This window comes from Pseudomonas sp. MDV22-iso1 (assembly GCF_058145095.1).
The window spans coordinates 31228-88898 of record NZ_JBYVMF010000005.1 but is presented as its reverse complement, the minus strand read 5'-3'; the positions used below and the strand labels follow the sequence as shown (position 1 = coordinate 88898).

Below are 57671 nucleotides of genomic sequence, written 5' to 3'. Positions count from 1 at the left end.
GTTGAAGGCTGTGCCTTGAACCACCAGCAGTTTTTCCGACAGCAGCAGGTCGAGGACGAACTTTTCATCGTTGTGGATCGGGCACACTTTCGGGTCGATCCGCGGAAACGCGTACAGCGCGCCCATCGGCTTGACGCAGCTGACGCCTGGGATGTCGTTGAGCAGCTCCCAGGTACGATTGCGCTGTTCCAGAAGCCGTCCTTGCGGCAATACCAGGTCGTTGATGCTCTGATAACCCCCGAGAGCCGTCTGGATCGCATGTTGGCTCGGCACGTTGGCGCACAGGCGCATATTGGCCAGCATGTCGATGCCTTCGATGTAGCTCTGGGCGTGTTGTTTCGGACCCGAAATGGCGATCCAGCCAGAACGGAAGCCGGCTACCCGGTAGGATTTGGACAAACCGTTGAAGGTAAGGCACAGCAGGTCTGGCGCCAGGGACGCGGTGCAGATGTGCACGGCATCGTCGTACAGAATCTTGTCGTAGATCTCGTCGGAAAAAACCACCAGGTTGTGCTGGCGAGCCAGCTCCAGCATCCCCAGCAGCACTTCCCTGGAGTACACCGCACCCGTCGGGTTGTTCGGGTTGATGATCACGAGCGCCTTTGTGTTAGGCGTGATCTTGGCCTTGATGTCAGCCAGATCCGGCCACCAGTTGGCTTGCTCGTCACACAGGTAATGCACCGGGTTACCGCCGGAGAGGCTCACCGCAGCGGTCCAGAGTGGGTAATCCGGAGCCGGCACCAGCACTTCGTCGCCGTTGTTCAACAGAGCCTGCATCGACATGACGATCAGCTCGGAAACGCCGTTACCCAGGTAGATGTCTTCTAAACCGACGCCTTCCACCTGCTTTTGCTGGTAGTACTGCATGACGGCCTTGCGCGCGCTGAACAGCCCTTTGGAGTCACTGTAGCCCTGGGCGGTCGGCAAGTTGCGGATCACGTCCTGAAGAATTTCGTCCGGCGCTTCGAAACCAAAAGGCGCCGGGTTGCCGATGTTCAGCTTGAGGATGCGATGGCCTTCCTCTTCCAGGCGTTTGGCGTGCTTGAGCACTGGGCCGCGAATGTCATAACAGACGTTGGCGAGCTTGTTCGATTTGCTGACCTGCATGGCGATGTGTTCCCGAAAATGAACGATCCAGGCGGCTTGTGAACTACCGTACTGGGAATCCTGCGTATTCACACAGGCCTGACGCCTTGAGATGCAGCACCCATAAATCCGTTTGAATGCGCGTGGTCTGGCTGCCAGACTGGCGTTTGACGAGGCGCAATCATACGTGCCGCCCGATCCGTGGAAAAGGTACAGATCGGGCTTTTTCAGCTGCTGAGGTGTGACAATGGAAAAGTTGGAAAAAACCCTGGAAGAATGGAAGGCGATGCTCGACCCGGAGCAGTACAACGTTTGCCGTCTCAAGGGCACCGAACGTCCGTTTTCCGGCAAGTACAATGACAGCAAGGTAGACGGTGTCTATCACTGCATCTGCTGCAATGAGCCGCTGTTCGATTCGAAGACCAAATTCGACTCGGGCTGCGGCTGGCCGAGCTTTTACGCGCCCATCGGTGACAGCGCCATGGTCGAGATCCGAGATGTCAGCCACGGCATGATTCGCACCGAAGTGGTGTGCGGCAAATGCGATGCGCACCTGGGTCATGTGTTTCCGGATGGTCCACCGCCGACAGGCCTGCGCTACTGCATCAACTCGGTCTGTCTGGACCTGGTACCCCGCGAGTAATGCGAGCCCCGTAGGAGCTGCCGCAGGCTGCGATCTTTTGACTTTGCTCTTTAAACGAGGATCAAAAGATCGCAGCCTTCGGCAGCTCCTACGCCAAAATGATTGTTCGGTCAGTTAGATCGATTTATTGAATTGCACACAATTCAATTGCAAACTATCTTTATCGCTCTTCCCGGCATCCAGAGCGAAAACCATGACCAACAACCTGTTAAGCATCCCTTGCACCACCATTACCGGTGAGCAAAAGACCCTGGCAGACTTCGCCGGCAAGGCGGTGTTGGTCGTCAACACGGCCAGCAAGTGCGGCTTCACCCCTCAATACAAGGGGCTTGAAGAACTGTGGCAAACCTACAAGGATCAAGGCCTGGTCGTGCTCGGGTTTCCCTGCAACCAGTTCGGTAAGCAGGAACCTGGCAATGAAGGGGCGATTTCCGAGTTCTGCGAGTTGAATTTCGGTGTCAGCTTTCCACTGTTCAAAAAGATCGAAGTCAACGGCGCAGGCGCCCATCCGTTGTTCGTGCAGCTGAAAAAACGCGCACCCGGCGTGCTGGGGTCCCAAGGCATCAAATGGAACTTCACCAAGTTCCTGATCGGCAAGGACGGCCAGTTGGTCAAGCGCTTCGCTCCCGCGACCAAGCCGCAGGACTTGAGCCGCGAGATTGAAGCCTTGCTCAAATGAGTTCACTGCCGGTCGATTTCCTGAAGCTCGACAGCCAGGTCTGTTTTAAGCTGTATGCCGCGTCCCGGGCAGTGATCCGTGCCTACAAGCCGATGCTCGATCAGTTGGGGCTGACCTATCCGCAATACCTGGCGATGCTGGTGCTGTGGGAATGGCAGGAAACAGCGCCCGAGCAGCCGACCGTCAAGGCGTTGGGCGAACGCCTGGCCCTCGATTCCGGGACGCTGACACCGTTGCTCAAGCGTCTCGAGCAGCTGGAACTGGTTCAGCGTCAGCGTTCATCGCGCGATGAGCGTGAGGTGCACCTGAGTTTGTCTCCGGCAGGCAAGGTGTTGCGTGAACAGGTCGGGCCGCTCAAGGCCCGGCTGCTTTGCGACAGTGGTGTAGATTTGGACCGCCTGCACGACCTGCGCAATGGCCTTGATCACCTGCTGGAGCAAATCAAGGCGTTGTCGTAGCAGGCATCCACAGGTCCAGCAGCGCGGCCAGTTCTTCCCGGCGAAAAGGTTTGGCCAGGTAATCGCTCATACCCGCTGCGCGACAGCGCTCGCGTTCTTCGGACATGGCATTGGCGGTCAGGGCGACAATCGGCAATTGCGGCCAGCGTCCGCTACGACGAATTTGCCGACTGGCCTCGTACCCATCCATTACCGGCATGTTGCAATCCATCAGCACCAGATCGAAATCGCGCTGCTCCAACTGATCAAGGGCTTCAGCGCCATGAGCGGCGACGATGACCTCGCAGCCGAGTTTTACGAGCATGCCCTTGGCCACCAACTGATTGACCGGATTGTCCTCCACCAGCAGTACGCGCCCGCGTCGCAGGGGGGTGAGTGCTTCAAGTCGGGCATCGTTGAGGATGTTGATTTCCGGCTGCAACACCCGACGCAATGTCTGAAAAAGGGCATTACGCGCCAATGGACGCGCTTGTTGCTGCAAGGGGGCGAGGGCGCTGACTTCTTCGATCGGCATGAAACTGCCGTAGGCCGTCACCAGCAGAATGGGTGCGGTGCAGGTGGGGCGCAGGACAAACAGGCATTCGGGGCAATCGGTAATGACAACATCAGGGTTCAGCCCCATCAGTGAGTCGTCGATTGAGCGCTGCTGATACTCGAGGCCCCAGACGGGCAATATGTTTTTCAGTAATTCGTTCAGACCACTGCTGGAAGCGGTAATGGCGATAACCTTTCCCTGCAACGTGACCGGTGGCAGCGCACGGGTATGGCAAGGCAGCGGCAGGTCCGCGCAGAACTGGCTGCCAAAACCCGCTTCCGAACTGATGGTGAGGCGACCGTGCATCGCCTCGCAAAGGTTGTAGGTCAGCGCAAGACCCAGTCCGGTACCGCCGAATTGCCGGGTAATGCCGGCGCCGGCCTGGGTGAATGGTTGGAAGATCTTCACCTGTGCGTCCTGGGGGATACCGATACCGGTGTCGCAGACTTCAATTCTGACGCCATCCCGAAAGGTCGAAAGACGGACATCGACACGTCCGAAACGGGTGAACTTGAGCGCATTCGACAGCAGGTTGCTGACGATCTGCCGGACTCGAGTCGGATCACCGAGTACCAACGCTGGAAAGTGCGGATCAATCAGACACGTCAGCTCCACGCTCGGTGCGGCATTCTGGGACAGCAGGTTGGCGGTGTCTTCGATCAGCGCGCCCAAATCGAACGGGATGTGCTCGAGTTCAAGCTGACCCGCGTCAAACTTCGACAGGTCCAGGATATCGTTGAGCAACTCCACCAGCACTTTGCCGGAGTCGTGGGCGATCGACAGTTGTTGCTGTTGCTCGGCATTAAGCGGGCCATCCAGGGACAGCGCAATCATTCCCAGCAGGCCATTGAGCGGCGTGCGGATTTCGTGGCTCATGTTGGCCAGGAACACTGAGCGGGCTTCGGCCATGTCCAGTGCGGTGCGACGCGCGACTTCCAGCTCCTCGTTGGATTGGCTCAGTCGCGCGTTGATCGCCTTGAGCTCTGCGGTGCGAGCCGAAACGATGTTTTCCAGTTGAGCGAGGTAGTCGGTCAGGCGGTTTTCGGCGCTGCGGCGTTGCTCGATTTCGGTCGCGATGTTCTCGAACTGCTGGTTGGCCACTTTGACCAGCACTCCAATTTCATCGTTTTTATGCCCTGATGGATACTCCAGCCAGGTCGGTTCAACACTTCGCGGATCACGGCCACTGAGTTCGCGGATCACCCGTACCAGCGGTTTGGTGAGCATGACGTAGAACAGCGCCAGCAAGATGCCGGTCAGGAGGAGGCTGCGGGCGAAGCCGTTCAACAACGTCACTTCCGCCCGGCGCAAAAAACGGCTGCCGAAGGCGTACGTGTCGACGTCCAGACGCAGAGTTCCGAGGGATTCGGCCGGTAAATGGTCCAGGTACAAGCGGTCTTCAAATTGTCGCTTGGCACCGAACAGCGTATCGCTGAGTACCCGATAACTGCTTTGCAGCCCCGGTCGCTTGACGTTGGCCAGCACTGTCCCGTTGTTGTCGGTCAATCGCGCGCCGATAATCGCGGGCGAGCGCAGCAGGCCCAGTGTCAGTTCTTGCGCGAGTTCCGCATCGATGTTGTAGGCGATGCGCGAAGCGGGGTTATGACTGATTTCCAGTAAAGTCTGGATTTCACGGTTGATGGAGGCGTCTTCGCTGGCATAATCGATGCCTATTTGCAGCAGGCTGAGCAGCGTACCCAGAATGAAACCCACCAGCACAGTAAGCTTGGCTTGCTTGTATGACAGCCGGTTGGTGAATTTGATATCCATGGGGTGTTGAGCCACTTTTCGTTTCCCTTCGCCGCTCTAGCATAGCCGACTATGCATGGATGCCGCTGTTGTCGCGAGAGTTCTCGCAAGCCTATGAACCAGGGCTGAACCGCAAACCGGACGCTGTGTTGGGTCGCTGTAACGCCATCATTACTGTGAACGAGCCCGAGGAGAAGACGTGGATTCCCGATTGAATGCTTTTCTTGAACGCGCCGATGCCGTTCTGGCCCGTATCGAGCCGCTGCTGCCGACCCCTCGGACAGCCATCGACTGGACAACCTGCCTCGCCGCGCGCTGGCAGCGGGAAGGGCGGAGCGGTTTCTTGCTGCCGCTTGAAGTCAGCCTCGATATGCGCTTGTCCGACCTCATCGGTGTCGACCGGCAACTGGAGCAGCTAGGGCGCAACACTCAACAATTTCTTGATGGCATGCCCGCCAACCATGCGCTGCTCTGGGGCTCGCGGGGCACTGGCAAGTCGTCGCTGGTCCGTGCGTTGCTGGCTGAGCACGCGAGTAACGGGCTGCGGCTGATCGAGATCGAACGTGATCATCTGGCAGACCTGCCTCGGGTGGTTGAACAGATTGGCAAGTTGCCCCAGCGCTTCGTGTTGTTCTGCGATGACCTGTCGTTCGAGTCGGGCGAGGGCGATTACCGCGTGCTCAAGAGCGTGCTCGACGGTTCCCTCGAGCAGGCGCCGGATAATGTCTTGCTGTATGCCACGTCCAACCGTCGCCATCTGGTGCCGGAAAAAGAAAGCGATAACGAAAACTGGAAGCGGGTCGATGGCGAACTGCATCCCAGTGAAGCCGTGGAAGACAAGATCGCGCTGTCGGATCGTTTCGGCCTCTGGTTGTCGTTTTATCCCTTTACCCAGGAACACTTCCTCAACGTTGTCGAGCACTGGATCGGGCAACTGGCCGACAAGGCCGGGCTCGCGTGGCAGCGCGACGAAGAGTTGGAGATTCTCGCCGTCCGCTGGGCCACGGGACGGGGCAATCGCAACGGTCGTTGCGCCTATCAATTTGCCCGTTATTGGGTCGGGCTCAAGCTGTTGGAGCACAAGGCATGATCGATTTACAACAAAGCGGCCAGGGGCTGGAAGGCTACGGCATGCTGCACGCGCAGCTGGAGTCGTTATTGGCGGATGAGCGGGACTTCATTGCCAACGCTGCGCAGTTCTCGGCGTTCCTGTTCAATCAGCTGGAAGATTTGAACTGGGCCGGTTTCTACCTTAATCGCAACGACGAGTTGGTGCTGGGCCCGTTTCAGGGACAGATCGCCTGTGTGCGGATTCCATTCGGCCGGGGCGTGTGCGGCGCGGCTGCAGCGACGTTGCAGACGCAGCGGGTAGACGATGTCCATGCGTTCCCAGGGCACATTGCTTGCGACAGCGCCTCGAACAGCGAATTGGTGGTGCCGCTGGTCAAGGATGGCCGATTGATCGGTGTGCTTGACCTCGACAGTCCAAAGCTTGCGCGTTTTACCGCCCAGGATCAGGCAGGCATCGAGCAGTTGGCTGCGATTTTCCTGCGCCTGACTGACTGCTGATCAGCTCAAGCCTGCCTTTGCCAGCAGGCTTGCCTGATCCACGGCGTCGATCTGCCTGGGGTCGAGGAATTGGTCGGCGTAGCGCAGATATATTTCGGCAGTGATAAACAGCTCGAACAACTGCGGATCGATGTGAGCGTCACGGCACATCATCGCCATGATGCTCAACGCTTCGCTCAAGGACTTGGCCTTTTTATAAGGGCGATCGGCAGCGGTCAGGGCTTCGAAAATATCGGCTATCGCCATCATCCGTGCCGGCAGGCTCATTTCTTCGCGCTTCAACTGTTTGGGATAGCCTGTGCCGTCCATTTTCTCGTGGTGACCGCCCGCGATCTCCGCCACGTTGCCGAGGTGACCAGGGAAGGGCAGGTGGCTGAGCATCAGGATCGTCTGCACCATGTGATGATTGATGATGTAACGCTCCTCGCGGGTCAGCGTGCCTCGGGCAATGCTCAGATTGTAGAGTTCGCCCCGGTTGTACTTGTAAGGCGGCACATCGAGCTTGAACCCCCACGGATTGTCCGGGGGGATCAATTCGCTGTCGGCGCGTTCGAGCAGGTGCTCGGGCTTGTCCGCCAGCAACAGTTCGCTGACCGGCAGGCTCGGTGCCGGCGTTCGTGCCTGTCGCCGGTTTTCCTCCCAGGAAACCCCCAGCCGATCATCCAGCGTTCTCGTCCAGTTGCGTTGCGCCACTTTGCCAAGCCGTTGCAGATCCGCTTCTGCCATCGCCTCACCGCCCAGGTTGCAGCGGGCAACAAATGCAAAATCATCATCCAGCGCCGCCAGACTCGCATCGCGCAGCTTGGCCAGTTGTTGCTCGTCTCCGCCCATGGCCATGGCTTGCCAGTAACTGATCCAGGCATCGCGCTTGAGCACTTCGAAACGGGTGCGAATTTCGTGGATTCGGTCGTTCAGGGTTTCCAGTTTCGTCGCTTTATCCACCACATATTCCGGCGTGGTGACCTTGCCGCAGTCATGCAGCCAAGCGGCGATGTGCAGCGCCTCCCATTCATCTTCACTCGGTTGATAGTCGCTGAACGCCGGTGCCTCGCTGGCAGCCGCCGCATGAGCAAGCATCAGGGTCAGTGCCGGCACCCTCTGGCAGTGTCCGCCGGTGTAAGGGCTCTTGGCGTCGATCGCGCCGGCCAATAGCTGGATAAATGAGTCCAGCAGTTGTTTTTGCCTGGTTTGCAGGCGTTGGCTTTCAATGCATACCGCCGCCGCACCGGAAACGGCCTGAAGAAACGCGATGCGGTCCGGGCGAAGCTTTTCCAGATCGCTCTGGTTGCCACTGTCTGCCAACAACAGGATGAGCAAGCCGACGGTTTCGTTGTGACGGTTGTGCAGCCGAATGCCGATCAGATGTACCCGAGGGCATTCCATCGCCAGTAGCACCTTGCTCAGATCACCGGCTTCTTCGTAACCAAGGCTGGTCACGAGCGTGTTGGCCTGGGCAAGTTGCCGTAGCCATGCGGGGCTTTGTAAAGACTGGGGATCGCGTCCCTGAATACCGAAGGATAGCAACGCCTGCGAGGTATCGTTGATGACCAGTCCGTGGGGCTCGAGTCGATCGCCATCGTTCTCCCGCAGGTAGATCAAGCCGGCCTGGGCCTGACCGATTTTCACCGTCTCGAACAGCACCCGCTGCAACAACGGCGCGAAGCGGGTCTCGGCGCTGAGGCTATCGGTGATCTGGAAGAAGCTCGACAAGGTGTCTTTCATGCGCGCCATCGACACACTCAACTGGTCCACCTCAAGGACCGGAGAGCCCTTGCCGGCAGGAAAGTTGAAGTCGAAACTGCGGATGGCATCGGCTTCCTGCACCAGCGCACGCAGGGGTTTGACCAGAACTCTTGAGGTGAGCCAGCCCAGCGGCAGGCATAACAGCAGCGTGGCCAGGGTCACCAGCGCGCCTTGCCAGCGCATGCGATAAGCATCCACGAGCAGCTCGTCCTCGGGCACCAGCAAGGCCAGTTGCAATCCTTCGGGGCCTCCTTCCTGCATGGTGCTGCGCGCTGCAATCCATTGCCGTCCAGCGACGTCCAGCCGGTTGCCTCTGGAGGGATTGTTGAGCAATGCGCCGAGACTGGGGCTTAAATCCGCTGCTTTGATCAAATGCGCGGTTTGATCATTGGTGATTAATCTGCTGCTGTCGGGGTACGCAATGGCGTTGCCTTCGGCGTCGAATAGCACGATTTCAGTGCTGGGCGTCACGACATGCTTGGCCAGGGTCGCCGACAGTTCGGCCAGGGTCAGGTCCGCTCCCAAGACTGCGTTTTCACCACTGCGCAACGCCAGCGTGGTGCCGATATTGTGCGTGGAGAAGAAAATATAGGGTTTGGTGGTGATCTGTTCCTGGCCGGCGAGAGCGCTGGAAAACCAGCCGCGGGTTCGCGGGTCGTAAGACTCTTCAGGATTGCCCTGACGGGAGATGAGTTTGAGGTCCTGATCGAAAAACAGCGATTGGGAGAGGGCCTGGCTGTCAGGCAGGTGTCGCTCAATGCTCCATACCTGAAACGCCGCGGCCTCTGGCGCCTTGATAAGCGCTTTGAGGTCGGGTGCGCGCAGAGGGCGCACCATAAAGAAATCACCGTTGGCATAGCCTAAATACAGCGACGCCAGGTTTGGGTTGTCCTTGAGCGACTGGCTGAAAGGCTTGAGCAATGCCAGGCGCTGCCCAAGATCGGCCGTCTGGGTCGCCGGGTTGTCCGCCAGCAGACTTAACAAATGGCGGATGGGTTGATACGTGGTACTCAGATCCGTGCGAACGTCTTGCTCGATACGTTCGAATAGCCTTTCACTGCTCGAAAGAATGATCTGAGTGGTTTGGTGGTAATTGAAAAGGCCAAGCACCACGCCTGTGAGCAGTAGGAGGAACGTGAACATCACGCTGATATGGACATGCAGGGGGAATCGTCGCGGGTCCGGGCGCAGTGGGCTGGGCATTGCCAATCTCTCCAAAAGGTTTAACTCACTGCTTAGCGTCCAAGCATAGTTAACGCTCCACCATTGTGCTGTTGTCGTGCTGCCTTATTTGGTGTTGCAACGCCTGCTCAAGTTCGAGCATGGCGCGCTCCATCGCCAGGATGCAATCGGTCACTACGTCAGGTTGAAAGGCTTGATGAATGGCTTCTTCCAGCGATTCGCAGCTGTCGATCAGGTGCGTCGCCTGGACAATTCGGGCGGCACCCTTGATTTTGTGGGCGATATCGAGAAATGACTGAGGGTCACCGGACCGGGTTAAACCCAGCAATTCTTCTCGGTCGAGGCGATTGCTCCTGAGCAGTTCAGTGAGTAATCGCAAGCTCATCGCAGGGTTCCCCCCCGTCAGTTGCTGCAGCCCTTCGATACTGAACGCTGCACTGCTAAACGCGGGACTGATGCCTTCGACCCATTGGCTCAACGCCGTCAGTGTCAGCGGCTTGAACAGGCAATCGTCCATACCGGCCTGTTTGCAGCGTTCAATTTCTTCCGGCTGTGCGTTGGCGGTAAATCCCAGAACGATGACGGGTGAACGGTGCGCGCGCTGTTCTTCGCGGCGGATGGCGCGGACCAGCTCATAACCGTTCATGACTGGCATGTTGCAATCGGCGATGACCAGGTCGAAAGGCTCGGACTTCCATGCTTCGAGCGCTGCTTCACCATCCTCTGCGACGCTGAAACGGTGCCCCAGGAATTCCAGTTGCTGGCACATGAGCAAGCGATTGGCCGGGTGGTCATCTACCACCAGAACGTTCAAGGGCATTCTCGTGGCTTGGGGTGCCTCGACGACCGGCTCCAAGACCTGCTCCTGTACCAGTGTGGCGAGACGCAGCGAAACCCGAACTTGTGTCCCCGCGCCCGGCTGGCTGCTCAATTGCAGACTGCCGCCCATCATTTCACACAGGCTGCGGCTGATCATCAGCCCCAACCCTGCGCCAACCCGGCCGGCCTGTGCACAATTGTCTGCCTGGGCAAAAGGCTCGAACAATCGCTGCTGATCCTCTTCGCTGATGCCTATGCCGCTGTCCTCGACACTCAAGTGCATCCGTACCTCGTCAGGGCCGCTCGGCTGGAGGATGACGATGATCCTGACCTGGCCGTGATCCGTAAATTTGATGGCGTTGCTGATCAGATTGGACAACACCTGCTTGAAGCGCATCGGGTCCAGCACAACATCGATTTCCGGATTGGCGGGGTGGTAATCCAGCAACAGTTCGAGATTTTTCTGGTGAGCCAGTCCATCGAAGATCCTGACCACCGACGCGACGATTTCTCGCAGGTTCACGCGCTCCGGGCTCAGGCTCAGGTGTCCGGATTCAATGCGGGCGATATCGAGAATATCGCCTATCAATGCCAGCAAATCCCTCGCCGAGTTGTAGGCCACATCGATGGCCGGACGATCAGGATGATCCTGCTCGATCCGCTTTAGGGTCAGCTCGAGCATGCCGATGACCGCGTTCATCGGGGTGCGGATTTCATGGCTCATGGTCGCCAGAAAGGTGCTCTTGGCCCTGTTTGCTTCATCAGCACGTTCTTTGGCGTAGCGCAGATCATCGAACAGTTGTCGTCGGTCGCTGATGTCGATCCAGCCACCAATGATGCCCTGCACCTCGCCGCTCGAGTCGCGATAGGGCAGAACCCAGTGGTAAATCGTCAGCCGGCGACCGCCGATATGCAGTTCGCGGTCGACCACCAGCGGCGTGCCTTGTGCCACGACACGCTGGTAGTCGGCCTGATACTCCTGTGCCTCAAATGCATTGCTCAGGTTGCCCTGCATGACACTTTTACCGATGACGTCTTCGCGCTTTGCGTTGAACGCTTCGAGGTAGCTGTCATTGCAGCTTTGCAGCAAGCCTTGGCGATCACGCACATAGATCGGATGAGGGGTTCCGTTGACCAGCGAGCGCATGAATTCGAACTGGTCGTTCAATGCGCGCTCGGCAGCCTGACGCTGCTTTATCTGACGGCGCATGTACGCGTTCCAGGCAACGGAAATCATCAGCAGCACGCCGGCACCGATGACGATTTGATAGAACAGCCGGTGATAATTGCGCCAGGCGCTTTGTGTTGAGGCCGAATAGCCACGCCACCGGCTGTTGATGACGCCCAGTTCATCCGGCGCGATGCTCAGTAGTGCTTTGTTCAGGATCGCGTTGAGTTCTTCGGATTCCCGGGCTGTTGCCAGTGAAAACGCGGCCTGCCGGGTGCCGATGGTGGTGCTGATTTGCAAAGGGTGTTCGAAGATTCGCGAGGCGATGAAATAGTTGGCGATCACCAATGAGTTCACCGTCCCGTCTGCCTGCCCCTCGGCCAGCATTTCAACGGCGCTGAACGTGTCGGGGGTTTCGATCAATGTGATCCCGGGGAAGTCACGACGCAGGTACTCCACCAACGGATTGCCCTGGGCGATCGTCAGGCGTTTACCTTGCATTTGCTCAAGTTGGGTCGGGCTGTCGACCGCTTTTCGTGTCAACAGCACAAAGGAATTCTGCAGGAATGGGCGGGTGAAGTTCAGAGAAGTTTCACGCTGGGCGCTGGGAAGCAGGGCGGTGACCAGATCAGCCTGGCCGTCGCTGATTTTTTTGATCATCTCGCCATCGTTGCGGCTGCTCTGGATATCAAAGCGCAAGCCGGTGCGCATTCTGATCAGATCAAGCAGGTCTGCGGTGACTCCGCGCAAGTTTCCATTGCTGTCGAAGAATGACAGCGGCGCGTATGCCTCGTTGACCACCACGCGCACCACAGGATGTTGTGCCAACCAGGTTTTTTCCCGATCCGTGAGCTGCAAATTGTGATCGGTGAGGAGAATGTCACTGCCTGCGCCCCAGCGCTTGGCAATGTTCTCTCGCTCGCTGCTCGGAATGGCAGTGAGTATCGTATTGATGATGCCGAGCAGTTGCGGGTTGTTCTTGTGGACCGCAAAGCTGAATCCGTGCGCTTCATGTTTACCGAAGTTGGCCATGCGCAGGTTGTTGAGGTAGCCCTTGTTGATCATGTAATGGGTTGAGATGGCGTCGCCGAGAAAGACGTCCGCCTGTTCGAAGGCTACAGCGTTGATTGCATTCTGAAACGAAGGAAAGGATGTGATGATGGCATTGGGGTACAACGCCTTCACTTCATCCATTGGCAGATAGTGGTAAACCATACTCAACCGCAGACCGGCGAGTCCTTCGGCAAGGGATCTTGTTTCTCCTTCCCGGGTCACCAGTACCGGTTGATCGACCGCGTATGGAATGGACAGTACGACGTCAGTGTTTTGCGCCTCGAACCCGTTCGAGGTACCGAGAAGATCGATGTCACCCTTTTCCAGTGCCTCGATTGCATCGCCCCGGGAAGCGTAGCGTTTGACCTCAATCGGCAGGCCCGTCGTTTCGCTGAGAAGACCTGCATAGTCGGCAGTGAACCCTTCATATTCGTGGCTGCTGATGGTCAGATCGAAGGGTGGATAGTCGGGGGCTGATGTTCCGAGGACGAGTTGCGTTCTACTGCCAGCCCACGCTTGTTGTGAGCTATCCAACTGGACTTGCAGGTGTCCAGGCAGAGTTCGACTAAGTAGCGTATACCCCTCACTTTCGGGCTGTGCTGCGTGGACTGAGGTGATCAGGCATAAACTTGCGCTCATCCATCCCCAAAATTGCTTTGTGCGACTAGGCATCCTGTCTCTCACACTAACGCGTTACGTTTTGCCATCTCGATGAGTTCTACCAGGGATTTGGCTTTGAGTTTCTGCATGAGTCGTTTTTTATAAGTACTGACAGTCTTGTTGCTCAAAAACATGCCCTTGGCTATTTCCTTGTTGGTACGGCCTTGGGCAAAAAGTTGCAGCACCATCAATTCTCGATCATTGACTGATTTGAAGAGTTCGAGTTCGGCGTAACGTACATCATCACAGCGAACCGGATTCAAGGCTGCGCTTGGGAAGTAGTTGTAACCTGACAATACGGCTTTAATGGCGCTGACCAGTTCACTCAGGGCTTCTTGTTTGCAAACATATCCAGAAGCTCCGGATTGCATGCAGCGAATTCCGAAAAGAGTCGGATCTTGTGCTGTGAGTACTAACGTCTTTGTCTGCGAGTTCATCGCGTTGAGACGGGTAAGAATCTCAAGCCCGTCCAGCTTGGGAATGCTGATATCAAGAATCACCAGGTCGGGTACGCATTCGCGAATCATCTGCATGGCGTCGACCCCATTATCTGTTTCACCGACAACCTTGAAGTTTTCATGCTCCAGTAACATTCGGACAGCGAGACGAATAACAGGGTGGTCGTCGACAATAAAAACGGAGTTCATAATCAAATCCCATACGAGCGCAAATAAAGCGCGCACCTTAGCTCAGATAGTCTGGGTGTCGCATGAACCGGTAGACCTACAGGGTTAATATCAGATAATTCCTACGTGGGAATAAGAAATAGACTACGCGTCAACTGGTTTTTTCATTGATGTAGATACAGTTTTAGTGGGTTAAGTGCATTGGTCGTGGTGAGGTTGCGGGGTTGAAAAACTGATGTGAAATCGTTTTTCAGAGTGTCTGCTTAAATATTTTATAAGTATGCAGAGGTCAACAGGTTTCTAAGTTCTAATTGTTTCAAAGGTTTCTGTAAACAACCCAGGAGCGGAATTTTCAGAGTGTTGGCTTCTTTGGCAAGTTCGTCCAGTTCAATGGGTGTCAGACTACTGAGCAGGATAGCGTGGCTGATCAGGTTTAAGTCGCTCGCCATTTTTATCAGGTCCAGGCCGGACAGATCAGGCAGACATTGATCACACAGCAGAATATCAAAAGGGTACGACACTCCGAGCATCTTTTGCATCGCGCCTGCCGCGCTGTCGGTGAGGGTGATTTGACTGAAGCCATAACTTTCCAACAAACATTGAATCGCTCTAAGCTGAAAGGGATGATCTTCCACTACCAAGATGCGTAAATTTTTTTTATTCATGGGACTACTCACACTTGATCCGACGAGCAGACGGAGCGTGATTATTTCGCAGTACTTACCTGCAATCGATCAGCCTGCGCGACATGCGGCGTAGGGCATTTCCGTGTGCGTTGAGGGCTTTTGGATTGGGAGAGGCAGATCAGCCACTTCAGAGGGTGAAATGACTGTTTTGTCGCCTTCTCACAGTTCGCAGGACGGATGCCCTATTCGAGGTAGTGTTTAGATAATATTGAAATTTTAAAGCTTATTATTATGAGGTGAAAATATTAATAATTTTTTACTGATGATGTAAGTTGCTTGTGTTTGTTAATGTGTTTTGAAATATGGTGTGAGTGAGCTACATTGGGCGTTATGTAACTGATTTGAGAGGCGAGCATGGAAAGAATGAGTTGGGACAAGTTGCTGAATAACACCCGTCTTGGCGGTCGGCCGCCTAAATCCGAGCTGGGCCGGTCACCTTTCCACTCAGACCATGACAAGGTTATTTTCTCCGGTGCGTTCAGACGTCTCGCAAGAAAAACTCAGGTGCATCCTCTTGCCACTAATGATCATGTTCATAATCGCCTCACGCACAGCTTGGAGGTGGCTTGTGTGGGTCGGACGCTGGGAGTCAGAGTAGGCCAGGAACTTCTGAATGAAAGACTTATCCCTGAACAACATTCAGCGTCTGATATTGGTGATATTGTCCAGACTGCTTGTCTCGCGCATGATATCGGTAACCCTCCATTCGGGCATACAGGTGAAGAAGCCATTCGTCACTGGTTCTCCAATGATGTGGGGGCGAAGTTAATTGAACACTTGCCATTCCACGAAGCTACTGATTTGCGTAGATTTGAAGGTAATGCCCAAGGGTTCAGGGTTTTAACGACCTCGGAATATCATCCTTATGAAGGGGGTATGCGCCTGACTTACGCGTCACTGGGGGCGTTCATTAAATACCCCTGGCTGGCGGGTGATGCTGTTAACAAGCAGAGGCCTATCGAGAACAAATACGGTATTTACTGTTCTGAGTTGGATTTGTTTAATGAAGTCGCTGATGCGACTGGTTTGTTGAAGTTGGGTGATGGATGGCGATGCCGACATCCACTGGCTAATTTGATGGAAGTCTCCGATGACTTTTGCTACGCCATTCTTGATCTGGAAGATGGCGTAGAGATGGGGATCCTTGAATGGGATAAGGTCTTTGAGATTCTGTGCCTGGTCCTCGATGATCATCAAAAGAATCAGCTGGTTAAAGAAATCCAGGGTATGAAAGTGGGGCGTAGGCTTTCCATGGTTCGTGGAAAGGTCATTTCAGCTTTTGTAGATGCTGGAGCGGCTGCTTTCATGAATAACCATAACGACATCATGACCGGCAAAGTGTTAGGCATCCTGGATCTGTGTGACAGGAACGTGCGTGACTGTGTATCCGCCGCCAAAGGTCTTGCCCGAGATGAGATCTTTCAGCATCCGCGTAAGGTTGAGTTGGAAATCGGGGCTTATAGCACCCTCTCTACCTTGCTCAATGTGAGTTGCTCTGCTGCCTTGGAGTATGTCAGAAAGGGTGGTGTCGCTGATTCCAAGACCCGCAGGGTGGTAGAGCTTTTCGGACTGGACCTGAAAAATCTGGAGAGTCAGTCAGGTGTCTCCAAAGAGTACGGCGCAATCATGCAGGTTCTGGATTACGTAAGTGGTATGACGGATAACTACGCGATGCACTTGGCTCGCCAATTTAATGGCTTGGGCGGAGATCGTTGAAGGTAGGGAGTTTTTATTTTTAGGGCTTTTAAGGCGTCCAGCTCGCTACAGTCCGACAGCATCGATATCAATCAGTAACAGCCGCTCGCCGTTATCGAAAAACTGCCCGGCCGTTAGGCAGTACTGGTTCGTGGTGGCATCGCGATAAGTGTTGGAAAGCGTCAACCGGCGCTCGTCCCAACCTTCCGCCAGCAAGTGGTAGAAGTAGGGACGCCATGACCAATTATGACCCAGGTAGCGATTGTCAGATTCCCAGCCGTTGTTTCGCCATTCGAGGTTCGGCGTCAGCTGCGTGCCGTGGCGGTCACATTGATAAAAGCGCAACAGCCAGGGGAACGCATCCAGTTGTGGTAATGCGCTAAGCGGCGCCCGGGCGTGTGCCCAGGCCTGCAGAATGGACATCAACTCGCTGAGCTGTTGGCGCATGATCATCAGACGACCGCGTTCGCTCAGTTTTTGTTGAACGTAACGCTGGCGAAGTTGAGCGAATTGCCTCACAAAGGCCTCGGTTGCAAAAAACTCTTCTTCGGCCCGGGCGAACAGAAAACCCTGTACGTAGCGCGAACCGCACTCCAGGGCAAAATTCAGCTGAGCGTCGGTCTCCACCCCTTCTGCAATGATCCAGCAACCCGTTTTTTCCGCCATTTGCGCCAGAGCTTTAACCACGTCACTGCTGGGGCCACCTAATGCGGCGGCCTGGAACAGGCGCATGTCCAGTTTGAGAATGTCCGGTTGCAAGGCCAGTACTCGATCCAGCTGAGAGTACCCGGCACCGAAATCATCGATGGCAATTCGGGCACCCGCCTGCCGATAGCGGGCAACGACGTCTGCCAATCGCTGGATGTTTCCACCCAATTCGGTGATCTCGAAAACGATGCGACGCGGGTCGACGTCGTATCGGGCGAGTTGTTTAAGGCTTGGGAGCGACTGATCCGGGCGCAGGCGATTGATCCACCGCGGCGACATGTTCAGGCTGAGAAACCAGTCCGCCGGCGCTTCGTGCAGGCGGCTCAGGGCGTTTTCACGGATGTGGCGATCGAGTCGTCGCAGAGCGATGGCAGGTGTTCGGGGATCGGCAAACAAGGGGCCAACCGAGGCAAGATGACCGTCCGGATGACGCAGTCTACCCAAGGCTTCGACACCTGCTATGCGGCCAGTGGCGGTATCGATGAACGGCTGAAAGCAGGCGAGCGGTTGCCCGTCGATCACGAGGCCTCCTTAGTAAAGTATTGTTTTGATACCTGGGCACAGGGTAGGCACACAGGATTAAACCTCTCGATAAAGAGGTTCAATCCTGTGATGTTGCAAGAATGCAGCCAGATGATGGCATCAAGGCCTGCGCGATGAGCCTTGCATGACAAGCTTGATCAGCGGCCCCAATGTGGCACCCAGTCGAACCAGACGGGTTACGCTGCTGGTTCCGCCGCTCTTGGCGCCTTTGCCCGTCAGAAAACCCAACAGTGTTACGGCCGCCACGCCCCATAGCGGGGCGTGCTTGATGCCGAAACCACCTTGCAGGCTCTGCGTCATTCCTCTTACGCGCTGCAAAGGCTGCAGCAATTGTTGGGATTCATGACGAATTTCCTGCCGGTGCATTTCCATACGCAGGCGGATCAGGGCCTTGCGCATTTCTGTGCGCGAGTTGTTATGAGGCAGTTCAGGCAGGCTCATGGCAGCAGGCGCTCCCGATCGTTGGCCAACTCTTCAAGCGTGCCGTGGAAAGGCGAGGACTCGTCGAAAATCGCCGCTTTCAAACGCATCGCACAGAAGATTGCTGCCAAGGTATAGAACACACAAAGTCCAATGATGGCAGGCAGGCGGTACGTGTCCCAGAACAGGATCATCACTAGCGTCGACAGTCCCACCAGCAACAGCAAGGCAAAAACCAGCGACAGGCCTGCGAACAGCAACAGGCTTACTGTGCGTGCTTTCTGCTCCTGCAGTTCAATGCCGAATAGCTCGACATGGCTGTGCAGCAGTCCAAGGAAAGCGGCACCGAGGCGCCGCGGTGAGGAGCTTGGGCCCGTCGCCGACGAGCCGGATTCGCCGATTGCCATATCAGCGCCGAGTGGCCAGCAGGCCAATCAGGAAACCCACGCCGGCCGCAATACCGACCGATTGCCAAGGGTTGGCCTGAACATAATCTTCCGTGGCGGTCACAGCAGCCGCACCACGCTCGCGCAGTGAATCTTCAGTCAGCTTCAAGGTTTCCCGTGCACGCAAAAGACTGTCGTGAATCTGGTCACGCAGCTCATCGGCTTGGTCACCGGCCAGGGAGGCGGTGTGTTCGAGCAACCGCTCGGTATCGTGCACCAGGGTCTGAAAATCGTTCATCAGGATTTCTTGAGCAGTCTTTGCCTTGATGCTGGCCATTGGTGATCTCCGTAAGTGGCTTCTGTTGCGTTCGAGTATGAGCCTTGCGCGAAGGTTCAGTACAAATCACTGGTACAGCTTTTGCTATGAGTTGGTGCGCCAGTCTGCGCTATCGCGCTGTTGGTGAGCATGATTGGGGCGAAACCTTATCTCAAATAACGAAAACGCGCGCAAAGGTTCCGGCCTTGTGCGCCAAAGCGGCTCTCGAGGACCTCTATGAAGACTCGTTGAGTCGCAACTTGGTGCACGAATTGTCTGCGCGAACTGCTTTGGTGCTTTTTTAGCCTTCAGGTCTGCCAACCCATGGAAAATTTGCAAAGCGCTGTGGACGGTCTGGTTCACAGCTCCAATACGCTGTTCATTCTAATCGGCGCGGTCATGGTGCTGGCGATGCACGCCGGATTTGCCTTCCTCGAAGTTGGCACGGTTCGACAAAAGAACCAGGTCAATGCGCTATCGAAAATCCTCAGTGACTTCGCGATTTCGACATTGGCCTACTTCTTTATAGGCTATTGGATTTCATATGGGGTGACGTTCATGCAACCGGCGGCGGTGCTTACTGCCGACCACGGGTATGGCCTGGTAAAGTTTTTCTTCCTGCTGACCTTTGCGGCGGCGATACCGGCGATTATTTCCGGCGGCATTGCCGAACGTGCCAGGTTCGTCCCGCAGCTGTGCGCGACGGCGTTGATCGTCGCGTTCATCTATCCTTTTTTCGAAGGCATGGTCTGGAACGGAAATTACGGGTTTCAGGCGTGGTTACTGGCGAGTTTCGGTGCCGGTTTCCACGACTTTGCGGGCTCGGTGGTCGTGCACGCCATGGGCGGCTGGCTGGCGCTGGCGGCCGTGTTGCTGCTTGGCCCGAGGCAAGGGCGCTATCGCGACGGACGCCTGGTGGCATTCGCACCCTCGAGCATTCCCTTTCTGGCGCTGGGCTCGTGGATTCTGATCGTTGGCTGGTTCGGGTTCAACGTCATGAGCGCGCAAACCCTGCAAGGCGTCAGCGGCCTGGTCGCGGTGAATTCGCTGATGGCCATGGTGGGCGGCACCGTGGCCGCGTTGATCGTCGGACGCAATGACCCGGGCTTTTTGCATAACGGTCCGCTGGCCGGACTTGTGGCCATCTGCGCCGGCTCCGATCTGATGCACCCGGTTGGCGCATTGATTACGGGCGCGATAGCGGGGGCAATGTTTGTCTGGTGCTTCACCGCTGCTCAAGGCAAATGGCACATCGACGATGTGCTGGGTGTATGGCCGCTGCATGGTCTGTGCGGTGTCTGGGGCGGGATTGCCTGCGGCATTTTCGGGCAGAGCGCATTGGGCGGACTGGGCGGTGTCAGCCTGATCAGCCAATTGATCGGGACCTCGCTCGGCGTGGTCGTGGCGCTGGTCGGCGGGTTTACGGTCTATGGCGTGATCAAGGCGCTTCATGGACTGCGCCTGAGCCAGGAAGAGGAGTATTACGGCGCGGATTTGTCGGTGCACAAGATTGGCGCTGTCAGTCAGGATTGATCAGGGTCGGCGGCGGATCGCAGAGCGCTTGCGCAACGGCCATTGCGCGGTAGCTTGAGCCGTCGTCTCGACTGCTTTTTATCGCGGGCCTAGAATGAACCTCTACTTTGCCGAGACTTGTAGTCATGCCTCCTGAATGTCAGCTGTTCGGCACCCTGGGTTGCCATCTCTGTGAACTGGCCGAAGAAGAACTGATGCCCTTGGTCGAGCACGGTTTGATGGTCGAGTTGGTGGATATTGCGGAAAACGAAGGTTGGATCGAAGACTACGGTTTGCGTATTCCGGTCCTGCGCCGTCTTGATACCGGTGCCGAGCTCGACTGGCCATTCGATGCCGAGCAGGTCGTGGCTTTCCTGCGCTGATTCTTTCCCATCCGTCGCGGTCAGTGTCTGATCCATTGGCGAATGGACGGTGATTCGGTTACTGTATGCCTGTACAGTTATTCGGATCGCCTGTCTTGCGGGACGATCCCGCGAGTCAGAGGATGAGTCATGGTCAATGTCGAACAATTGAAGAACAGCGTGAACCGAATGTCGGCGGATGTCGTGCGCGAGGCGGTCCTCGAATTGCGCCTGGACGGCCTGGTCACGGAAGGGAAAACCCCGTTCAACAAGTTGCATTTCAATACGTGCTTCGCCGAAATCGAGGCATTGTTCCAGCGTGCCGGTTACCACCGGCAACTGGATGTCGTGGGGTATCAGGGATTGATGTACGCGCTTTACGATCCCGGTCGCTGGGAGGCCGTTGATGTATTGCGCTGGCTCAAGGAATTCACTGAGGCGGCAGCTCGTGCGCAGATACCTGCGTAGGGATTCTCCACTAGGTTCATATGGGCAGCTGCTGGATAATGCCGGCCATCAGCCTCTAGAGCTTTCGTATGTCCACTTCAACTTTTTCGGCTGCGCACAGTCAGGCCAGCACACTCTACCTGCCGCCCGGGTCGTGGCTGACGGTGCTCGACTGCCTGTGCGAGCACTTCAGCGCTATTGGCCGTGAACAGTGGCTGGACAGAATTGCCCGAGGTCGGGTTCTCGACGGTCAAGGTCTGCCCATCGCGCTTGACCTGCCCTACAAGGAAGGTCTGCGCATTCACTATTTTCGGGAAGTGCCGGACGAGAAACCGATTCCGGTGATCGAGTCGATTCTGTATGCAGATGAGCATCTGGTGGTCGCGGACAAGCCGCACTTTCTGCCGGTGACGCCGGCGGGTGAGTACGTCGAGCAAACGTTGCTTCGGCGGTTGATCCGTCGACTGGATAACCCGCATCTCGTGCCACTGCATCGCATTGATCGCCATACGGCGGGGCTGGTGCTGTTTTCGGCGAACCCGCAGAGTCGTTCGGCTTATCAGTCACTGTTCCCGACACGTCGCATCGAAAAACGCTACGAAGCCATCGCCCGTGCCTTGCCTGACCTGACATTTCCGCTGGTGCATAAAAGCAGGCTCATTGATGGCGAGCCTTTCTTCCGCATGCAGGAGGGGCCCGGTGCCAGCAATACCGAGACGGCCGTCGACGTCAGGGAAAAGCACGGTGATCTCTGGCGATACGCGCTGTACCCGGTGACCGGCAAAAAACATCAGCTGCGGGTGCACATGACCGCATTGGGCGCGAGCATCTGCAACGACCCGTTCTATCCGCAGGTGCTTAAAGACGTCGAAGATGACTACGCCAACCCACTGAAGCTGCTGGCCCAGGGATTGCGATTCATAGACCCGATCACCGGCGAGGAACGTGATTTCGAAAGTGAAATTACCCTGCAGTGGTGAGCACTTTCCCTCATCCACGAAAAAGCCCGCATTACGCGGGCTTTTTTTGGCATCGGGTGTCACCGCAACACTTACAACTCTTTAACGGTGCGAACCTGATCCTTGTTGATGCGGGTTTCTTTACCGTCGAGTTGCTGGAACTCGTAGAAACCTGAGTCTTCATCGTATTTTGGCGCATCGACAGCCTGGATTTCGCGACCATCATTCAAGGTGATCACGGTAGGCGAGGAGCAACCAGCAAGGGTCGCTAGGCCCAGTGCGAGCATGAAAGTGGCGAGGGTCCGTTGAGTCATGAGTGTGTCTCCGATATGAATTCTTTGGTTACTGAGCTTGTAGACGTATACAACGCGTGCAAGTTCCTTGGCTAGTGTCAGTCTGACACATTGGGTTGCATGCTTAACAGTTCCGGTGTGTTGAGGTTAGCCAGGCGCGGGTCGTTATCCGGGCATTGCAGGGCCGTCGCGTCTAGCTCGCGCATAATTCGACCGGGGCTGCGTTCGCCATTGTCCCAAGCATTTTCGAAGGCATCGCGAAGCGCCACGGGAATGACGCACAGCAACGGTTCCCAATGCTCACCGTGGCGCAGCATCAAGGGTTTTTCCGGGTGCAGGCTGGCGGATTTGCGCATGTCATGAAGCAGCCGTGCATCGATGCGCGGTACGTCGCATGGCAACACGAGCAAATACGCATGGCGAGCGGCCTTCAACCCTGCGCGAATACCGGCCAATGGCCCCGGAAAACTACCTTCATCGTCATGCACCAATTGATCGGCGTAGGGCGCGTATTTTTCCAGGTTCCTATTGCACGAGATAATCAGATCATCGCTCAGCGATCGCGTCTTGCGCTGCAGATGGGCAATCAACGGCTCGCCATGCCATTCCAGCAATCCTTTGTCCTGCCCCCCCATCCGTTGGCCGCGACCACCCGCCAGCAGGAGAATGGAGCAGGGTGGCAAATCCGAGTTCAAGGTCATGGTCGGTCTCCATGGGGGCGGCGAAAAAAGGGAGCGCTGTGATATAACACCGGGCTGTTTCTCCTACAACTGGACGAGCCTATGAAAGCCAAGGCTGATGTACCTTTCGCACCGCTCAATATCGCAGTGCTGACGGTCAGCGACACCCGTACCCTGGAAACCGATACTTCCGGCCAGGTCTTCGTTGACCGTTTGATCGCCGCCGGCCATAACCTGGCTGAGCGGGTTTTACTCAAAGATGATCTCTACAAAATACGCGCGCAAGTCGCCACCTGGATCGCCGATGACGTGGTCCAGGTCGTGCTGATCACCGGCGGCACCGGGTTTACCGGGCGCGACAGCACCCCCGAAGCAGTGAGCTGCCTGCTCGACAAACACGTGGATGGCTTTGGCGAGCTGTTCCGGCAGATTTCGGTCGCCGACATCGGCACTTCCACTGTCCAGTCCCGCGCCCTGGCGGGTCTGGCCAATGGCACGCTGGTCGGCTGCTTGCCGGGTTCGACCAATGCCGTGCGGACCGGTTGGGATGGCATTTTGGCTGAGCAGCTGGATTCACGGCACCGCCCGTGCAACTTCGTCGCGCACCTGAAACAGGCGGCTCCCTGTGAATCCCGCGGGTAAGCCGGGCAAAGCCGGTAGCCTGATGCCAGTCGAGGTGGCGCTGGCGCGTTTGCTGGAAATGGCTGAAGCCAAGCCGATTGTCGAACGTGAGCGCTTGCCGTTGGCGCAGGTTCAGGGCCGTGTGCTGGCCGATGATCTGGTTTCGACGCTGGATTTACCGCCTTGGCCCAACAGTGCCATGGATGGTTACGCCTTGCGGGTGTCCGACTGGACCGGCGAGCCGCTGGTGGTGAGCCAGAAGGTTTTTGCAGGCAATGCACCGCAACCTTTGCAGCCAGGCACCTGTGCCAGAATCTTCACCGGTGCGCCTGTTCCGGCAGGGGCCGATTGCGTCGAGATGCAGGAGAACGCCGAGGTTCAGCCGGACGCGCGGATACGGTTTACCGAAGCCATGACGGTGGGTCAAAACATTCGGCCGCAAGGTCAGGAAACCACGGTGGGTGAACTTGTTTTACCTGCCGGCACGCGATTGGGTCCGATCGAGCAAGGCTTGGCGGCTTCACTGGGGTGCGCTGAGCTGGATGTGATTCGCAAAGTTCGCGTTGCAGTGCTGTCCACTGGCGATGAATTGATTGAGCCAGGTCAGGCGCTGGGTCCCGGTCAAATCTACAACAGCAATCGAGTGTTGCTCTGCAGCTGGTTGCAGCGTTTGGGATGTGAGGTGATCGACGCCGGTATTCTTCCCGATGACCTTGCGACGACTCGTCTTCGCCTGGGCGAATTGAATGATGTCGACCTGATTCTCTCCACCGGCGGTGTCTCGGTAGGGGAAGCTGATTTTCTCGGGATCGCGCTGCGAGAAGAGGGCGAGTTGACGTTGTGGAAACTCGCCATCAAGCCTGGGAAGCCGCTGACATTCGGACATTTTCGGGGCGTACCGGTGATTGGATTGCCGGGCAATCCGGCATCGACCCTGGTCACCTTTGCCTTGCTGGCAAGGCCGTATCTATTGCGCCGTCAGGGCGTGCAGGACGTCGAACCCTTGAAGTTTCAGGTGCCGGCGGGGTTTGCGTGGCCTCAGGCTGGCAATCGTCGCGAGTACTTGCGCGGGCGTCTGGTGAATGGCCGGGCAATCATCTACAAGAATCAGAGTTCCGGTGTGCTGCGCAGCGCAGCGTGGGCGGACGGTCTGGTTGAAGTCCTGGAAGGTCGCACGCTGGCCGAGGGTGAGTCTGTAGGCTTTATCCCGCTGAGCGAAGTACTGGGCTGATAGCTGATGTACGCCCAAGGCAAACCCGGTCGATTGGCCGGGTTTTGCGTTTGAGGGCTGCCCGCTATCGAGCCAGCAGCGCTACGATCTGCTCGAAACGACTGTTGGCGATCCAGGCCAGCACGCCGAGAACCACAACGGCTCCACCAGCTGTATAGGCGAGCCGGTGTTTGATGGTCTTGACGTTCTGACGGATGACGTCCATGTCTCGGCGCATGCCTTCGAGTTGGGCCTGCAGATCAACGGTGCGAGGTTCCATGTTTTACTTCTCCTTTTACGGCGGGCAACAGAAGGCGCCAAGTTGTACCAACGATCCTCAGTGGTCAATTGAGCCGATTCCTCACGTTTTGTAAGAAAAAACCCCGTCCTGTAGGACGCGAGCCCGCCCTCCGTTAAATAATTCGAATCCTTGCGGCTTTTTTACGCGCTACCGAGGTCACAACTGCCATACGGAATTCATTTCTGGGAGAGAACGCGATGAGCGAACGCAAGGCGCTGTTGATTCTGCATGGCAAGCAAGCGCTCAACGAAGAGGTTCGTGCGGCGGTTGAAAGCAAACGCCAGCAGGGCTGGGAGTTGGCCGTTCGGGTGACCTGGGAGGCCGGTGATGCGCAACGGCTGGTGGATGAAGGGCTGACGGCGGGTTATCAGCAGATCATCGCCGGAGGAGGGGATGGCACGTTGCGCGATATCGCCGAAGCCATGGCTGCACATTCGACGGAGGCCAGCCTGGTGCTGATGCCTTTGGGCACCGCCAATGATTTTGCTCGTGCCGCCGGCGTACCTCTGGAACCCGATCAAGCGCTGGACCTTCTGGATGCTCCGGCGAGAGCCATTGACCTGGGCGAGGTCGGCGGACAGGTGTTCCTGAACATGGCCACTGGCGGCTTCGGCAGCCAGGTCACCGCAAACACCTCTGAGGACCTGAAAAAAGTCCTCGGTGGCGCGGCTTATCTGTTCACCGGCTTGTCACGCTTCAGTGAACTGCATGCGGCCTACGGCGAGTTGCAGGGGCCGGATTTTCATTGGCAGGGCGAGTTACTGGCCTTGGGTATCGGCAACGGCCGACAGGCAGGCGGCGGGCATGTCCTGTGCCCTGATGCGCTGGCCGATGATGGCTTGCTGGATATCAGTATCTTGCCTGCACCTCAGGAACTGGTTGGCACCTTGAAAAACCTGCTGGCTGATGGCTTTGGTATCGACAACATGTTTGTGCGAGCCCGCCTGCCCTGGGTCGAGATCAAAGTCGCGGAAGGTCTTTACATCAATCTGGATGGCGAACCGCTGGAAGGCGATAATCTGCGCTTCTCGGCGCGAGCGGGGGCGCTGCGGGTGCATCTACCCGAGCACTCACCGCTGTTGAGTGCTCCAGGCATCGCTAATCGTCCAGACTGATGATCTGTTCGCGCACCGCAAACAGCACCAGTCCGGCTACGTCGTAGATTTGCAGGCGTTTCATGATCTGCGAGCGGTGGGTCTCGATGGTCTTGATGCTCAGGCCGAGGCCGTTGGCGATTTCACGGGTGGATTTCCCCCGGACAATCAACCGCAGTATTTCAAGCTGACGTGCCGTCAGGTTGTGCGTGACGACAGGTTCCGCCTGACTTGTCCGGGAGCTGATCAATGCCTGGTTGATGACCGTGTGCGCGATCGCCGGGCTCAGGTAGCGCTCGTTGTTGCGCAGGGCCTCCAGCGCATGTTCGAGTTCGGTGGCGGTGGTGTCTTTGAGCAGGTAGCCATGGGCGCCAGACTCCAGTGCCTGCATGATGAGTGCCGGGTCGGTGTGCATGGAGAGGATCAATACTTTGCTCTGGGGGCGCACGCGCTTGAGGCGTTGCAAGGCCTCCAGACCGTCGGTTTCCTTCATGGAGATATCCAGCAGGACAATGTCTGGCGTCAGTTGCTCGACCATCTCGAGCAATTGCGATCCGTCATTGGCTTCACCGACCACTGCATAACCGGGAATATCCAGCACCAGCGCGCGCACGCCAGCCCTGATGAGCGAGTGGTCATCCACCAGAAGTAAGTTACAAGTCAACGCATAACCTTATGGGTACTGGCCCGTTCAAGTGCTCGAGGGGCCCAAGGGAAAAGTGCTTCGATCCGGGTGCCGTTGCCCGGCTTGCTGATCACTGCCAATGTGCCGCCCAACTGTTCGATCCGCTCCGACATTCCGGCCATTCCGCGTTGACCTTCACGCCCCGGATCCGTCGAGGGTGCAAACCCCGCTCCGTCATCGCTGATCAGCAGCGTCAAACCCTGCGGTAAGCGTTGCAGGCTGACCAGCAGATTTTTCGCTTGGGCATGGCGCAGGATGTTTGTCACCGCTTCCTGAGTAATTCGAAAGACGGCGACGGCGGTTTCCTCAGGTATGCCGATGAGCCTTTGATGGCACTCCAGGCTCCAGTTAACTGAGGTGTTGGCCAGCGTCTTGAGCAGATGGGCACGCAGACTGGCTTCCAGCCCAAGGCTCGCCAGTTGCCTGGGATTCAGGATGGCCGAAACGTCGCGAACCTTCACCAGGGTTTCTTCCAGCGTGTCGCAGAGTTCCGAGCAATGCGCAGCGAGTTCTTCGGGTATCCGGCGTTTGAGCCAGTCGCTTTGAAGCTTTGCCGCCGTCAGCAACTGGCCGATATCGTCGTGCAGTTCGCGACTGAGCCGATGACGTTCGTTTTCCTGAACCTCCAGCAACCGGTCGGCCAGTTCCTGCGGTTGAAACTTGATGAGCGAACTTGAAAGGTGATGCTGTACCGCTAATCCGATCAATGCCGCAGCATTCAGTATCAGCAGGCCCAGCGGAAAAGGCATGGATGAGCAGTAAATCACCAGGCTACCAAGCGTCGAACAGGCACACAGCAGCAGCGTAAGCCGGCGTACGGTCACGGGGACGGGTGGCCACTGGGTGATTGACTTGAGGTTGGCGTACATAGAGATGGAGCCAATGGATGTTCGCTGCGGGAAGATCGTCTGGTGCTATGACGGATCTCGGTATGGAAACAGGGTGCCATTAATTGACGTCAATTAACGGTCGGCATAATACCACTGAAGATACCGTCGGTCGCGCGGGGTAGTTGGCTTTAAACATTGGGTAAACATGTTTATTCGAGGGGCTCTTTCTGTAGAAGAACTCTCTGGCAGGAACACATTGATTCAAGATGTCGTGAACAGGTATGAAATTTCAATGACGACATCGCGCACTTCAAAATCAACGCTGAGCGTGAACGTTTAAAACTACCTGACACCGCATAAAAAACAGGCGATCGATCAAGCCTGCGCTTTCAAAGGGGGGACGAGGGTAAACGGGAAAGAGGTGGGCATCGGCTGAAACTGACTGTGCCCGACTTGAAACGCAAACGTTTCTATCAGCGATATCTGTTCGCTGTCATCCAGGCTGAGCTGGCCCGTCTTCTGGTCGATAAGCTCGAGCTGCCAGGCAATCAGCGTCAGGCAGTCTTTCAGCGCAGCCAAGGCCTCGTCATGCAATTGCATGTGGTTTTGCGCGTGGTTGAGCAGTTCGTGAATATGCAGAGAAAACTCTGAAATGGCTGCCAGAGCGATTGCATCTGCCTTGCTGGCCAGCTTGAGCAGGGTGCTGAGCATGCAATCGATGGCGTCCCTGTCATTGCTGATCAGTTGCAGATGACTGAGGCACTCCTCGGTTTTGGCCAAGAGCAATTGAGCCTCGACGAGGAATTCCGGAAACCGTTGCGCCCACTCTTTATGGTCGATTTGCATGCTGGCTCCACAACGTCATGTCAAAAGAGGAAATGCCGTGCGTATCGACATGCGCGTAAGTGTCCCAGCCCGTCCAGGCGTATGCCGGATAACTCGAACGGCTGGATGGCCACTGACCTGCGATCGCACACAAAAGCCTGACTCCGTTCATGCAATGAGAATGGCGTCACATTAATAGCTATCGGATATGGCGAATATCAGGTTAGGCCTGATTGTGGGTAAGGGAATCCCTTACACAGGGGAACCTGGCGAGCGAAAAGTTGTCGCGCCGCGAGGGAGTAGAGCAGATGAAGTCGCGTCATCAGTAGAGCATGATGTTAATGTGACATCAATGCTGGAGAGTGGCATTTTGCAATAGGGTCAAGGTCTGCTTTAAACAGCCGATAACCCTCTTTAGTGAATTCACAGAACAAGCTCAGGAGTCATTGATGGCCGGCATTCTCGACACGGTAGACCAACGCACGCAACTAGTGGGTGAGAACCGCCTGGAAATCCTCATGTTCCGACTGGCCGGGCGCCAGTTGTTTGCGATCAACGTGTTCAAGGTTCAGGAAGTCTTGCAGTTACCGAAACTGACCCTGATGCCCCAGCGCCATCCTTTTGTCTGTGGCGTGGTCAACCTGCGTGGGCAAACCTTGCCGGTGATCGACCTGTCCCAGGCCATTGGCATGCGTCCGTTGGTGCCAAGCCCTACCAGCACCATCATTGTCACTGAGTACAATCGCTCGGTGCAGGCGTTTCTTGTCGGCGGTGTGGACCGCATCGTCAACATGAACTGGGAAGCCATCCTGCCGCCGCCGACCAGTGCCGGCCGCCAGCACTATCTGACGGCTATCAGCAAGGTCGACGATCAGTTGGTGGAAATCATCGACGTTGAAAAGGTCCTGGCGGAAATCGTCCCGTACAACGCCAAAGTGTCTCGTGAAAAACTCGAAGACCCGGTGCTCGAACGCGCCCGTGGCCGTGAAGTATTGCTGGTGGATGACTCCAACGTGGCCCTGTCGCAATTGCGCGACACGCTAGGTCAGTTGGGCGTGAAAATGCACATCGCCAGCGACGGTTTGAAAGCGCTGAACATGCTTAAGGCCTGGGCTGACACCGGCGTGAACATGACGGACAAGCTGCTGATGATTTTTACCGATGCGGAAATGCCGGAAATGGACGGGTATCGCCTGACCACCGAGATCCGCAACGACCCGCGCCTGCGAGGCCTGTACGTGGTGATGCACACCTCGTTGTCCGGCAGCTTCAACGACTCGATGGTCAAGAAGGTCGGTTGCGACAACTTCCTTTCCAAGTTCCAGCCGGACAAGCTCGTGGACGTGGTGCGCCAGCGGTTGATGCGCGATGAAGTTCCGGCCTGACCCGATCAACCCTCAAGCAAGCCTTTGATTCGGCGATGAAGCTCGTATAGGGTGGCGCTTTGCCTACTAGGAAGCTGGCTATGCTGCATCTGAGCGCGCTCTATCGTTATCCGTTGAAGTCCGGCAAGGGCGAGACCCTGCAAAAGGTCAATCTCGACAAACTGGGTGTGGACGGCGACCGACGCTGGATGCTCGTGGACGAAGCCAGCGGGCGCTTTCTGTCCCAACGCGCGGTGGCCAAAATGAGCCAGTTGTCCGCGTTGTGGAATACCGAAGGTGGCTTGACCCTGAGTGCTCCGGGTTACAACCCCATCGATATCGCGCTGCCTGACGATCGTGCGCCATTGCGTGGCGTGACCCTCTGGCGCGACACGCTGCGCGTACCGGATGCGGGGGATGAGGCGGGCGCGTGGGTCAGTGAGTTCGTGGGTAAACCCACTCGCCTGGTGCAGGTACCGCTGGAGCGTGCCAGGACCACGTCGGCCGGTTACGGCAAAGACGACGATCAAGTGGCCTTCGCCGATGGCTTCCCGCTGTTGCTGATCGGACAGGCATCCCTGGACGACTTGTCGCATCGAGTGGGCCGTCCGCTGGAAATGCTGCGCTTCCGGCCAAACCTGGTGATCGAGGGCGCCGAAGCCTATGCCGAAGACGGTTGGAAGCGCATCCGCATCGGCGACGTTGAATTTCGTGTCGTCAAACCCTGTGCACGTTGCATTTTGACCACCATCGATCCGCAGACCGGTGAGCGCAGCGAAGACCGCGAACCCTTGGCCATGTTGCAGAAGTACCGTGCTGAAGCCGACGGTGCGATGTTCGGCCAGAACCTGGTCAACGACAGCAATGGCCGGCTTGAAGTCGGGATGTCGGTGACCATCCTCGAGTAACCCTACCCGGAATGAAAAATGCCCGCATCGAAGGATGCGGGCATTTTTTTATCGCTGTGAAAACCCGGGGTTTTAGCCGCGGTATTCGCACAGGTAAGCCGTGTCGACAGCCACTTTCAGCTGAAACTTGCTGTTGGCGGGTACGTTGAACTGGCTGCCGGCGGCGAAGGTTTCCCAGTCGGTGCTGTCAGGCAGTTTGACGGTCAGGGCGCCGGTCACCACGTGCATGATTTCCCGCTGGCTGGTGCCGAATTCGTATTCGCCCGGAGCCATGACGCCGATGGTCGCTGGACCTTCTGCAGTGCCAAAGGCGATCGACTTGACGGTGCCGTCGAAGTACTCGTTGACTTTAAACATGGGCGATTCCTCGAAAAGGGCTTAAAAGGGCCGGCCAGTATGCACAAGGCCCTCGGCGCCGTCACCTCTCTAGGCGGGGAGAATCAGCGGCAGCAAGCGCGCCGTATTGCGCGCATCTTCCAGCGCCCGGTGTTGTTGCCCGGTGAACTGCATGCCGGCCAGTTGCAGGGCGCCATTGAGGCCCAACGGCCTTTCCAGTCGACGCACCTTGGCAAAGCGCTGTTTGAGGTTCATGTGCGGTACGCGGCTCAGCAGGCTGTCGAGTTGCAGGCGTTGCCATTCCTGCAGCAGCTGTTTGCGATCGTAATCCCCCCAACTGGCCCAGCCTTCCAGGCGTTCATGATGCTGGCCCAGCCAGCGTTCGAACGCCGCCCAGACTTCGCTTAGCGGTTGCGCAACATCGATATTGGCTTGAGTGATGTGCGTCAGCTCACGACAAAACGGCGTCAGCAAGGGTCGACGCAAAGGCCGCACGAAGCGCTGGAAGTGATCCAGCTCTCGGCCTTTACGGTCCACCAGCGTGGCGCCTATTTCGATGATTTCCATTTCTGTTACTGGCCAACCACCCTCGTCGGTGGTGGCTTCAAGATCAATGACCAGCCAATGGGGCATCGCAGGGTTCCTGGTATCCGCGTCTTGATAGGGCTTGAGCGTAGCCAAACCCGGCGGATCCGCCTAGCGGCTTATTCGACCTCGAGCAAAATCTGTCGATTTTTCACTTGATCGCCCACGCTGACTTGCAAGCGTTTGAGCACGCCATCGATCCCCGACTTGAGTGGATGCTCCATCTTCATGGCCTCGAGCACCACCAGCAGCTGGCCTTTGACGACGGTGCTGCCCTCACTGACCAGCACATCGACAATGGCGCCATCCATCGGCGCCTTGAGGGTGCCGCTGCTGACGCTGACCTGAGCACTGACCAGCGCTTGCGTACGATCGACCAGTCGCAGGCTGCCAGGCCCCGTGAACAGCCACAGTTCTCCAGCGTCGAGACGGTAGATATGCCGGCGCCGAATGCCATCGATTTCCAGGATGGCAGTTCGCCCGTCGCACTCAATGACCTTCAGGTTCAGCGTTTGAGCAGCGATTTGAATCCGGTACAGCTCACCCGGCACGGCGTTCAATTCAACGACCCACTCCTGCTCACCCAGGCCGATGCGATAGTGCAGGGGGACGCTGGCGTTGTTGCGCCAACCCGGCAGGGAAGACGAATGTACCTTCGCAGAGCCGTGATAAAACAGCGCGGCCGCGATAGCCAATTGTTCATTGGTCGGTATCTGCGCCTGCAGGCAGGCATGGTCGGTGAACCAGGTCGGGATAAATCCGGTACTGAAATCGCCACTGACAAACGCGGGGTGCTCGAGCAAGCCTTCGAGCAAACGCTGATTGCTGTGCAGGCCCAGCAAAACGCTGTCTTGCACCGCCCTGAGCAACTTGCGCCGCGCCTCTTCCCGTGTGGCGCCGTGGGCGATGATCTTGCCGAGCATCGGGTCATAAAACGGGCTGATGATTTGGCCTTCGACCAGACCATGGTCGATCCGCACACCCGCCTGCAACGCCGGCTCCCACGCGGTGACACGGCCGGTTTGCGGCAGAAAGCCCTGCGCCGGATCTTCAGCGTACAAACGCACTTCCATGGCATGGCCGTTGAGTTGCACGTGCTCCTGGCGAAGCGGCAGCGGCAACCCCTCGGCGACCCTCAACTGCCAGGCCACCAGGTCAAGGCCGGTGATCAGTTCGGTCACGGGATGTTCGACTTGCAGCCGTGTGTTCATCTCCAGAAAGTAGAACTGCCCCCGCGCATCCAGCAGGAACTCCACGGTGCCGGCACCGACGTAATTCACCGCACGACCGGCCTTGAGCGCCGCCTCGCCCATGGTCTGGCGCAGTTCGGCCGTCATCACCGGGCAGGGCGCTTCCTCAATAACCTTCTGATGTCGGCGCTGAATCGAACAGTCGCGCTCGCCGAGGTAAATCAGGTTGCCGTGCTGGTCGCCGAACAGCTGCACCTCGACATGGCGTGGGTCTATCAAAGCTTGTTCGAGGATCAACTCGTCGCTGCCGAAACCGTTCAACGCCTCGGAGCGTGCAGTGCGGATCTGTTCCAGCAAGTCGTTTTCGTCGTGTACCAGACGCATGCCGCGCCCGCCACCGCCGGCACTGGCCTTGATCATCAGCGGATAGCCGATCGATTGCGCCTCGCGGCTCAGGGTGGCGTCGTCCTGTGCAGCGCCCTGATAGCCTTTGATGCACGGCACACCCGCGTCGATCATGGCGATTTTCGACAGGCGCTTGCTGCCCATCAGTTCGATGGCTTCGGGGCTGGGGCCGATGAAGGTGAGACCGGCGTCCTGGCAGGCGAGGGCGAACCCGGCGTTTTCCGAGAGAAAACCGTAGCCGGGATGCACCGCGTCGGCACCCGTGCGCCGCGCAGCTTCGATGATGGCTGGAATGTTCAGATAGGATTGCTGCACCGGCGCCGGGCCAATGTTGACGGCCTCATCGGCCATCTGCACATGCAGGGCGTCGGCGTCGGCATCGCTGAAGACGGCGACGGTGCGGTAGCCCAGGGCCTGGGCGGTGCGCTGGATGCGACAGGCGATTTCACCGCGGTTGGCGATCAGGATTTTTTTGAGCGCGGGCATGTGGGTTTCCCTTTTGTTTTTCGGTGAATTCGAGGGCCTCATCGCGGGCAAGCCCGGCTCCCACAGGTTCAGTGCTGTTCACAAAACTTCATTGCCACTCAAACCTGTGGGGGTAATACAGAGCCTGTGGGGGTAATACAGAGTCTGTGGGGCCAGTACAGAGTCTGTGGGGGCAATACAGAACCTGTGGGAGCCGGGCTTGCCCGCGATGCTCTTAGGGTGCCCACCCCGGTTTACGCTTTTGCACAAAAGCCATCGTTCCCTCGACGCCCTCACGCCCGGTCACCGCTTCGCTGAACCACTGCGCCGCGTCATCGAGCAAGGTATCTGAAGGTTGCCCGGCACTCGCCAGCAGGAGTTGTTTGGTGCGTGCATTCGCCTCCGGCGCGCAACACAGCACATGCGCCAGCACCTCGTCGAGGCGCTCGGCCAAGGCTTGGGCGTCATGTTCGACGAAATGCACCAGACCGATACGCCGCGCATGGGTGCCGTCGAAACGCGCTGCTGTCAGCGCCAGGTGTCGTGCCTGGGTCAGGCCGATGCGCTGGACCACGAAGGGGGCAATCTGCGCCGGCAGCACACCGAGGCTGGTTTCCGGCAAGCCGAACTGCGCCTGATGAGCGGCCAATGCGACATCGCTGACGCAGGCCAGGCCCAGGCCACCGCCCAGCACTGCACCTTGCAGCACGGTAATCACCACTTGCGGGGCGTGTTGCACCTCTTGCAGCAGTGCGCCAAATGCCCGGTTCATATCGCGAAAACCTGCCGCGCCCTGAGCCCGGGCGCCGGCCATGTCCTTGATGTCGCCACCGGCGCAAAAATGCCCGTCGGCGCCGCCGATCACCAATGCACGGATGTGTCGGTCATCGCGCACGGCCGCCAGCACCGCGCGCAAATCTGCAACCATCTGCAAGCTCATGGCATTGCGGCTTTCCGGGCGATTGAGGGTGATGTGCAGCACGCCGTTATGCGGTTCAAGCAGCAACGTCTGGCAATCCGGCAAGGTACTCATTTCTTTTTCCCCGGCAGAATGCCCATGAGTTTGCAGATGATCCCCAGCATGATTTCGTCGGCGCCGCCGCCGATCGACACCAGACGCACATCGCGATACGCCCGGGCCACCGGGTTGTCCCACATGAAGCCCATGCCGCCCCAGTATTGCAGGCAACTGTCACTGACTTCGCGTCCCAGGCGCCCGGCCTTGAGTTTGGCCATGGACGCCAGGCGAGTGACGTCCTGCCCTTTGATGTATTGCTCGGTCGCCTGATAGACCAGTGCCCGCAGGCATTCGATTTCGGTTTGCAGCTCGGCCAGGCGGAAGTGAATCACCTGATTGTCGATGAGCGCATTGCCGAAGGTCTTGCGCTCCTTGCAGTACTCGATGGTGCTGTCGATACAGTATTCCAGGCCCTTGATCATGTTGGCCGCGCCGAACAACCGCTCCTCCTGGAACTGCAGCATCTGCATCATGAAGCCCGCGCCTTCGTGGCCGATGCGGTTGCGTTGCGGCACGCGCACGTTGTCGAAAAACACCTGGGCGGTTTCCGAACTGCGCATGCCGAGCTTGTCCAGGTGCGAACTGAGGCTGATCCCCGGCGTGTTCATCGGCACCATGATCAGCGACTTGTTGATGTGCGGCTTGTCGTCCGAGGTGTTGGCCAGCAGGCAGATGAAATCGGCACTCGGCGAGTTGGTGATCCACATTTTGCTGCCGTTGATCACGTAGTCGTCACCGTCCTTGCGCGCGGTGGTTTTCAAACCGGCGACATCGGAACCGGCGCCGACTTCGGACACCCCGATACAGCCGACCTGTTCGCCGGTGATCGCCGGGCGCAAAAACTCCTCGCGCAAATCATCGGAGCCGAACCGCGCGAGTGTGGGCGTGCACATGTCGGTCTGCACGCCGATGGACATCGGAATGCCGCCGCAATGAATGGTGCCGAATTCTTCTGCCGCAACAATGGAGTAGCTGTAATCGAGGCCCATGCCACCGAATTTTTCCGGTTTGGAAATCCCCAGCAGACCGAGATCCCCGGCCTTGCGAAAGATCTCGTGAATCGGAAAGCGCCCGGCTTTTTCCCATTCTTCGACGTGAGGATTGATCTCGTGATCGACAAACTGGCGGACCGTGCGGCGCAGTGCTTCGTGTTCCTGGGTGAAGATCATTTTTATTATTCTCCGTTGATCGCTCTTAGAAGCGGGCTACACCAAAACTGTTGGCTTGCAGCGGCCGCACTTCGGCCTCGTGACAGATGTCCAGCAAGTAGCCGAGCAAGGTCCGGGTGTCACGCGGGTCAATCAGACCGTCGTCCCACAGGCTGGCGCTGCCATAGAGTGCAGTGGACTGGCTGTCGAGCTTTTGCGCGGTGACCGTTTCCAGCATGTCGAGCATTTTCGGGTCGGGCACCAATCCGTCTTTGGCCTGCTTGGCTTCAGTGACGATACGCAGCACCTTGCCGGCCTGGGCGCCGCCCATCACCGCCGTGCGGCTGTTGGGCCAGGCAAAGATGAAACGGGGATCGAGACCGCGGCCGCACATCGCATAGTTACCGGCACCGTAAGAGCCGCCGACGACAATGGTCAGTTTAGGCACACGAGCGTTCGCCACTGCCTGGATCATTTTGGCGCCATGTTTGATGACCCCTTGCTGTTCCGATTCCGTCCCGACCATGAACCCGGTGGTGTTGTGGAAAAACAGCAGCGGTGTCTGGCTCTGGTCGCACAGCTGGATGAACTGCGCGGCCTTGCTCGCACCTTTGGGCGTGATCGGGCCGTTGTTGCCGATGAATCCGCAGGCGCGGCCCTGGATGTGCAGGTGACCGCAAATGGTTTGCTGATCGAACTCGCCCTTGAACTCGAGGAAGTTCGACGCGTCGGCAATCCGCGCGATGATTTCGCGCACATCGTAGGGTTTCTTCGGATCATCCGGGATCAGCCCAAGCAACTCATCGATGGGGTAGAGCGGTTCGTCATACTGCCGGGGCTGGGCGAGGGGTAGTCGCGCATTCCACGGCAAAAGACCGACAATCTCACGTACCTGACGCACGCCATCCGCATCGTTTTCGGCCAGGTACTCCGCAGTGCCGGCGATTTGCGCGTGCATCTCGGCGCCTCCCAGTGCTTCGTCGGTGGCGATTTCGCCGGTTGCGGCCTTCAACAGCGGCGGTCCGGCGAGAAACAGTTTGGCCTTGCCGCGCACCACCACCACGTAATCCGACAGCCCAGGCTGATAGGCACCGCCGGCGGTGGCGGAACCGTGCACGACGGTAATTTGCGGCAGTCCCATGGCCGACATGCGCGCCTGATTGGCGAAGCTGCGCGCGCCCTCGACAAAAATCTCCGCTGCGTAATTCAGGTTGGCGCCACCGCTCTCGGCAAGGGTGATCACCGGCAGTTTGTTTTCCATCGCGATCTGTTGCAGGCGCAGGGATTTTTTCAACCCGCTGGGGGAAATGGTCCCGCCCTTGATCGCGCTGTTGTTCGCCACCACCAGCACCCGCACGCCCGAGACGTAGCCGATCCCTGCGATCAAACCGCCACCGGCTGAACTGCCATCCTTGTCATCATGCAGCTTGTAGCCGGCCAGGCTCGCCAGTTCAAGGAACGGTGCGCCGGGATCGAGCAATAGGTTGAGTCGTTCCCGAGGCAATAATTGCCCGCGCTTGTCGAACTTGGGTTTGGCCTCGGCAGCCTTGTTCAGCAGGTTCTGTTCGAGCTGGCGCACATGCTCGATGCCCACCAGCATGGCTGCGCGGTTCCGGGCGAACGGTTCGCTGAACGGGTCCACCTGCGACTGGATGACCGGCATGGTTTATTCCTTGTCCTTGGGGGCGTCTGGCTGCAGTACATCGGGCAAGTACGCCCGATGAAAGCCGTTATAGGACTCGCTGTTCTGCGCCTTGTGAATCGGCCAGGCCCGACCGCCCAGACTCGCCGCACCGTCGATGCGCAGCGTGCTGCCGCTGATAAACGCCGCCGCGGGGCTGAGCAAAAAGACGATGGCTGCGCTGACTTCCGATTCGGTGCCGATGCGTTTGAGCGGTACGTGTTCGCGCAAGGTCGGGATGACGGCCTTGAACGCGCCTTCGTAGGTGTCCATACCGCTCGACGCGATCCAGCCCGGCGCCACCGCATTCACCCGCACGCCGGCATACCCCCATTCGAACGCGGCGGTCTTGGTCAGGTTGTCCATGCCCGAACGTGCGGCGCCCGAGTGGCCCATGCCGGGCATGCCGCCCCACATGTCCGCGAGCATGTTGACGATCGCGCCGCCATGCTTGCTCATGGATTGATTGAACACTTCCCGGGCCATCAGGAAACCACCCACCAGGTTGGTGCGCATCACGGTTTCGAAACCCTTCTGATTGATCGAAGCGAGTGCGGAGGGAAATTGTCCCCCCGCATTATTGACCAGGCCATGGATAGGCCCGTGCTCTCGGATCAACTCGCTGACCAGGTGCTTGACCGTTTCTTCCTCGCGTATGTCGCACACGTGCCAGTCAGCCTTGCCGCCGTCTTCGACGATTTCGGCGGCAACCTGTTTGAGCTTGTCGACTTTGCGCCCGACCACCAGCACATGGGCGCCAAGGGCCGCGAGTTCATGAGCGGTGCAGCGTCCGATACCGCTACCGCCGCCGGTGACGATAATGGTTTGACCCGCAAACAGATCGGTTTTGAATATCGAATCGTAGGCCACGGTGGTGGTCCTCTAGTTGACCTGGTCAGCGATGCTTTGCGGCACCGGAATCTGGATGTCCAACAGTTGCTGAGCGAATGCTTTGCCTTGTGGATCGATGCGCAAGCTGGCCACGCCACCGCCGCCCAAGGCATTTTCCAGGAGAAAATTAAGGCTGTGAGTGGCCGGCAGATACCAGCGCTCGACACGTCCGTGGACCGGGTCGAGGACATGGCTCATCCAGTCCACGATCACCTCCGGCGTCAGTGCTTCGGCGATCCACGGCAGGTACTCCGGCGCGCGGGCCATGACCCCGATATTGCTGTGATTGCCCTTGTCTCCGGAGCGCGCAACCGCCAGCTTCACCAGCGCCACACTGGCGTCAGCGCGGCCGGCAGGTTTGGGCGGGTCGAGGGGCACAGGCAAATCATCGGTGTCGAGGAAATCGCCGTCGGGCAGGGTGCAAGGGTGGCGTTTTCCGGCCAGGTCGATGGCCAGAGTGCAGGCGGTTTTATCGATCAAAAACGAAAACAGCCGGATCACCGGATACACCGTCGGCCGACCGCCGACGATCCCGGTCAGCCCTGGCGCCATGCCGGTAGCGGCCTGGGCGATTTCCCGGGAGAACACGATCAGCGCCTGTTTGTTCGGGTGGCGCACCGCGAGTTTGATCACCACCTCGCGACTGTCCTGACGCTGGCCATGAGGACCGTAAGTGGCTTCGCTGCCGAGCAGCTCGATGTTCACTTCGCTATACGGCGCCCAACCGCGCTGGAGGAAAATCTCCGCCGTCTTGTTGATGATCGCGTCGCTGACACGGCGGGCTTTGTCGACCGCATCAATGCCGGCGATCAGGCAACTGGCGGTGCAACGGAAACCGTCCGGGTAGGTCGCGCTGACCTTGTAGTGATCGGTTGGGGGCAAGCCTTTGGCACCGTGGACCTGCACCGTGTTTTTGCCCTGCTGCACCAGTTTGACCTGAGTAAAATCGCAGACCACGTCGGGCAACAGATAGGCCTGCGGGTCGCCGATTTCATAGAGCATCTGTTCACCTACGCTCAGCGGGGTGACGAGGCCGCCGGAACCTTCGGGTTTGCTCACGGTGAACTGGCTGTCAGCGCTGACTTCGACGATGGGAAAACCGATGTGTTCGTAGTCGGGTACTTCACGCCAATCAGTGAAGTTGCCGCCGGTGCACTGCGCGCCGCATTCAATGAGGTGACCCGCCAGTGCGGCTTGGGCGAGTTTGTCGTAATCGTGCCAGGACCAGCCGAATTCATGCACCAGCGCAGCGCTGACCACGGCGCTATCGACCACGCGTCCGGTGATCACGATGTCCGCGCCCAACCGCAAGGCCTCGACGATACCCGGTGCGCCGAGGTAGGCATTGGTCGAGACGCACATCGCTGGCAGCGGAGCGTCGGTGAACATTTCACGCAAACCCTGAGTGCTCAGCTGTTTGAACTGTGGCTGCAAGTCATCGCCCAGCAGCACGGCGATCTTCAATGCCACGCCCGCCTTGTCGCAGGCCGCTTGCAGGGCGGCGGCGCAGGCTTGCGGGTTGATTCCGCCAGCATTGCTGATGACGCGGATTTTTTGCTCGGCGAGCTGTGGGAGGAGCGGGCTGAGCACTTCAATAAAGTCGCTGGCGTACCCGGCCTGCGGGTCTTTCATCCGCGCGCCGGCCATGATCGACAAAGTGATTTCGGCCAGATAATCGAACACCAGGTAGTCCAGGCGTCCTCCCTCCACCAACTGAGCAGCGGCAGTCGACGTGTCACCCCAGAACGCGCTGGCGCATCCGATGCGAATGGTTTCAGGCACAGTCATCTCCATAGTCACCTCCGACAGCAGTGGTTCGAGACTACCAAGCAAGCGCTTGGTTTGTAAATGCCTCGATTTACTTCTTCCCAAGCGCTTGCTTGGTTGTCATCGCCAGCTTAAATTGCCCGCGCAACCCCGCTGTTTTAGTGGCGATGGGCGTATTTGATTGAACGACTGTAGGAGAGAACGGGTGGACGAACAAAAAGCCCTCAAGGTCATGCGCGAATTGGTCGACAACGGCCAGTTGACCGACCCGGACAGCGCCCGCGGCAAACTGCTGCAAGTGGCGGCTCACCTGTTTCGCAACAAAGGTTATGAGCGCACCACGGTGCGTGATCTGGCGGGCGCCGTGGGCATTCAGTCGGGCAGCATTTTTCATCACTTCAAAAGCAAGGACGAAATCCTGCGTGCGGTGATGGAAGAGACCATTCGCTACAACACTGCGCTGATGCGCGCGGCACTGGCCGAGTCCGACAGTGTGCGCGAGCGGGTGCTGGCGCTGATCCGATGCGAATTGCAGTCGATCATGGGCGGCAGCGGCGAGGCCATGGCGGTGCTGGTGTATGAATGGCGCTCGTTGTCCGAAGAAGGCCAGGCGCAAGTTCTGGCGTTGCGCGATATTTATGAAGACCTCTGGCTGCAAGTATTGGGCGAGGCCAAAGACGCCGGTTTCATTCGCGGCGATGTATTCATTACCCGCCGGTTCCTGACCGGTGCGCTGTCATGGACCACCACTTGGTTCCGTGCCGGTGGCAGCATGAGCCTTGATCAATTAGCCGATGAGGCGTTGATTCTGGTGCTGGAAGAGGAACAATAGTGCTATTTGGCCAGTAGGAAACTGGCTAAGTGGGTGAAACCGCCTAGTTTGAATGCATTGATGTGTCATTTTCGGGAGTAGGTTGTTTGATGTGCTCGCCAATTCAGACGGCCTCGCGATTTTCACTGGCGGCGCTCGCGGCGTTATTGCTCGCTGTGTCATGGACAGTGCCGTCCCAGGCTGGACAGCTGGTGCGCGTCGGCGCTGCCCATTTTCCTCCTTATACCGTGCGCCCCGAGATGGGGGCCGACACCGGCCTGTTGCCGCAATTGATCGAGGCCCTCAACGCCTCGCAAACCGACTACCAGTTTGCGTTGGTACCGACCTCGATTCCCCGCCGCTTCGGGGACTTCAAGCAAGGTCGGGTGGACATGGCGATTTTCGAAAACCCCGATTGGGGCTGGAAGGACATTCCCCACGTCACCGTCGATATGGGGCTGGAAGATGCCGAAATCTTTGTCGCGCAACGCCAGCCCGACCGACCTCAGTCCTATTTTTCCGACCTTGCCGGCAAACGTTTGGCGTTGTTCAGCGGCTATCACTACGAGTTCGCCAACTTCAATGCCGACCCGAAATTGCTGGCGCACAACTACAACGCGACGCTGACCTATTCCCATGACAGCAACTTGCTGATGGTCCTGCGGGGCCGCGCAGACATCGCACTGGTGACACGCTCTTACCTGAGTGATTACCTGTTGCGCAACGACAAAGTCGGCGATCAGTTACTGGTGTCCGACCGCGTCGATCAGGTCTATCACCACTACGCGATCCTGCGGCCCTCTGCGCCCATCAGTGGCGAAGCCTTTGGCAAGTTGCTGCAAGGTTTACGCGATAACGGCGCGATGCTGAGGATTTTTTCGCCCTACAAAATCGCCGTGGTGCCGGTGCCTGGCAACTGAATTGCGCCATGGGTCGTGAATTCGCGACTTCTCTTAAATTTCCCTGACCGGCTCACGTCACCTCGTTGAACTGTCGACGATTATCGTGAGCGCTCCCATGCCAATTCTGAATGACCTGATCGCCCTGGCTTTACCGTCAGGCAGCCATCTTGTAGCGGATGAAACCGAAAACCGACTGGTCCTCAGCCTGGCGGGACAGCCGTTGATCCATCTGCGTCTGAATCCAAAGCCTGAGTTACAGGTGCAGGTCGAGGAGGGCTTCAAACGCCCGGACGCCGACGCGATCCGGGCCGCCTGTTACTGGTTGTTCGCCCGCGACCCTGCTTGCCAGCGCCTGACCTGGTTGCTCGATGACGTGCCCGATGAGGCGCTGCTCAGCGGCTTGCTGATCACCACCGACGTACCCGGTGAGTACCGCTGCGAGCGCGCACTGTTTTGGCAACTGACCCAGCCGTGGCTGACGCAAGCGCGGGCCCACAGTTTTCCCCGGCAGATGATCATCAGCGCCGGCAAGCGCCACCCGTTGCGCGCGGTGAAACCCCATGGTGAGGTGTATCGCCGGTTTGATGCGCGACTGGGCGGCTGGATCTCGTTACGCACTGTTGACATTGACCACGATCTTGAGCGGTTCAATCGCTGGCAGAACAGTGCGCGCGTGGCGAGCTTCTGGCAGGAGGAGGGCAGCCTCGAACAGCATCGCGAATACCTGAGCAAACTCGAGTCCGACCCGCACACGCTGACGTTGATCGGTTGTTTCGATGATCAGCCATTTGCCTATTTTGAAGCCTACTGGGCCAAGGAAGATCGCATCGCGCCGTTCTATGACGCCGCCGATTACGACCGGGGTATCCACATGCTGGTCGGTGAAGAAACACACCGTGGCCCACACAAGGTGGCGAGCTGGTTATCGGCGCTGACGCACTACCTGTTTCTCGATGATCCACGCACCCAGCGAGTAGTCGCCGAGCCGCGTGCGGATAACGCAAAGATGATCGAGTACCTGCAGGCGCAGCGTTTTTACTGCGAGAAAGAGTTCGACTTTCCGCATAAGCGCGCCGCGTTGATGGTGTTGGGGCGCGAGCGGTTTTTTGAGCGGTGTGAGCTGGTTTGAGGTGTGAGGCTCGGGATCATGATTGATCCCGGGGCCGCCATCGCGAGCAGGCTCACCACCTTGAATCTGTTGTGAACACGAAATCCGTGAACACCGCAGATTTAATGCAGGAGTGAGCCTGCTCGCGATAGGGGCGACGCAAATTTGCAGGTTTCAGCGACGAGCAAACGTGTCCGCACGATTCCCCGACACCTTGCGGCAGTGCACGAGCGCATCGCGAATCATGAAGTTCACCAGCGTCGGCGAGACGCCCAGTTCCTTGGCGATGTCTTTTTGCGGCACACCGTGCAAGCGGTACATCTCGAACGCGTAACGGGTGCGGGTCGGCAGCTCCGTCAGCGCATCGGCGATGTTTTCCAGGGTCGAGAAATTGATGTGCGAGGTTTCCGGCGAAGCACCTTGAATCACCACGTTCAACCCTTCCTCTTCAGGGCCGGAATACTTCTGCTCCAACGCCTGCTTGCGGTAGTGATCGATCGCCAGGTTGCGCACGATCTGGAACAGGTAACTGAGCTGCGCCTTGAAGGACGATGTGATCTGCGGTGCGGATTGCAGCCTGAAGAACGCATCCTGCACCACGTCTTCAGCGCGGGACCGGCAACCGGTAATGCGCGCTGCAATCTTGACCAGAATCAGTCGATTGTCGACGAATGCCTGAAGTAACGGTGAGTCGCACCTGCTTGTGGATACTTGTTCCGTCATGGAAAACACCCTGCTGCAAAGAGGTTAGTGGGGCGGCGCGAAAGATCTGGGCTGCCCTACACATCGAGCGACAAATTATGTTGAATGATAATGATTGTCAATTGAGAAAGAGAATTAATGCTCCGCAAAGGTGCGTTTTGAGAACTGCGACACGCTGACGCACGCCAGCCCCGTTGGCGATCGGCCGTATGACTAATTATTTCAAGATCCCATCCGTTCTCCTTGGTGAATGGCTCGGACGTACAGCCCTGGCCAAATCAGCATTCCCAATGCCTTGCGCGGTCGGCGAAGACCGCGTCCTGCATGCCTCGAATGGGGCGTGACGTAAGAAAACCGATTCCATTTGCAAGCCCACATCTGGCAGGAAACCCCATGACCGACGCGTTCGAACTCCCAAGCAATCTGGTCCAAGCCCTTCAGCGCCGCGCGGCCCTGACGCCGGATCGGGTGGCCTTGCGGTTTCTCGCCGAAACCCCGGATCAAGCGGTGGTACTGAGTTATCGCGAGCTGGATCGGCGGGCCCGGGTCATTGCGGGGGCGCTGCAGGCCGAGGCTGAGTTTGGCGATCGCGCAGTGTTGTTGTTTCCAAGCGGCCCGGACTATGTCGCCGCCTTCTTCGGGTGCCTGTATGCCGGCGTGATCGCGGTCCCGGCGTATCCGCCAGAGTCAACCCGCCGTCATCATCAGGAACGCTTGCTGTCGATCATCAGCGATGCCGAACCACGGCTGCTGCTGACCAGTACGAGTCTGCGCGACGCCTTGTTGCAGATCGAAGGTGCGCCAGCGTTGCTCTGCGTCGATAGCCTCGCCCCGGCGTTGGCGGATAGCTGGCGCGCGCCGGATCTGCCGGCCGATCACATTGCCTTTCTGCAGTACACCTCCGGTTCCACGGCGCTGCCCAAAGGCGTGCAAGTCAGCCACGGTAATCTGGTGGCGAACGAGTTGTTGATTCGCCACGGTTTCGGCATTGATCTGAACCCCGACGATGTGATTGTCAGCTGGTTGCCGCTGTACCACGACATGGGCTTGATCGGCGGTCTGTTGCAGCCGATTTTCAGTGGCGTGCCTTGCGTGTTGATGTCGCCGGCGTACTTCCTCGGTCGGCCGTTGCGCTGGCTCGAAGCGATCAGCGAGTACGGCGGCACCATCAGCGGCGGGCCGGATTTTGCTTATCGCCTGTGCAGCGAGCGGGTCAGCGAGTCGGCACTGCAACGGCTTGATCTCAGCGGCTGGCGCGTGGCGTATTCCGGTTCCGAACCGATTCGTCTCGACACCCTGGAACGCTTCGCGGCCAAGTTTGCTGCCTGCGGTTTTACCCCGGACAGTTTCATGGCGTCCTACGGTTTGGCCGAAGCGACGCTGTTCGTCGCCGGCAGCCCACGCGGCCATGGCATCGGCACTCTGCGCGTCGATGATCAAGCGCTGGCGCAGAATCGGGCCGAGCCGGGCGAGGGCAGTTCGATCATGAGTTGCGGCATCAGCCAGCCGGATCACGCGGTGCTGATTGTCGACCCGCAGGCGCTCAACGAACTGGCTGACAACAGCGTTGGCGAAGTCTGGGCCGCCGGTCCGAGCATCGCCCAGGGCTACTGGCGCAATCCCGAAGCCAGCGCCAAGACCTTCGTCCAGCACGCCGGGCGCACCTGGCTGCGCACTGGCGATCTGGGGTTCATGCGCGACGGCGAACTGTTCATCACCGGTCGTCTGAAAGACATGCTCATCGTTCGCGGTCACAACCTGTACCCGCAAGACATCGAACAGACCATCGAACGCGAAGTCGAGGTCGTGCGCAAAGGTCGGGTGGCCGCGTTTGCCGTCACGGTCGACGGTCAGGAGGGCATCGGGATCGCCGCGGAAATCAGCCGCAGCGTGCAGAAGATCCTGCCGCCCGAAGCGTTGATCAAAGCCATTCGCCAAGCGGTGGCGGAGGCGTATCAAGAGGCGCCAAGCGTCGTGGCGTTGCTCAATCCCGGTGCGCTGCCGAAAACTTCCAGCGGCAAGTTGCAACGAGCGGCGTGCCGTATTCGATTGGCGGACGACAGTCTCGACCATTACGCGCTGTTTCCTTCAGCGGTCAGCGCCAGGGTCGGGCAAAGCGAGTTCGCTGTCGAGCTGCACACCCTGATCGGTCAGATCTGGTGCGAGCAATTGCAGGTGAAGCAGGTCGAGGCCGATGATCACTTCTTCCTGCTCGGTGGCAACTCCATTGCGGCGACTCAGGTGGTCGCGCGGCTGCGTGAAGAACTCGGTCTTGAGCTGAACCTGCGCTTGTTGTTCGAGGCCCCGACCCTGGGCGCATTCGCCGACGCCGTCGCCCGCCAACAACAGGACGGCGGACTGGCTCAAGGCGCAATCTCCACGCTGTCGCGCAGTGAACCGATGCCGCAGTCCCTTGCGCAAAACCGCTTGTGGATCACCTGGCAGCTCGACCCGCAGAGCAGCGCTTACAACATTCCGGGAGCTTTGCGTTTACGTGGCGAACTGGACGAAGACGCACTGCGCGCCAGTTTCCAGCAACTGATCGAACGCCACGAATCCCTGCGCACGCGCTTCTTCGAACGTGATGGCGTGGCGCTGCAACAGATCGACGCGCCCGGCGCGTTCAACCTGCAACTGATCGACATCAGCGACTTGCCAGCCAGCGAGCGAGAGGCGCGCGCGCAGCAGATTCGTGAAGACGAAGCCCATACCCAATTCGATCTGGAGAAAGGTCCGCTGCTGTGGGTGACCCTGGTGCGCCTGGATGATGAGGACCATCAGCTGCTGGTGACGATGCACCACATCATCGCCGACGGTTGGTCGCTGAACGTATTGATCGACGAGTTCTCGCGGGTCTACGCCGCCGCCTCCCAGGGGCAAACCGCAGCGCTTGCCCCCTTGTCGACCCAGTACGCCGATTACGGCAGCTGGCAGCGCCAATGGCTGGCACAAGGGGAGGGTGAGCGACAATTGGCCTACTGGAAAGCGCAGTTGGGGACTGAACATCCGACCCTGAATCTGGCCACTGATCATCCCCGTTCAAAAAAGCCAAGCCAACCTGCAGCCCGTCATTCGATCAAGCTGGCGACGACCCTCAGCGACGCCATTCGCCGGACGGCCCATGCCCATGAATCGACGCCGTTCATGTTGTTGCTTGCCGCCTTCCAGAGTCTGTTGCATCGCTACAGCGGTAAGTGCGACATCCGCATCGGCGTGCCCAATGCCAACCGTCCTCGACTGGAAACACAGGGACTGATCGGGTTCTTCATCAACACCCAAGTGATGCGCGCCGAGGTGGATGCGCGGCTGCCGTTCGTTGAGTTGCTGGCGCAAACCCGTCACGCGGCCTTGGGCGCCCAGGCGCATCAGGACTTGCCGTTCGAACAGCTGCTCGAAACCTTCCCCCATGCTCGGGAACAAGGTCTGTTCCAGGTCATGTTCAACCATCAGCAGCGTGACCTGAGCGCGCTGCGCCGGCTGCCTGGATTGCTGGCAGAAGAACTGCCGTGGCACAGTCGTGAAGCCAAGTTCGACCTGCAATTGCACAGCGAAGAAGATGCCAAAGGGCGTCTGCGCCTGTCCTTCGATTACGCCAGTGAGCTGTTCGACAGCGCCACCATCGAGCGCCTGGCGGAGCATTTCAGCACCCTGCTGCGGGACGTTTGCGAGCGACCGCAAAGCGCCATCGGTGACTTGCAGCTGCTGTCACCAAGCGAGCAACAACACCAGGCAACGTGGAGCGTTGCACCGTGTACACCGGCCAGCCAGTGGCTCCCGGAACAACTCAGCGAGCAGGCGCGGCTGACCCCGGAGCGCATCGCGCTGATCTGGGGCGGCGGCAGCCTGGATTTCACGCAACTGCACACCCAGGCCAACCGGCTGGCGCATTACCTGCGTGACAAAGGCGTCGGCCCGGATGTGTGCGTGGCGATTGCCGCCGAGCGTTCGCCGCAGCTGTTGATCGGCCTGCTGGCGATCATCAAGGCCGGTGGCGCCTACGTTCCACTGGATCCTGATTACCCCGCCGAACGCCTGGCCTACATGCTCAGCGACAGCGGCGTTGAATTGCTGCTGACCCAGACCGAATTGCTCGATCGCTTGCCGGCCACCGCAGGCGTCAGCGTGATCGCCATGGACACCCTGCACCTGGAAAGCTGGCCGAGTCACGCACCGGGCCTGCACTTGCACGGCGACAACCTGGCCTACGTGATTTACACCTCCGGTTCCACCGGCCAGCCCAAGGGCGTCGGCAATACCCACGCCGCCCTCGCCGAGCGGCTGCAATGGATGCAGTCCACTTATCGCCTGAACGATACCGACGTGCTGATGCAAAAGGCGCCGATCAGTTTTGACGTGTCGGTGTGGGAGTGCTTCTGGCCGCTGATAACGGGGGCACGTTTGCTGATCGCCGGCCCTGGCGAACACCGCGACCCGCACCGCATTGCCCAGTTGGTTCAAGCCTACGGCGTCACCACACTGCACTTCGTTCCTTCGCTGCTTTCGTTGTTCATCGACGAACCGCTCACCGCCGAATGCACCAGCCTGCGCCGGGTATTTTCCGGGGGTGAAGCATTGCCCGCGGAGCTGCGTAATCGCGTGCTGGAACAGCTGCCAGCGGTGCAATTGCACAACCGTTATGGCCCGACCGAAACCGCGATCAACGTCACCCATTGGCAGTGCACCTTCGCCGACGGCGAGCGTTCGCCGATTGGCCGACCGTTGGACAACGTTGTCTGCCGGGTGCTCGACCACGAACTCAATCCCGTGCCGGCCGGTGTGCCGGGTGAGTTGTGCATCAGTGGTATCGGTCTGGCCCGAGGGTATTTGGGACGTCCTTCGTTGACCGCCGAGCGTTTTGTCGTGGATCCGCTGGGCGAGCAGGGCGCCCGCCTGTACCGCACCGGCGATCGGGCACGCTGGACCGCAGAGGGCGTTATCGAATACCTCGGTCGTCTCGATCAGCAGGTCAAGTTGCGCGGTTTTCGTGTCGAGCCGGAAGAAATCGAGGCGCGGTTGCTGGCTCAGGACGGCGTCGCTCAAGCCGTCGTCCTGGTGCGTGAAACGTCGGCCGGTGGACAGTTGATTGGCTATTACACGAGCACGGGTTTCTGCGAAGAAATCGATGCACAAAACCAGCGCCTGCACGCCGCATTGGCGGCCGAGTTGCCTGAATACATGGTCCCGGCGCAATTGATGCGGCTGGACGAAATGCCCCTGAGCCCGAGCGGCAAACTCGATCGCCGGGCCTTGCCTGAACCGCACTGGCAGGTTCGCGAGCACGTCGAACCGGTCAGCGATCTGGAACAAAAGATCGCCGGCATCTGGCGCGAAGTGCTGGGTCTTGCGCAAATCGGTCTGCGCGACGACTTCTTTGCCCTGGGCGGTCATTCGTTGCTCGCCACGCAAATCATTTCTCGCACACGTCAGGCCTGCGATGTCGAGTTACCGTTGCGAGCGTTGTTCGAGAACAGCGAGCTGGGTGCGTTTGCTGAACAGGTCCGGTTGATCCAGGCCAGTGGCAAAACCAACCAGCAACCACCGATTGAAAAAGTCGACCGCAGCCAACCGGTGCCCTTGTCCTATTCCCAGCAGCGCATGTGGTTCCTCTGGCAGATGGAACCGGACAGCCCGGCTTACAACGTCGGTGGCATGGCGCGATTGCGCGGGGTGCTGGATGTCGGGCGCTTCGAGGCGGCGTTGCAGGCGTTGATCCTGCGCCACGAAACCCTGCGCACCACGTTTCCGAGCGTCGACGGTGTGGCCAGGCAACAGGTGCATGAGCACATCGGCATGCGCATGGAGTTTAAGGATTTCACTGCGCTGGATGCTGGAGGTCGTGAATGGCAGGTCCAGCAACTGGCTGACGACGAAGCGCACAAACCTTTCAATCTGGAAACCGGGCCGCTGCTTCGCGCGTGCCTGGTCAAGACTGACGAGCTGGAACATTACCTGGTGCTGACCCTGCACCACATCGTCACCGAAGGCTGGGCGATGGATATCTTTGCCCGGGAATTGAGCGCGCTCTACGAAGCCCTGGTGGAGGACCGCGAATCGCCGCTGGCGCCGCTGCCGGTGCAATACCTCGACTACAGCGTGTGGCAGCGTCAGTGGCTGGAGTCTGGTGAACGCCAGCGTCAACTGGACTACTGGACCGGGCAGTTGGGTCGCAAACACCCATTGCTGGAATTGCCCTCCGACCGCCCGCGTCCGCCGGTGCAAAGCCATCAGGGCGAGTTGTTCCGTTTCGACTTGAGTGATGACCTTGCCGCACGGGTTCGAGCCTTCAATGCGCAGAACGGCCTGACCCTGTTCATGACCATGACGGCCGCATTGGCGGTGCTGCTTTACCGCTACAGTGGCCAGACCGACTTGCGCATTGGCGCGCCGGTGGCCAACCGGATTCGTCCGGAAAGCGAAGGGCTGATTGGGGCTTTCCTCAATACACAGGTGCTGCGTTGCCAGCTCGACGGCCAGATGTCCGTTGGCGAATTGTTCGATCAGGTCCGCCATGCCGTCATCGAAGGCCAGTCCCATCAAGACCTGCCGTTTGATCACTTGGTGGAAGCCTTGCAGCCACCGCGTAGCACGGCTTACAACCCCCTGTTCCAGGTAATGTGCAACGTCCAGCGCTGGGAATTCCAGCAGAGTCGTACCCTGGCGGGCATGACCGTCGAGTACCTGGCCAATGATGCGCGTGCGACCAAGTTCGACCTTAATCTGGAAGTCACCGACCTCGATCATCGGCTCGGTTGCTGCCTGACCTACAGCACCGATTTGTTCGACGAACCACGCATTGCGCGCATGGCCGGGCATTGGCGCAACCTGCTCGAAGCCTTACTCAGCGATCCGCAACAGCGCCTCAGCGACTTGCCATTGCTGGAAGCCACTGAGCAGCAACAGTTGCTCGACAGCCTTGGTGTCGAACCGGGGGAGCATCGTCTTGACCAGTGCATTCATCACCTGTTCAGCGAGCAGGCACTGATTCGAAAAGACGCGCCCGCACTGACGTTCGCCGGGCACACCCTGAGCTATGCCGAACTCGACAGTCGCGCCAATCGCCTGGCCTGGATGCTCCGCGAGCGCGGTGTCGGCCCGCAAGTGCGCGTCGGCCTGGCGCTTGAACGGTCGCTGGACATGGTTGTCGGCCTACTGGCGATCCTCAAGGCCGGCGGCGCCTATGTGCCGCTGGACCCTGAGTATCCGCTGGACCGTTTGCATTACATGATCGAAGACAGTGGCATCGGTTTGCTGCTCAGCGATGCGGCGATGTTCAAGGCGCTTGGCCAACTGCCGGCGAGCGTGGCGCGCTGGTGCCTCGAAGACGATGCCGCTGAACTGGCGAATTACCCGGCCAGTGAGCTGCCATTCATCAGCCTGCCGCAGCATCAGGCGTACCTGATCTACACCTCGGGTTCCACCGGCAGACCGAAAGGCGTGGTGGTGTCCCACGGCGAAATCGCCATGCATTGTCGTGCCGTGATCGAACGCTTCGGGATGCGCCCGGACGATTGCGAATTGCATTTCTATTCCATCAATTTCGACGCCGCCACCGAGCGCTTGCTCGTGCCGTTGTTGAGTGGCGCGCAGGTCGTATTGCGCGCTCAGGGACAGTGGGATGCGGAAGAAATCTGCGGCTTGATTCGCCAGCACCACATCAACGTTCTCGGTTTCACGCCGAGCTACGGTAGCCAACTGGCGCAATGGCTGGCCACCCAAAACGAAACCCTGCCAGTGCGCATGTGCATCACCGGTGGTGAAGCACTGACTGGCGAACACCTGCAGCGCATTCGTGCAGCGTTCAAGCCGAGCCTGTTCTTCAATGCCTATGGCCCGACTGAAACCGTGGTCATGCCGCTGGCCAGCCTGGCTCCGGAGCAATTGGAAGAAGGCCTGGGCAGTGTGCCGATCGGCAGCGTGATCGGCGCTCGTGTGGCCTACATCCTGGATGCCGACCTGGCCCTGGTGCCACAAGGTGCCAGCGGCGAGTTGTACGTTGGCGGTGCCGGTCTGGCGCAGGGGTATCACCGGCGTCCGGGCATGACGGCCGAGCGGTTTGTGGCAGACCCGTTTGCGGCCGATGGCGGGCGCCTGTATCGCACCGGTGACCTGGTTCGCCAGCGTGACGACGGACTGGTGGAGTATCTGGGACGTATCGACCATCAAGTGAAAATCCGTGGCTTCCGCATCGAACTGGGCGAGATCGAAACCCGTTTGCTCGAGCATGAAACCGTGCGCGAGGCGGTGGTGCTTGCACTTGATGCACCCAGCGGGAAGCAATTGGTCGGCTACGTGCTGACCGATGCTGCCGCGCAGGATGACTTGCAACAGGCCTCGCTGCGTGACGCGCTCAAGGCTCAGCTCAAATCCCAGCTGCCGGACTACATGGTGCCAACGCACCTGATCCTGCTGGCTCACTGGCCGCTCACCGCCAACGGCAAACTGGATCGCCGCGCGTTGCCGGCGCCGGACCCCGAGCTGAACCGTCAGCAGTACGTGGCGCCAGGCAACGCGCTGGAACTGACTTTGGCCGGTATCTGGAGCCACGTGTTGAACGTTCCGCAGGTCGGTCTCAATGACAACTTTTTCGAGCTGGGCGGTGATTCGATCCTGTCGATCCAGGTGGTCAGCCGTGCACGGCAACAGGGTATCCACTTCAGCCCGCGGGACCTGTTCCAGCACCAGACGGTGCACACCCTCGCTGCCGTCGCGACCCGCACTGAGCAGGTGACTGCCGAGCAAGGTTTGCTGACGGGCGAATCGCGACTGACACCGATCCAGCATTGGTTCTTCGACAGCGAGATCCCTGAGCGCCAACACTGGAACCAGGCCTTGCTGCTGGAACCGGCCGAGACGCTGGAACCTCATCGTCTTGAGCAAGCGCTGCTGGCAGTGATCGCACAGCACGACGCCTTGCGCCTGCGTTTCACCAACGCCGCCGGGCAATGGCGCGCCGAACACCAGGCTGAATCTGACGTCCCGGTGCTCTGGCAAGTACGGGTGAAATCCATGGACCAGTGCACGGCGCTGTTCGCCGACGCCCAGCGCAGCCTCGACCTCGAACAGGGACCCCTGGTTCGTGCGCTGTTGGTTGATGGTCCACAGGACCAGCAGCGATTGTTCATCGCCATTCACCACCTGGTGGTAGACGGGGTTTCGTGGCGCGTCTTGCTGGACGATGTGCAAACGGCCTATCGCCAATTGCCCCTGCGGGAGACGGTGCAACTGCCAGCGAAAACCAGCGCCTTCAAGGACTGGGCCGCACGCTTGCAGGCTTACGCCGGCAGCGAATCCCTGCGCGAGGAATTGAGCTGGTGGCAGGCGAACCTGGCAGGTCCTCACGCCGGGTTGCCGTGCGCCCGCCCTGACGGTGGACGTCAACACCGTCACGCGCAAACGGTCAGCGTGCGCCTCGACAGCGAACAGACACGCCAGTTGCTGCAGCAGGCGCCGAGTGCCTATCGCACTCAGGTTAATGACCTGCTGCTGACTGCATTGGCTCGCGTATTGTGCCGCTGGAGCGGTCACGCATCCGCCTTGATTCAATTGGAAGGCCATGGCCGTGAGAGCCTGTTTGATGACATCGATCTGACCCGCACCGTGGGTTGGTTCACCAGTGCGTATCCGTTGCGGCTGACACCGGCGAACAGCCAGGGCGACTCGATTAAGGCGATCAAGGAGCAACTGCGTGCCGTGCCGCACAATGGTCTGGGGTATGGCGTGTTGCGCTACCTCGCCGATGATTCGTGCCGTACTGCCATGGCAGCTTTGCCGACGGCGCAGATCACCTTCAATTACCTCGGCCAGTTCGACCAGAGTTTTGCCGATGATGCGTTGTTCCGTCCGCTGGGCGAGCCGGTTGGCGCGGCCCATGACCCGAAAGCACCGCTGCCGAACGAGCTGAGCGTCGACAGTCAGGTCTACGGCGGCGAGCTGGTATTGCGCTGGACGTTCAGTGCCGAACGCCACGATCCGCACACCATCACCGAGCTGGCGAACGCCTATCTGGGTGAGCTGCAAGCCCTGATCGAGCATTGCCTGCGCGACGATGCGGGCGGCCTGACGCCATCAGATTTCCCGTTGGCCAGACTGACCCAGGCACAACTCGACGCGCTGCCCGTGCCCGCTGCGGTCATCGAGGATGTGTATCCCCTGACACCGATGCAGGAAGGCATGTTGCTGCACACCCTGCTGGAACCGGGCACCGGGCTGTATTACATGCAGGACCGTTATCGCATCAACAGCCAACTTGATCCGCAGCGTTTTGCCGAAGCCTGGCAAGCGGTGATCGCGCGTCACGAAGCCCTGCGTGCCTCGTTTTGCTGGAACGTCGGCGAAGACATGCTGCAGGTTATCCACAAGCCGGGCAGCACGCCGATCGAGTTTCTGGACTGGACCGATGTCGCCGACACCGAGCAAGAACCGAAGCTGCAGGCACTGCTTAAAAGCGAGCGCGAGGCCGGTTTCGATCTGCTTGTTCAGGCGCCGTTCCACCTGCGACTGATCCGGGTTGGCGCCGCGCGCTACTGGTTCATGATGAGCAACCACCACATCCTCATCGATGCGTGGTGCCGTTCGCTGTTGATGAACGATTTCTTCGAGATCTACACCGCCCTGGGCGAAAATCGCCAGGCACAACTGGCCGTGCCGCCGCGCTATCGCGACTACATTGGCTGGCTGCAACGCCAGAGCCTGGAAGAGGCTCGGCAGTGGTGGAAGAACAATCTGCACGGCTTCGAGCGGACCACGCCGATCCCGAGTGACCGGCCTTTCCTGCGTGAACACGCCGGTGAAAGTGGCGGCATGATCGTAGGCGATCGCTACACCCGACTGGATGCCCGGGACGGTGCGCAACTGCGCGAATTGGCCCAGGCCCATCAGTTGACCATCAACACCTTTGCCCAGGCGGCATGGGCCTTGGTGTTGCGGCGTTTGAGCGGTGATCGTGATGTGCTGTTCGGCGTCACGGTGGCTGGACGTCCGGTGGAAATGCCGGCGATGCAGCGCACGGTCGGGCTGTTCATCAACAGCATTGCGCTGCGGGTGAAAATGCCTGAAGACGATCAGCGTTGCAGCGTTCGCCAGTGGCTCAGTGACTTGCTCGACAGCAACATGCAGCTGCGCGAGTACGAGTACCTGCCGCTGGTGAGCATTCAGGAAACCAGCGAACTGCCCAAGGGCCAGCCGCTGTTCGACAGTCTTTTTGTGTTCGAAAACGCCCCGGTGGAAGTCTCGGTGCTGGACCGTGCCCAGAGTCTTAACGCGACTTCGGATTCGGGACGCACCCACACCAACTTCCCGCTCACAGCCGTGTGTTATCCAGGCGATGACCTGGGCTTGCACCTGTCTTACGACCAGCGTTTCTTCGATGAGGCCACGGTCGAACGCATGCTCGGCGAGTTCAAGCGCTTGCTGCTGGCGCTGGTGGAGGGGTTCCATGGCGACATGGCGGACTTGCCGCTGCTGGGGGCCGAGGAAGAGGATTTCCTGATCCACGGTTGCAATCAGAGCGAGCACGAATATCCGCTGGAGCAGAGCTACGTAGTGCTGTTCGAAGCACAGGTTGCCCAGCATCCGCAGCGCGTGGCCGCCAGTTGCCTGGATCAACAGCACAGCTACGCCGAACTGAACCAGCGCAGTAACCGGCTGGGTCATGCCCTGATCGCGGCCGGTGTCGGGCTGGATCAACCGGTGGCGTTGCTGGGTGAACGTAACCTCGATTTGCTCGGGATGATTATCGGCGGCTTCAAGGCCGGCGCGGGTTACCTGCCGCTGGATCCGGGGCTGCCAAGCCAGCGACTGAGCCGGATCATCGACCTGAGTCGCACGCCGTTGCTGGTGTGTACAGAGGCGTGCCGTGAACAGGCTGTCGCGCTGCTGGACGCCTGCGGCTGCGCCATTCGACCTCGATTGCTGGTCTGGGAAGAGGTGCAGGCGAGTGGCGCGTCGGTGACCAATCCCGGCCTCTACAGCGGTCCGGACAATCTGGCGTATGTGATTTACACCTCCGGTTCCACCGGCTTGCCCAAGGGCGTGATGGTCGAGCAGCGCGGCATGCTCAATAACCAGTTGAGCAAGGTGCCGTACCTGGACCTGAGCGATGCCGACGTGATCGCGCAGACGGCTTCGCAAAGCTTCGATATTTCGGTCTGGCAGTTCCTCGCCGCGCCGTTGTTCGGCGCACGGGTCGACATCGTGCCGAACACCATCGCCCACGATCCGCAGGGGTTGCTGGCGCACGTTTCGGCACACGGCGTCACCGTGCTGGAAAGCGTGCCGTCGCTGATCCAGGGCATGCTTGCCCAGGATCGAATGAGCCTCGACGGCCTGCGCTGGATGCTGCCGACGGGCGAGGCCATGCCGCCGGAGCTTGCCCATCAATGGCTGCTGCGTTATCCGGATATCGGGCTGGTGAATGCGTATGGTCCGGCGGAGTGCTCGGATGACGTGGCGTTTTTCCGTGTCGATCCGGCCTCGACCCGCGGCAGCTATTTGCCGATCGGTACACCGACCGACAACAACCGTTTGTACCTGCTCGATGGCGCGCTGGAACTGGTGCCGCTGGGCGCGGTGGGCGAGTTGTGCGTTGCCGGTACGGGCGTCGGACGTGGCTATGTGAGCGATCCGCTGCGCACCGCGCAAGTCTTCGTGCCGAACCCGTTTGGCGCGCCGGGGGATCGTCTGTATCGCACGGGCGACCTGGCCCGGCGTCGCAGCGACGGCGTGCTGGAGTACGTCGGGCGAATCGACCATCAAGTGAAAATTCGCGGTTACCGCATCGAGCTCGGTGAAATCGAAGCGCGCCTTTACGAACAGCCGCACATTCGCGAAGCGGCGGTCGGCGTCCAGGACGGCTTCAATGGCAAGCACCTGGTCGGCTATCTGGTAGCGGCTGATTCGACGCTCAAACCGAACGAACACCTGGAGCGCATCAAACAACGCCTGCGCGCCGAACTGCCTGAATACATGGTGCCGCTGCACTGGCTATGGCTGGACCGGATGCCGCTCAACGCCAACGGCAAGCTCGATCGCAAAGCCCTGCCGGTGCTTGAAATCGGCCAATTGCAGAACCAGGACTACCAGGCGCCGCGCAACGGGCTGGAGCAGACGCTGGCCGATATTTGGGCAGAAGTGCTGAAGGTCGACAAAGTTGGAGTGCGCGACAACTTCTTCGAACTGGGCGGGCATTCGCTATTGGCGACGCAAATCGCGTCACGGGTGCAGAAAGTGCTGCAACGCGATGTACCGCTGCGAGCAATGTTCGAGTGCAGCACGGTAGAGGAACTGGCCGGGTACATCGATGGGCTGGCGGTGAACGATATGACTGAGGAGAAAGTGGATCGGCTGAATGATCTGATGGCAGAGCTGGAGGGGTTTTAATTTGCTTTTGCTCTGCTTTTGTTCTGCTTTTGATCTTCTTGCCGCCTCGGAAGGCCAAGCGCAGGTTCTGCGCAGTGGGCAACCCGGCATGGATGCCGGGTTAGCCGCCCCCGGCCATGGATGGCCGATGGCGGCGGGCCCACGGAGCAGGACCGGAGAGAGGGTATGCCGAGCCCAGGCGAGGCTCCGGACGAAAGGGGCAAGAGCGTTTGGTTACTTGGGGCTTTTCCAAGTGACTCGCCGTAAGGGCGAAACCAATAGAAGCCGTAACCGCAGGAATGGATATGTACACCATCAAAACAACACCGCCTGCCAGGACGCCATCGCCGGCAAGCCAGCTCCCACAGTTTGATCCGGGTGCATCAGGGAGATATGAGTCGGCTATGAGGCCGCGATCGCGAGCAGGCTCGCTCCTACAGTTTGATCCGGGTGCATCAGGGAGATATGAGTCGGCTATGAGGCCGCGATCG

At 58.8% G+C, this 57671-nt stretch carries 44 protein-coding genes (1 of these 44 running past the window's edge); 19 read left to right on the top strand and 25 right to left on the bottom strand.

The features are described from left to right. On the bottom strand, window positions 1-1107 hold the 5' portion of the coding sequence (locus AC3ZVB_RS08250; protein ID WP_490146354.1) for a pyridoxal phosphate-dependent aminotransferase. The gene continues 105 nt to the left of window position 1, outside the view; the window shows 1107 of its 1212 coding nt (coding positions 1-1107); the start codon lies at window positions 1105-1107; its stop codon lies beyond the left edge, outside the window. Window positions 1108-1333: 226 nt separating this feature from the next. Here AC3ZVB_RS08250 and msrB point away from each other — a divergent pair, with 226 nt between their 5' ends. The 3 genes from msrB (at window position 1334) to AC3ZVB_RS08235 (ending at window position 2866) form a co-directional block, all read left to right on the top strand. Further along, on the top strand, window positions 1334-1729 hold the full coding sequence (gene msrB, locus AC3ZVB_RS08245) for a peptide-methionine (R)-S-oxide reductase MsrB (RefSeq protein ID WP_490146279.1): 396 nt from the start codon (window positions 1334-1336) through the stop codon (window positions 1727-1729). Between the two features lie 193 nt (window positions 1730-1922). After that, a complete protein-coding gene (locus AC3ZVB_RS08240; RefSeq protein WP_194692972.1) occupies window positions 1923-2408 on the top strand; it encodes a glutathione peroxidase in 486 nt (161 codons plus the stop codon). After that, window positions 2405-2866 (top strand): MarR family winged helix-turn-helix transcriptional regulator, encoded by a 462-nt coding sequence (locus AC3ZVB_RS08235; protein ID WP_162436345.1) that lies wholly within the window; start codon window positions 2405-2407, stop codon window positions 2864-2866. The genes AC3ZVB_RS08240 and AC3ZVB_RS08235 overlap by 4 nt, the downstream gene beginning before the upstream one ends. Here the strand turns inward: AC3ZVB_RS08235 and AC3ZVB_RS08230 are convergent. Continuing rightward, window positions 2850-5171, bottom strand: a complete 2322-nt coding sequence (locus AC3ZVB_RS08230) for a hybrid sensor histidine kinase/response regulator (RefSeq protein ID WP_194692970.1) — start codon at window positions 5169-5171, stop codon at window positions 2850-2852. The two genes, AC3ZVB_RS08235 and AC3ZVB_RS08230, sit on opposite strands and share 17 nt — an antisense overlap. Before the next feature lie 178 nt (window positions 5172-5349). On the opposite strand from AC3ZVB_RS08230, the gene AC3ZVB_RS08225 reads away from it, so the two are divergent. Both AC3ZVB_RS08225 and AC3ZVB_RS08220 read left to right on the top strand, forming a co-directional pair. Then, complete coding sequence (locus AC3ZVB_RS08225) at window positions 5350-6240, top strand: ATP-binding protein (RefSeq protein ID WP_194692969.1); 891 nt, start codon at window positions 5350-5352, stop codon at window positions 6238-6240. After that, window positions 6237-6719: a GAF domain-containing protein gene (locus tag AC3ZVB_RS08220; RefSeq protein ID WP_490146278.1), complete on the top strand. Its 483-nt coding sequence runs from the start codon at window positions 6237-6239 to the stop codon at window positions 6717-6719. Before AC3ZVB_RS08225 ends, AC3ZVB_RS08220 begins: the two co-directional genes overlap by 4 nt. Here AC3ZVB_RS08220 and AC3ZVB_RS08215 read toward each other — a convergent pair whose 3' ends face one another. From AC3ZVB_RS08215 to AC3ZVB_RS08200, 4 genes are all read right to left on the bottom strand, one after another. After that, window positions 6720-9665 (bottom strand): HD domain-containing phosphohydrolase, encoded by a 2946-nt coding sequence (locus AC3ZVB_RS08215; protein ID WP_490146277.1) that lies wholly within the window; start codon window positions 9663-9665, stop codon window positions 6720-6722. Between the two features lie 49 nt (window positions 9666-9714). Beyond that, entirely contained in the window at window positions 9715-13356 is a 3642-nt protein-coding gene (locus tag AC3ZVB_RS08210; protein WP_490146276.1) for a transporter substrate-binding domain-containing protein, read from the bottom strand. An 8-nt stretch (window positions 13357-13364) separates the two neighbouring features. Continuing rightward, window positions 13365-13991, bottom strand: coding sequence for a response regulator transcription factor (locus tag AC3ZVB_RS08205; RefSeq protein WP_162436339.1), 627 nt, complete (start codon window positions 13989-13991; stop codon window positions 13365-13367). Between the two features lie 251 nt (window positions 13992-14242). Continuing rightward, window positions 14243-14635, bottom strand: a complete 393-nt coding sequence (locus AC3ZVB_RS08200) for a response regulator (protein WP_490146275.1) — start codon at window positions 14633-14635, stop codon at window positions 14243-14245. A gap of 375 nt (window positions 14636-15010) precedes the next feature. On the opposite strand from AC3ZVB_RS08200, the gene AC3ZVB_RS08195 reads away from it, so the two are divergent. After that, a complete protein-coding gene (locus tag AC3ZVB_RS08195) occupies window positions 15011-16372 on the top strand; it encodes a deoxyguanosinetriphosphate triphosphohydrolase (RefSeq protein ID WP_235992926.1) in 1362 nt (453 codons plus the stop codon). 45 nt (window positions 16373-16417) lie between these two features. On the opposite strand, the gene AC3ZVB_RS08190 is transcribed toward AC3ZVB_RS08195, so the two are convergent. From AC3ZVB_RS08190 to AC3ZVB_RS08175, 4 genes are all read right to left on the bottom strand, one after another. Beyond that, window positions 16418-17581 carry an EAL domain-containing protein gene (locus AC3ZVB_RS08190; protein ID WP_490146274.1) on the bottom strand — a complete coding sequence of 388 codons (1164 nt, stop codon included), beginning with the start codon at window positions 17579-17581 and terminating at the stop codon, window positions 16418-16420. Between the two features lie 120 nt (window positions 17582-17701). Further along, window positions 17702-18043, bottom strand: a complete 342-nt coding sequence (locus tag AC3ZVB_RS08185) for a hypothetical protein (RefSeq protein WP_162436336.1) — start codon at window positions 18041-18043, stop codon at window positions 17702-17704. Next, a complete protein-coding gene (locus tag AC3ZVB_RS08180; RefSeq protein WP_162436335.1) occupies window positions 18040-18429 on the bottom strand; it encodes a phage holin family protein in 390 nt (129 codons plus the stop codon). Before AC3ZVB_RS08180 ends, AC3ZVB_RS08185 begins: the two co-directional genes overlap by 4 nt. A gap of 1 nt (window position 18430) precedes the next feature. Next, on the bottom strand, window positions 18431-18745 hold the full coding sequence (locus AC3ZVB_RS08175; protein WP_162436334.1) for an ElaB/YgaM/YqjD family protein: 315 nt from the start codon (window positions 18743-18745) through the stop codon (window positions 18431-18433). Window positions 18746-19048: 303 nt separating this feature from the next. Between AC3ZVB_RS08175 and AC3ZVB_RS08170 the strand changes: the two genes are divergently transcribed. The 4 genes from AC3ZVB_RS08170 (at window position 19049) to AC3ZVB_RS08155 (ending at window position 22025) form a co-directional block, all read left to right on the top strand. Beyond that, window positions 19049-20257, top strand: coding sequence for an ammonium transporter (locus AC3ZVB_RS08170; RefSeq protein ID WP_162436333.1), 1209 nt, complete (start codon window positions 19049-19051; stop codon window positions 20255-20257). 125 nt (window positions 20258-20382) lie between these two features. Continuing rightward, window positions 20383-20619, top strand: coding sequence for a glutaredoxin family protein (locus AC3ZVB_RS08165; protein ID WP_490146273.1), 237 nt, complete (start codon window positions 20383-20385; stop codon window positions 20617-20619). A gap of 129 nt (window positions 20620-20748) precedes the next feature. Further along, complete coding sequence (locus tag AC3ZVB_RS08160) at window positions 20749-21066, top strand: transcriptional regulator (RefSeq protein WP_162436331.1); 318 nt, start codon at window positions 20749-20751, stop codon at window positions 21064-21066. A gap of 68 nt (window positions 21067-21134) precedes the next feature. Next, window positions 21135-22025, top strand: a complete 891-nt coding sequence (locus tag AC3ZVB_RS08155; RefSeq protein WP_194692962.1) for a pseudouridine synthase — start codon at window positions 21135-21137, stop codon at window positions 22023-22025. 71 nt (window positions 22026-22096) lie between these two features. On the opposite strand, the gene AC3ZVB_RS08150 is transcribed toward AC3ZVB_RS08155, so the two are convergent. Next, entirely contained in the window at window positions 22097-22318 is a 222-nt protein-coding gene (locus AC3ZVB_RS08150; RefSeq protein ID WP_045058103.1) for a YgdI/YgdR family lipoprotein, read from the bottom strand. Between the two features lie 77 nt (window positions 22319-22395). Beyond that, window positions 22396-22998 (bottom strand): molybdenum cofactor guanylyltransferase MobA, encoded by a 603-nt coding sequence (mobA, locus tag AC3ZVB_RS08145; RefSeq protein ID WP_194692961.1) that lies wholly within the window; start codon window positions 22996-22998, stop codon window positions 22396-22398. An 81-nt stretch (window positions 22999-23079) separates the two neighbouring features. Here mobA and moaB point away from each other — a divergent pair, with 81 nt between their 5' ends. Both moaB and AC3ZVB_RS08135 read left to right on the top strand, forming a co-directional pair. Continuing rightward, the gene (moaB, locus tag AC3ZVB_RS08140; RefSeq protein ID WP_490146272.1) at window positions 23080-23619 is read left to right on the top strand and encodes a molybdenum cofactor biosynthesis protein B; all 540 of its coding nucleotides are present in this window, start codon (window positions 23080-23082) and stop codon (window positions 23617-23619) included. A 22-nt stretch (window positions 23620-23641) separates the two neighbouring features. Continuing rightward, window positions 23642-24829, top strand: a complete 1188-nt coding sequence (locus AC3ZVB_RS08135; protein ID WP_208525843.1) for a molybdopterin molybdotransferase MoeA — start codon at window positions 23642-23644, stop codon at window positions 24827-24829. A gap of 64 nt (window positions 24830-24893) precedes the next feature. On the opposite strand, the gene AC3ZVB_RS08130 is transcribed toward AC3ZVB_RS08135, so the two are convergent. Further along, window positions 24894-25088, bottom strand: a complete 195-nt coding sequence (locus AC3ZVB_RS08130) for a hypothetical protein (protein WP_162436326.1) — start codon at window positions 25086-25088, stop codon at window positions 24894-24896. A 218-nt stretch (window positions 25089-25306) separates the two neighbouring features. On the opposite strand from AC3ZVB_RS08130, the gene yegS reads away from it, so the two are divergent. After that, window positions 25307-26224: a lipid kinase YegS gene (yegS, locus tag AC3ZVB_RS08125; RefSeq protein WP_490146271.1), complete on the top strand. Its 918-nt coding sequence runs from the start codon at window positions 25307-25309 to the stop codon at window positions 26222-26224. Here yegS and AC3ZVB_RS08120 read toward each other — a convergent pair. From AC3ZVB_RS08120 to AC3ZVB_RS08110, 3 genes are all read right to left on the bottom strand, one after another. Next, a complete protein-coding gene (locus AC3ZVB_RS08120) occupies window positions 26208-26867 on the bottom strand; it encodes a response regulator transcription factor (protein ID WP_162436324.1) in 660 nt (219 codons plus the stop codon). The genes yegS and AC3ZVB_RS08120 overlap by 17 nt on opposite strands. Then, window positions 26864-27757, bottom strand: a complete 894-nt coding sequence (locus AC3ZVB_RS08115; RefSeq protein WP_490146270.1) for a sensor histidine kinase — start codon at window positions 27755-27757, stop codon at window positions 26864-26866. The genes AC3ZVB_RS08120 and AC3ZVB_RS08115 overlap by 4 nt, the downstream gene beginning before the upstream one ends. Before the next feature lie 336 nt (window positions 27758-28093). Further along, window positions 28094-28564, bottom strand: coding sequence for a hypothetical protein (locus tag AC3ZVB_RS08110; RefSeq protein WP_162436322.1), 471 nt, complete (start codon window positions 28562-28564; stop codon window positions 28094-28096). A gap of 428 nt (window positions 28565-28992) precedes the next feature. Here AC3ZVB_RS08110 and AC3ZVB_RS08105 point away from each other — a divergent pair, with 428 nt between their 5' ends. Both AC3ZVB_RS08105 and AC3ZVB_RS08100 read left to right on the top strand, forming a co-directional pair. Continuing rightward, window positions 28993-29928, top strand: a complete 936-nt coding sequence (locus AC3ZVB_RS08105; protein ID WP_194692956.1) for a chemotaxis protein CheV — start codon at window positions 28993-28995, stop codon at window positions 29926-29928. A gap of 80 nt (window positions 29929-30008) precedes the next feature. Next, window positions 30009-30815: an MOSC domain-containing protein gene (locus AC3ZVB_RS08100; RefSeq protein WP_490146269.1), complete on the top strand. Its 807-nt coding sequence runs from the start codon at window positions 30009-30011 to the stop codon at window positions 30813-30815. 72 nt (window positions 30816-30887) lie between these two features. Here AC3ZVB_RS08100 and ppnP read toward each other — a convergent pair whose 3' ends face one another. The 8 genes from ppnP to AC3ZVB_RS08060 all read right to left on the bottom strand — a co-directional run bounded on the left by ppnP (window position 30888) and on the right by AC3ZVB_RS08060 (window position 40316). Beyond that, complete coding sequence (gene ppnP / locus AC3ZVB_RS08095) at window positions 30888-31172, bottom strand: pyrimidine/purine nucleoside phosphorylase (protein ID WP_010461229.1); 285 nt, start codon at window positions 31170-31172, stop codon at window positions 30888-30890. A gap of 69 nt (window positions 31173-31241) precedes the next feature. After that, window positions 31242-31784 carry a 3'-5' exonuclease gene (locus AC3ZVB_RS08090; RefSeq protein WP_162436319.1) on the bottom strand — a complete coding sequence of 181 codons (543 nt, stop codon included), beginning with the start codon at window positions 31782-31784 and terminating at the stop codon, window positions 31242-31244. Window positions 31785-31855: 71 nt separating this feature from the next. After that, window positions 31856-33817 (bottom strand): acetyl/propionyl/methylcrotonyl-CoA carboxylase subunit alpha, encoded by a 1962-nt coding sequence (locus tag AC3ZVB_RS08085; RefSeq protein WP_490146268.1) that lies wholly within the window; start codon window positions 33815-33817, stop codon window positions 31856-31858. A gap of 214 nt (window positions 33818-34031) precedes the next feature. Further along, window positions 34032-34829 (bottom strand): enoyl-CoA hydratase/isomerase family protein, encoded by a 798-nt coding sequence (locus AC3ZVB_RS08080; RefSeq protein WP_490146267.1) that lies wholly within the window; start codon window positions 34827-34829, stop codon window positions 34032-34034. Continuing rightward, the gene (atuD, locus tag AC3ZVB_RS08075) at window positions 34826-35983 is read right to left on the bottom strand and encodes a citronellyl-CoA dehydrogenase (protein ID WP_490146266.1); all 1158 of its coding nucleotides are present in this window, start codon (window positions 35981-35983) and stop codon (window positions 34826-34828) included. Before atuD ends, AC3ZVB_RS08080 begins: the two co-directional genes overlap by 4 nt. A gap of 25 nt (window positions 35984-36008) precedes the next feature. Further along, entirely contained in the window at window positions 36009-37625 is a 1617-nt protein-coding gene (atuC, locus tag AC3ZVB_RS08070; RefSeq protein WP_490146265.1) for a geranyl-CoA carboxylase subunit beta, read from the bottom strand. A gap of 3 nt (window positions 37626-37628) precedes the next feature. After that, a complete protein-coding gene (locus AC3ZVB_RS08065; RefSeq protein WP_490146264.1) occupies window positions 37629-38513 on the bottom strand; it encodes an SDR family oxidoreductase in 885 nt (294 codons plus the stop codon). 12 nt (window positions 38514-38525) lie between these two features. Beyond that, entirely contained in the window at window positions 38526-40316 is a 1791-nt protein-coding gene (locus tag AC3ZVB_RS08060; RefSeq protein WP_490146353.1) for an acyclic terpene utilization AtuA family protein, read from the bottom strand. Window positions 40317-40506: 190 nt separating this feature from the next. On the opposite strand from AC3ZVB_RS08060, the gene AC3ZVB_RS08055 reads away from it, so the two are divergent. From AC3ZVB_RS08055 to AC3ZVB_RS08045, 3 genes are all read left to right on the top strand, one after another. Continuing rightward, a complete protein-coding gene (locus tag AC3ZVB_RS08055; protein ID WP_490146263.1) occupies window positions 40507-41133 on the top strand; it encodes a TetR/AcrR family transcriptional regulator in 627 nt (208 codons plus the stop codon). 89 nt (window positions 41134-41222) lie between these two features. Continuing rightward, window positions 41223-42032: a substrate-binding periplasmic protein gene (locus AC3ZVB_RS08050; RefSeq protein ID WP_162436313.1), complete on the top strand. Its 810-nt coding sequence runs from the start codon at window positions 41223-41225 to the stop codon at window positions 42030-42032. Between the two features lie 97 nt (window positions 42033-42129). Beyond that, window positions 42130-43143, top strand: a complete 1014-nt coding sequence (locus AC3ZVB_RS08045) for a GNAT family N-acetyltransferase (RefSeq protein ID WP_490146262.1) — start codon at window positions 42130-42132, stop codon at window positions 43141-43143. Between the two features lie 153 nt (window positions 43144-43296). Here the strand turns inward: AC3ZVB_RS08045 and AC3ZVB_RS08040 are convergent, their stop codons facing one another. Next, complete coding sequence (locus AC3ZVB_RS08040; RefSeq protein ID WP_162436311.1) at window positions 43297-43845, bottom strand: RNA polymerase factor sigma-70; 549 nt, start codon at window positions 43843-43845, stop codon at window positions 43297-43299. A 372-nt stretch (window positions 43846-44217) separates the two neighbouring features. On the opposite strand from AC3ZVB_RS08040, the gene AC3ZVB_RS08035 reads away from it, so the two are divergent. Beyond that, window positions 44218-57201, top strand: a complete 12984-nt coding sequence (locus tag AC3ZVB_RS08035) for a non-ribosomal peptide synthetase (RefSeq protein WP_490146261.1) — start codon at window positions 44218-44220, stop codon at window positions 57199-57201. The last annotated feature ends 470 nt before the right edge of the window (window positions 57202-57671 follow it).

Excerpts from the sequence above, each read along its gene's own strand:
- msrB (WP_490146279.1), top strand. The coding sequence starts at position 1,334 with ATGGAAAAGTTGGAAAAAACCCTGGAAGAATGGAAGGCGATGCTCGAC.
- AC3ZVB_RS08240 (WP_194692972.1), top strand. The coding sequence starts at position 1,923 with ATGACCAACAACCTGTTAAGCATCCCTTGCACCACCATTACCGGTGAG.
- AC3ZVB_RS08235 (WP_162436345.1), top strand. The coding sequence starts at position 2,405 with ATGAGTTCACTGCCGGTCGATTTCCTGAAGCTCGACAGCCAGGTCTGT.
- AC3ZVB_RS08230 (WP_194692970.1), bottom strand. The coding sequence starts at position 5,171 with ATGGATATCAAATTCACCAACCGGCTGTCATACAAGCAAGCCAAGCTT.
- AC3ZVB_RS08220 (WP_490146278.1), top strand. The coding sequence starts at position 6,237 with ATGATCGATTTACAACAAAGCGGCCAGGGGCTGGAAGGCTACGGCATG.
- AC3ZVB_RS08215 (WP_490146277.1), bottom strand. The coding sequence starts at position 9,665 with ATGCCCAGCCCACTGCGCCCGGACCCGCGACGATTCCCCCTGCATGTC.
- AC3ZVB_RS08210 (WP_490146276.1), bottom strand. The coding sequence starts at position 13,356 with ATGCCTAGTCGCACAAAGCAATTTTGGGGATGGATGAGCGCAAGTTTA.
- AC3ZVB_RS08205 (WP_162436339.1), bottom strand. The coding sequence starts at position 13,991 with ATGAACTCCGTTTTTATTGTCGACGACCACCCTGTTATTCGTCTCGCT.
- AC3ZVB_RS08200 (WP_490146275.1), bottom strand. The coding sequence starts at position 14,635 with ATGAATAAAAAAAATTTACGCATCTTGGTAGTGGAAGATCATCCCTTT.
- AC3ZVB_RS08195 (WP_235992926.1), top strand. The coding sequence starts at position 15,011 with ATGGAAAGAATGAGTTGGGACAAGTTGCTGAATAACACCCGTCTTGGC.
- AC3ZVB_RS08185 (WP_162436336.1), bottom strand. The coding sequence starts at position 18,043 with ATGAGCCTGCCTGAACTGCCTCATAACAACTCGCGCACAGAAATGCGC.
- AC3ZVB_RS08180 (WP_162436335.1), bottom strand. The coding sequence starts at position 18,429 with ATGGCAATCGGCGAATCCGGCTCGTCGGCGACGGGCCCAAGCTCCTCA.
- AC3ZVB_RS08175 (WP_162436334.1), bottom strand. The coding sequence starts at position 18,745 with ATGGCCAGCATCAAGGCAAAGACTGCTCAAGAAATCCTGATGAACGAT.
- AC3ZVB_RS08170 (WP_162436333.1), top strand. The coding sequence starts at position 19,049 with ATGGAAAATTTGCAAAGCGCTGTGGACGGTCTGGTTCACAGCTCCAAT.
- AC3ZVB_RS08165 (WP_490146273.1), top strand. The coding sequence starts at position 20,383 with ATGCCTCCTGAATGTCAGCTGTTCGGCACCCTGGGTTGCCATCTCTGT.
- AC3ZVB_RS08160 (WP_162436331.1), top strand. The coding sequence starts at position 20,749 with ATGGTCAATGTCGAACAATTGAAGAACAGCGTGAACCGAATGTCGGCG.
- AC3ZVB_RS08155 (WP_194692962.1), top strand. The coding sequence starts at position 21,135 with ATGTCCACTTCAACTTTTTCGGCTGCGCACAGTCAGGCCAGCACACTC.
- AC3ZVB_RS08150 (WP_045058103.1), bottom strand. The coding sequence starts at position 22,318 with ATGACTCAACGGACCCTCGCCACTTTCATGCTCGCACTGGGCCTAGCG.
- mobA (WP_194692961.1), bottom strand. The coding sequence starts at position 22,998 with ATGACCTTGAACTCGGATTTGCCACCCTGCTCCATTCTCCTGCTGGCG.
- moaB (WP_490146272.1), top strand. The coding sequence starts at position 23,080 with ATGAAAGCCAAGGCTGATGTACCTTTCGCACCGCTCAATATCGCAGTG.
- AC3ZVB_RS08135 (WP_208525843.1), top strand. The coding sequence starts at position 23,642 with ATGCCAGTCGAGGTGGCGCTGGCGCGTTTGCTGGAAATGGCTGAAGCC.
- AC3ZVB_RS08130 (WP_162436326.1), bottom strand. The coding sequence starts at position 25,088 with ATGGAACCTCGCACCGTTGATCTGCAGGCCCAACTCGAAGGCATGCGC.
- yegS (WP_490146271.1), top strand. The coding sequence starts at position 25,307 with ATGAGCGAACGCAAGGCGCTGTTGATTCTGCATGGCAAGCAAGCGCTC.
- AC3ZVB_RS08115 (WP_490146270.1), bottom strand. The coding sequence starts at position 27,757 with ATGTACGCCAACCTCAAGTCAATCACCCAGTGGCCACCCGTCCCCGTG.
- AC3ZVB_RS08110 (WP_162436322.1), bottom strand. The coding sequence starts at position 28,564 with ATGCAAATCGACCATAAAGAGTGGGCGCAACGGTTTCCGGAATTCCTC.
- AC3ZVB_RS08105 (WP_194692956.1), top strand. The coding sequence starts at position 28,993 with ATGGCCGGCATTCTCGACACGGTAGACCAACGCACGCAACTAGTGGGT.
- AC3ZVB_RS08100 (WP_490146269.1), top strand. The coding sequence starts at position 30,009 with ATGCTGCATCTGAGCGCGCTCTATCGTTATCCGTTGAAGTCCGGCAAG.
- ppnP (WP_010461229.1), bottom strand. The coding sequence starts at position 31,172 with ATGTTTAAAGTCAACGAGTACTTCGACGGCACCGTCAAGTCGATCGCC.
- AC3ZVB_RS08090 (WP_162436319.1), bottom strand. The coding sequence starts at position 31,784 with ATGCCCCATTGGCTGGTCATTGATCTTGAAGCCACCACCGACGAGGGT.
- AC3ZVB_RS08085 (WP_490146268.1), bottom strand. The coding sequence starts at position 33,817 with ATGCCCGCGCTCAAAAAAATCCTGATCGCCAACCGCGGTGAAATCGCC.
- AC3ZVB_RS08080 (WP_490146267.1), bottom strand. The coding sequence starts at position 34,829 with ATGAGTACCTTGCCGGATTGCCAGACGTTGCTGCTTGAACCGCATAAC.
- atuD (WP_490146266.1), bottom strand. The coding sequence starts at position 35,983 with ATGATCTTCACCCAGGAACACGAAGCACTGCGCCGCACGGTCCGCCAG.
- atuC (WP_490146265.1), bottom strand. The coding sequence starts at position 37,625 with ATGCCGGTCATCCAGTCGCAGGTGGACCCGTTCAGCGAACCGTTCGCC.
- AC3ZVB_RS08050 (WP_162436313.1), top strand. The coding sequence starts at position 41,223 with ATGTGCTCGCCAATTCAGACGGCCTCGCGATTTTCACTGGCGGCGCTC.
- AC3ZVB_RS08045 (WP_490146262.1), top strand. The coding sequence starts at position 42,130 with ATGCCAATTCTGAATGACCTGATCGCCCTGGCTTTACCGTCAGGCAGC.
- AC3ZVB_RS08040 (WP_162436311.1), bottom strand. The coding sequence starts at position 43,845 with ATGACGGAACAAGTATCCACAAGCAGGTGCGACTCACCGTTACTTCAG.
- AC3ZVB_RS08035 (WP_490146261.1), top strand. The coding sequence starts at position 44,218 with ATGACCGACGCGTTCGAACTCCCAAGCAATCTGGTCCAAGCCCTTCAG.